At 63.5% G+C, this 56,383-nt stretch carries 53 protein-coding genes, 2 tRNA genes and 1 pseudogene (1 of these 56 running past the window's edge); 23 read left to right on the top strand and 33 right to left on the bottom strand.

Annotated elements, in window-relative coordinates:
• The 4 genes and pseudogenes from QZ656_RS18005 to QZ656_RS17990 form a co-directional block, all read right to left on the bottom strand.
• Nucleotides 1–161, bottom strand: the beginning of a protein-coding gene (locus QZ656_RS18005) for a GNAT family N-acetyltransferase (RefSeq protein ID WP_291994678.1). 361 nt of this gene lie to the left of the window's left edge; 161 of the gene's 522 nt are visible here — the first part of the coding sequence; the start codon lies at nucleotides 159–161; the stop codon falls past the left edge of the window.
• A complete protein-coding gene (locus QZ656_RS18000; RefSeq protein ID WP_291994677.1) occupies nucleotides 158–439 on the bottom strand; it encodes a DUF1778 domain-containing protein in 282 nt (93 codons plus the stop codon). The genes QZ656_RS18005 and QZ656_RS18000 overlap by 4 nt, the downstream gene beginning before the upstream one ends.
• Nucleotides 440–626: 187 nt before the next feature.
• A pseudogene (locus QZ656_RS17995) lies at nucleotides 627–821 on the bottom strand (MBL fold metallo-hydrolase); the annotation flags it as partial.
• The gene (locus QZ656_RS17990) at nucleotides 818–1,036 is read right to left on the bottom strand and encodes a hypothetical protein (protein WP_291994676.1); all 219 of its coding nucleotides are present in this window, start codon (nucleotides 1,034–1,036) and stop codon (nucleotides 818–820) included. The gene QZ656_RS17990 and the pseudogene QZ656_RS17995, both read right to left, overlap by 4 nt.
• A gap of 76 nt (nucleotides 1,037–1,112) precedes the next feature.
• Here QZ656_RS17990 and QZ656_RS17985 point away from each other — a divergent pair, with 76 nt between their 5' ends.
• Nucleotides 1,113–3,407: an IS4 family transposase gene (locus QZ656_RS17985; RefSeq protein ID WP_291994675.1), complete on the top strand. Its 2,295-nt coding sequence runs from the start codon at nucleotides 1,113–1,115 to the stop codon at nucleotides 3,405–3,407.
• Here QZ656_RS17985 and QZ656_RS17980 read toward each other — a convergent pair.
• Nucleotides 3,334–3,939, bottom strand: coding sequence for a type 1 glutamine amidotransferase (locus QZ656_RS17980; RefSeq protein ID WP_291994674.1), 606 nt, complete (start codon nucleotides 3,937–3,939; stop codon nucleotides 3,334–3,336). The two genes, QZ656_RS17985 and QZ656_RS17980, sit on opposite strands and share 74 nt — an antisense overlap.
• A gap of 134 nt (nucleotides 3,940–4,073) precedes the next feature.
• On the opposite strand from QZ656_RS17980, the gene QZ656_RS17975 reads away from it, so the two are divergent.
• The gene (locus QZ656_RS17975; protein ID WP_291994673.1) at nucleotides 4,074–4,229 is read left to right on the top strand and encodes a hypothetical protein; all 156 of its coding nucleotides are present in this window, start codon (nucleotides 4,074–4,076) and stop codon (nucleotides 4,227–4,229) included.
• A 13-nt stretch (nucleotides 4,230–4,242) separates the two neighbouring features.
• On the opposite strand, the gene QZ656_RS17970 is transcribed toward QZ656_RS17975, so the two are convergent.
• The 4 genes from QZ656_RS17970 to QZ656_RS17955 form a co-directional block, all read right to left on the bottom strand.
• Nucleotides 4,243–4,377, bottom strand: a complete 135-nt coding sequence (locus tag QZ656_RS17970; RefSeq protein ID WP_291994672.1) for a hypothetical protein — start codon at nucleotides 4,375–4,377, stop codon at nucleotides 4,243–4,245.
• A gap of 183 nt (nucleotides 4,378–4,560) precedes the next feature.
• Nucleotides 4,561–4,980, bottom strand: coding sequence for a hypothetical protein (locus QZ656_RS17965; RefSeq protein ID WP_291994671.1), 420 nt, complete (start codon nucleotides 4,978–4,980; stop codon nucleotides 4,561–4,563).
• On the bottom strand, nucleotides 4,977–5,912 hold the full coding sequence (locus tag QZ656_RS17960) for an alpha/beta fold hydrolase (protein ID WP_291994670.1): 936 nt from the start codon (nucleotides 5,910–5,912) through the stop codon (nucleotides 4,977–4,979). Before QZ656_RS17960 ends, QZ656_RS17965 begins: the two co-directional genes overlap by 4 nt.
• 158 nt (nucleotides 5,913–6,070) lie before the next feature.
• Nucleotides 6,071–7,720, bottom strand: a complete 1,650-nt coding sequence (locus QZ656_RS17955; protein ID WP_291994669.1) for an IS66 family transposase — start codon at nucleotides 7,718–7,720, stop codon at nucleotides 6,071–6,073.
• 363 nt (nucleotides 7,721–8,083) lie between these two features.
• On the opposite strand from QZ656_RS17955, the gene QZ656_RS17950 reads away from it, so the two are divergent.
• Nucleotides 8,084–8,254 (top strand): hypothetical protein, encoded by a 171-nt coding sequence (locus QZ656_RS17950; protein ID WP_291994668.1) that lies wholly within the window; start codon nucleotides 8,084–8,086, stop codon nucleotides 8,252–8,254.
• Nucleotides 8,255–8,453: 199 nt separating this feature from the next.
• Here the strand turns inward: QZ656_RS17950 and QZ656_RS17945 are convergent, their stop codons facing one another.
• The 5 genes from QZ656_RS17945 to ssb form a co-directional block, all read right to left on the bottom strand.
• The gene (locus QZ656_RS17945; RefSeq protein WP_291994708.1) at nucleotides 8,454–8,615 is read right to left on the bottom strand and encodes a hypothetical protein; all 162 of its coding nucleotides are present in this window, start codon (nucleotides 8,613–8,615) and stop codon (nucleotides 8,454–8,456) included.
• Nucleotides 8,616–9,573: 958 nt separating this feature from the next.
• Nucleotides 9,574–10,635 (bottom strand): recombinase RecT, encoded by a 1,062-nt coding sequence (locus QZ656_RS17940; RefSeq protein WP_291994667.1) that lies wholly within the window; start codon nucleotides 10,633–10,635, stop codon nucleotides 9,574–9,576.
• Between the two features lie 94 nt (nucleotides 10,636–10,729).
• Complete coding sequence (locus QZ656_RS17935) at nucleotides 10,730–11,563, bottom strand: PD-(D/E)XK nuclease-like domain-containing protein (RefSeq protein ID WP_291994086.1); 834 nt, start codon at nucleotides 11,561–11,563, stop codon at nucleotides 10,730–10,732.
• Between the two features lie 547 nt (nucleotides 11,564–12,110).
• Complete coding sequence (locus QZ656_RS17930) at nucleotides 12,111–12,359, bottom strand: hypothetical protein (protein ID WP_291994666.1); 249 nt, start codon at nucleotides 12,357–12,359, stop codon at nucleotides 12,111–12,113.
• 83 nt (nucleotides 12,360–12,442) lie between these two features.
• Nucleotides 12,443–12,892 (bottom strand): single-stranded DNA-binding protein, encoded by a 450-nt coding sequence (gene ssb / locus QZ656_RS17925; protein WP_291994665.1) that lies wholly within the window; start codon nucleotides 12,890–12,892, stop codon nucleotides 12,443–12,445.
• Between the two features lie 260 nt (nucleotides 12,893–13,152).
• Between ssb and QZ656_RS17920 the strand changes: the two genes are divergently transcribed.
• The 4 genes from QZ656_RS17920 (at nucleotide 13,153) to QZ656_RS17905 (ending at nucleotide 18,121) form a co-directional block, all read left to right on the top strand.
• Entirely contained in the window at nucleotides 13,153–13,809 is a 657-nt protein-coding gene (locus tag QZ656_RS17920; protein ID WP_291994664.1) for a hypothetical protein, read from the top strand.
• A gap of 371 nt (nucleotides 13,810–14,180) precedes the next feature.
• Nucleotides 14,181–15,917, top strand: a complete 1,737-nt coding sequence (locus QZ656_RS17915) for an IS66 family transposase (protein WP_291994663.1) — start codon at nucleotides 14,181–14,183, stop codon at nucleotides 15,915–15,917.
• Nucleotides 15,914–16,771, top strand: a complete 858-nt coding sequence (locus QZ656_RS17910; RefSeq protein WP_291991652.1) for a DUF4338 domain-containing protein — start codon at nucleotides 15,914–15,916, stop codon at nucleotides 16,769–16,771. Before QZ656_RS17915 ends, QZ656_RS17910 begins: the two co-directional genes overlap by 4 nt.
• A gap of 126 nt (nucleotides 16,772–16,897) precedes the next feature.
• Nucleotides 16,898–18,121 carry an IS4 family transposase gene (locus QZ656_RS17905; protein ID WP_366522193.1) on the top strand — a complete coding sequence of 408 codons (1,224 nt, stop codon included), beginning with the start codon at nucleotides 16,898–16,900 and terminating at the stop codon, nucleotides 18,119–18,121.
• Between the two features lie 56 nt (nucleotides 18,122–18,177).
• On the opposite strand, the gene QZ656_RS17900 is transcribed toward QZ656_RS17905, so the two are convergent.
• A complete protein-coding gene (locus QZ656_RS17900; RefSeq protein WP_291994662.1) occupies nucleotides 18,178–19,389 on the bottom strand; it encodes an integrase arm-type DNA-binding domain-containing protein in 1,212 nt (403 codons plus the stop codon).
• 162 nt (nucleotides 19,390–19,551) lie between these two features.
• Nucleotides 19,552–19,636 (bottom strand) — tRNA-Leu (locus QZ656_RS17895).
• 261 nt (nucleotides 19,637–19,897) lie between these two features.
• On the opposite strand from QZ656_RS17895, the gene hpnC reads away from it, so the two are divergent.
• The 4 genes from hpnC (at nucleotide 19,898) to QZ656_RS17875 (ending at nucleotide 22,371) form a co-directional block, all read left to right on the top strand.
• The gene (gene hpnC, locus QZ656_RS17890; RefSeq protein ID WP_291994661.1) at nucleotides 19,898–20,707 is read left to right on the top strand and encodes a squalene synthase HpnC; all 810 of its coding nucleotides are present in this window, start codon (nucleotides 19,898–19,900) and stop codon (nucleotides 20,705–20,707) included.
• Between the two features lie 177 nt (nucleotides 20,708–20,884).
• Entirely contained in the window at nucleotides 20,885–21,226 is a 342-nt protein-coding gene (locus QZ656_RS17885; protein WP_291994660.1) for an AzlD domain-containing protein, read from the top strand.
• A 59-nt stretch (nucleotides 21,227–21,285) separates the two neighbouring features.
• Nucleotides 21,286–21,495 carry a DUF465 domain-containing protein gene (locus QZ656_RS17880; protein WP_291994659.1) on the top strand — a complete coding sequence of 70 codons (210 nt, stop codon included), beginning with the start codon at nucleotides 21,286–21,288 and terminating at the stop codon, nucleotides 21,493–21,495.
• Between the two features lie 48 nt (nucleotides 21,496–21,543).
• Nucleotides 21,544–22,371, top strand: coding sequence for an alpha/beta hydrolase (locus QZ656_RS17875; RefSeq protein WP_291994658.1), 828 nt, complete (start codon nucleotides 21,544–21,546; stop codon nucleotides 22,369–22,371).
• Here the strand turns inward: QZ656_RS17875 and QZ656_RS17870 are convergent.
• The 4 genes from QZ656_RS17870 to QZ656_RS17855 form a co-directional block, all read right to left on the bottom strand.
• Nucleotides 22,349–23,260, bottom strand: a complete 912-nt coding sequence (locus tag QZ656_RS17870) for a DMT family transporter (protein ID WP_291994705.1) — start codon at nucleotides 23,258–23,260, stop codon at nucleotides 22,349–22,351. The genes QZ656_RS17875 and QZ656_RS17870 overlap by 23 nt on opposite strands.
• A 90-nt stretch (nucleotides 23,261–23,350) precedes the next feature.
• Nucleotides 23,351–24,160 carry an endonuclease/exonuclease/phosphatase family protein gene (locus QZ656_RS17865; RefSeq protein WP_291994657.1) on the bottom strand — a complete coding sequence of 270 codons (810 nt, stop codon included), beginning with the start codon at nucleotides 24,158–24,160 and terminating at the stop codon, nucleotides 23,351–23,353.
• Nucleotides 24,161–24,194: 34 nt separating this feature from the next.
• On the bottom strand, nucleotides 24,195–25,652 hold the full coding sequence (locus QZ656_RS17860; RefSeq protein WP_291994656.1) for a hypothetical protein: 1,458 nt from the start codon (nucleotides 25,650–25,652) through the stop codon (nucleotides 24,195–24,197).
• On the bottom strand, nucleotides 25,652–26,230 hold the full coding sequence (locus QZ656_RS17855; RefSeq protein WP_291994655.1) for an SRPBCC family protein: 579 nt from the start codon (nucleotides 26,228–26,230) through the stop codon (nucleotides 25,652–25,654). The genes QZ656_RS17860 and QZ656_RS17855 overlap by 1 nt, the downstream gene beginning before the upstream one ends.
• A gap of 455 nt (nucleotides 26,231–26,685) precedes the next feature.
• Between QZ656_RS17855 and QZ656_RS17850 the strand changes: the two genes are divergently transcribed.
• From QZ656_RS17850 to aroG, 3 genes are all read left to right on the top strand, one after another.
• Nucleotides 26,686–27,072 carry a hemerythrin domain-containing protein gene (locus tag QZ656_RS17850; RefSeq protein WP_291994654.1) on the top strand — a complete coding sequence of 129 codons (387 nt, stop codon included), beginning with the start codon at nucleotides 26,686–26,688 and terminating at the stop codon, nucleotides 27,070–27,072.
• Between the two features lie 75 nt (nucleotides 27,073–27,147).
• Nucleotides 27,148–28,308: an HD domain-containing phosphohydrolase gene (locus tag QZ656_RS17845; RefSeq protein ID WP_291994653.1), complete on the top strand. Its 1,161-nt coding sequence runs from the start codon at nucleotides 27,148–27,150 to the stop codon at nucleotides 28,306–28,308.
• Between the two features lie 101 nt (nucleotides 28,309–28,409).
• A complete protein-coding gene (aroG, locus tag QZ656_RS17840; protein WP_291994652.1) occupies nucleotides 28,410–29,489 on the top strand; it encodes a 3-deoxy-7-phosphoheptulonate synthase AroG in 1,080 nt (359 codons plus the stop codon).
• Between the two features lie 141 nt (nucleotides 29,490–29,630).
• On the opposite strand, the gene rpmG is transcribed toward aroG, so the two are convergent.
• From rpmG to radC, 3 genes are all read right to left on the bottom strand, one after another.
• On the bottom strand, nucleotides 29,631–29,786 hold the full coding sequence (rpmG, locus tag QZ656_RS17835; protein ID WP_291994651.1) for a 50S ribosomal protein L33: 156 nt from the start codon (nucleotides 29,784–29,786) through the stop codon (nucleotides 29,631–29,633).
• A 14-nt stretch (nucleotides 29,787–29,800) separates the two neighbouring features.
• A complete protein-coding gene (gene rpmB, locus QZ656_RS17830; RefSeq protein ID WP_291994650.1) occupies nucleotides 29,801–30,034 on the bottom strand; it encodes a 50S ribosomal protein L28 in 234 nt (77 codons plus the stop codon).
• A gap of 110 nt (nucleotides 30,035–30,144) precedes the next feature.
• Complete coding sequence (radC, locus tag QZ656_RS17825; protein ID WP_291994649.1) at nucleotides 30,145–30,822, bottom strand: DNA repair protein RadC; 678 nt, start codon at nucleotides 30,820–30,822, stop codon at nucleotides 30,145–30,147.
• Nucleotides 30,823–31,013: 191 nt separating this feature from the next.
• Here radC and QZ656_RS17820 point away from each other — a divergent pair, with 191 nt between their 5' ends.
• On the top strand, nucleotides 31,014–31,319 hold the full coding sequence (locus QZ656_RS17820) for a hypothetical protein (protein WP_291994648.1): 306 nt from the start codon (nucleotides 31,014–31,016) through the stop codon (nucleotides 31,317–31,319).
• Nucleotides 31,320–31,427: 108 nt separating this feature from the next.
• Complete coding sequence (locus tag QZ656_RS17815) at nucleotides 31,428–31,679, top strand: hypothetical protein (protein WP_291994647.1); 252 nt, start codon at nucleotides 31,428–31,430, stop codon at nucleotides 31,677–31,679.
• Between the two features lie 504 nt (nucleotides 31,680–32,183).
• On the opposite strand, the gene QZ656_RS17810 is transcribed toward QZ656_RS17815, so the two are convergent.
• From QZ656_RS17810 to QZ656_RS17795, 4 genes are all read right to left on the bottom strand, one after another.
• A complete protein-coding gene (locus QZ656_RS17810; protein WP_291994646.1) occupies nucleotides 32,184–32,516 on the bottom strand; it encodes a type II toxin-antitoxin system RelE/ParE family toxin in 333 nt (110 codons plus the stop codon).
• Nucleotides 32,513–32,764 carry a type II toxin-antitoxin system ParD family antitoxin gene (locus QZ656_RS17805; RefSeq protein ID WP_291985933.1) on the bottom strand — a complete coding sequence of 84 codons (252 nt, stop codon included), beginning with the start codon at nucleotides 32,762–32,764 and terminating at the stop codon, nucleotides 32,513–32,515. Before QZ656_RS17805 ends, QZ656_RS17810 begins: the two co-directional genes overlap by 4 nt.
• A 1,430-nt stretch (nucleotides 32,765–34,194) precedes the next feature.
• Nucleotides 34,195–34,752 carry a hypothetical protein gene (locus QZ656_RS17800; RefSeq protein WP_291994645.1) on the bottom strand — a complete coding sequence of 186 codons (558 nt, stop codon included), beginning with the start codon at nucleotides 34,750–34,752 and terminating at the stop codon, nucleotides 34,195–34,197.
• Between the two features lie 40 nt (nucleotides 34,753–34,792).
• Nucleotides 34,793–35,485 carry a putative transposase gene (locus tag QZ656_RS17795; RefSeq protein ID WP_366522192.1) on the bottom strand — a complete coding sequence of 231 codons (693 nt, stop codon included), beginning with the start codon at nucleotides 35,483–35,485 and terminating at the stop codon, nucleotides 34,793–34,795.
• A 60-nt stretch (nucleotides 35,486–35,545) separates the two neighbouring features.
• On the opposite strand from QZ656_RS17795, the gene QZ656_RS17790 reads away from it, so the two are divergent.
• Together QZ656_RS17790 and QZ656_RS17785 are read left to right on the top strand one after the other, a co-directional pair.
• A complete protein-coding gene (locus QZ656_RS17790) occupies nucleotides 35,546–37,246 on the top strand; it encodes an IS66 family transposase (protein ID WP_291991655.1) in 1,701 nt (566 codons plus the stop codon).
• Complete coding sequence (locus QZ656_RS17785) at nucleotides 37,243–38,100, top strand: DUF4338 domain-containing protein (RefSeq protein WP_291991636.1); 858 nt, start codon at nucleotides 37,243–37,245, stop codon at nucleotides 38,098–38,100. Before QZ656_RS17790 ends, QZ656_RS17785 begins: the two co-directional genes overlap by 4 nt.
• Here the strand turns inward: QZ656_RS17785 and QZ656_RS17780 are convergent.
• Both QZ656_RS17780 and QZ656_RS17775 read right to left on the bottom strand, forming a co-directional pair.
• Nucleotides 38,042–39,670, bottom strand: coding sequence for a helix-turn-helix domain-containing protein (locus tag QZ656_RS17780; RefSeq protein WP_291994643.1), 1,629 nt, complete (start codon nucleotides 39,668–39,670; stop codon nucleotides 38,042–38,044). The two genes, QZ656_RS17785 and QZ656_RS17780, sit on opposite strands and share 59 nt — an antisense overlap.
• 151 nt (nucleotides 39,671–39,821) lie before the next feature.
• A complete protein-coding gene (locus tag QZ656_RS17775; protein WP_291994642.1) occupies nucleotides 39,822–42,653 on the bottom strand; it encodes a hypothetical protein in 2,832 nt (943 codons plus the stop codon).
• Nucleotides 42,654–43,698: 1,045 nt separating this feature from the next.
• On the opposite strand from QZ656_RS17775, the gene QZ656_RS17770 reads away from it, so the two are divergent.
• The 4 genes from QZ656_RS17770 (at nucleotide 43,699) to QZ656_RS17755 (ending at nucleotide 48,890) form a co-directional block, all read left to right on the top strand.
• Entirely contained in the window at nucleotides 43,699–44,766 is a 1,068-nt protein-coding gene (locus QZ656_RS17770) for an IS630 family transposase (RefSeq protein ID WP_291991544.1), read from the top strand.
• Between the two features lie 434 nt (nucleotides 44,767–45,200).
• Complete coding sequence (locus tag QZ656_RS17765) at nucleotides 45,201–46,640, top strand: HDOD domain-containing protein (RefSeq protein ID WP_291994641.1); 1,440 nt, start codon at nucleotides 45,201–45,203, stop codon at nucleotides 46,638–46,640.
• A 151-nt stretch (nucleotides 46,641–46,791) separates the two neighbouring features.
• Nucleotides 46,792–46,868 (top strand) — tRNA-Asp (locus QZ656_RS17760).
• Between the two features lie 276 nt (nucleotides 46,869–47,144).
• Complete coding sequence (locus QZ656_RS17755; protein ID WP_291994640.1) at nucleotides 47,145–48,890, top strand: LysM peptidoglycan-binding domain-containing protein; 1,746 nt, start codon at nucleotides 47,145–47,147, stop codon at nucleotides 48,888–48,890.
• A gap of 64 nt (nucleotides 48,891–48,954) precedes the next feature.
• Here the strand turns inward: QZ656_RS17755 and QZ656_RS17750 are convergent, their stop codons facing one another.
• The 4 genes from QZ656_RS17750 to QZ656_RS17735 form a co-directional block, all read right to left on the bottom strand.
• On the bottom strand, nucleotides 48,955–50,997 hold the full coding sequence (locus QZ656_RS17750) for an ABC transporter ATP-binding protein (RefSeq protein ID WP_291994639.1): 2,043 nt from the start codon (nucleotides 50,995–50,997) through the stop codon (nucleotides 48,955–48,957).
• A complete protein-coding gene (locus tag QZ656_RS17745; RefSeq protein WP_291994638.1) occupies nucleotides 50,994–52,466 on the bottom strand; it encodes an ABC transporter permease in 1,473 nt (490 codons plus the stop codon). The genes QZ656_RS17750 and QZ656_RS17745 overlap by 4 nt, the downstream gene beginning before the upstream one ends.
• On the bottom strand, nucleotides 52,466–53,443 hold the full coding sequence (locus QZ656_RS17740) for an ABC transporter permease (protein ID WP_291994637.1): 978 nt from the start codon (nucleotides 53,441–53,443) through the stop codon (nucleotides 52,466–52,468). Before QZ656_RS17740 ends, QZ656_RS17745 begins: the two co-directional genes overlap by 1 nt.
• 89 nt (nucleotides 53,444–53,532) lie before the next feature.
• Nucleotides 53,533–55,695, bottom strand: a complete 2,163-nt coding sequence (locus tag QZ656_RS17735; protein ID WP_291994636.1) for an ABC transporter substrate-binding protein — start codon at nucleotides 55,693–55,695, stop codon at nucleotides 53,533–53,535.
• Between the two features lie 159 nt (nucleotides 55,696–55,854).
• Between QZ656_RS17735 and QZ656_RS17730 the strand changes: the two genes are divergently transcribed.
• Nucleotides 55,855–56,364: a zinc ribbon domain-containing protein gene (locus QZ656_RS17730; RefSeq protein WP_291994635.1), complete on the top strand. Its 510-nt coding sequence runs from the start codon at nucleotides 55,855–55,857 to the stop codon at nucleotides 56,362–56,364.
• Nucleotides 56,365–56,383: the final 19 nt, after the last annotated feature.

Below are 56,383 nucleotides of genomic sequence, written 5' to 3'. Positions count from 1 at the left end.
TGCCCCTCAGCCAACGCGACAAAACAGGCGGCAACGCGTCGGCGAACATCCTGAGTGACGTGTTCCCGCAAGTAGCGGTCTAGCGGCTCGGAAGTACTGTTGAACTTCGTTCGGTCATGTGTCGCATCGAGCGGCGCGAGCCGGAACGGCGCGCTATTCACTCAGCGCGCAGCAGCTTGCTACGACGAGCGAAAGCACGTTCCAGGGCCGGCGACGGCTGAGGTGGCGACAGCAGCGCCTGAGCAAAGCACTCCTGATCGGCCATGGACAGGCGGATAACTTCGGCTTGCTCGATGGCGCGTTGTGCTGCGTCTTGAACGGCGGTGATCACGAAGTCGGTCATGGTCCGCCCCTGAAGTTCAGCAGCGCGCTTGAGCATCGAATGCAGATCGGTGCTGATCCTGGCTTCGAGGCGGGCGGTAGAAATGGCTGCGGGCATAGTGTTGTCCTCCTGACGATGAAAGTACGGCAGCCTGCCGTACTCGTCAATTTTACCTTATCGTACGATTTTTCCCGTTTCGTGAGCAGATCCATTGTTGAGCCCGTTAAAGCCGTCAGTTCAGCGAAGAACGTCGCGGTGTTCATGGCCGCCAGCTTCTCGGCGACAGCGGTCGCCACGGACTGGTGTTAGCATGAGTCGGCACCACGAAATTGATGGATTCCGAGTCGAATGCGAACGGCGTGCGGTTGCGCGCCGGTGCCTCGCGCCTGCCCTGCACCATGCCGCAGTCCACCAGGAAGCGCGTGTCTGCGGTCTCAGCCAAGTAGCACGAACCGGTTACTTCGCAGGGCTGCGCCGCGCCGAGAAGGGTGATGTTCATCTTGTTTCTCCACCCGCTGGAGCGATCCGTTCCGGGCTGTTTGTCGCCAGCCTGTCGAGCAGGTCATGCATGACACGATTGATGGCATCGAACCGGCTTGCGTCCGCAAGGATTTCCTGCGGCATCTGGATGTAGCGGCCTTGGACGAGTTCGTTGGCGCCGTGAGCGATTAGCTGTTGTGCGCTGTCCAGGGTCGTTTCCAGGTGAAACTGCAAGCCGACCACCCGCCCGTCGTAGACCTGGTCTTAGCACACACTTGACTCCGTCGCCGCGACGGCCTACTGTAGGGCCATGCGAGTCTGCGGCCAAGAATTCTCCCTTGACATCCTGGAGCGCCTGCGGGAACTGGTGGCCTCGGTGCCGGAGATCTCGCGCCGCGCGCTGTCGCGTCGGGTGTGCGAGTGGCTCGACTGGCGCACGCCTGCGGGTGCCTGGCAGGAAGGCGGCTGTCGGAAGGCCTTGGCGCAATTGGCGCAGCGCCAAGTCGTCGAACTTCCCCGCGCGGCGGCCCCGTTTGCGCCACGGCGGCAGCCGGATCTGGAAGTGGCCGAGGTCAGCGTCTGCGCCTCGCTCGAAGCGCTTGGCGCAATCGAACTGGTCGCCGTCGGCGCTTCCCGCAGCCCAAACGCGCAACGCTGGCGGGTGCTGATGGAGCGGCATCACTACCTGGGTGACAAACCGCTGTGTGGCGCGCAATTGCGCTACCTGATCCGCAGTGAACACTACGGCTGGCTGGGCGGTCTCGCCTTCACCTCGGCCAGTTGGGCCTTGCACAAGCGGGATACGTATATCGGCTGGGAGGAAGCGGCCCGCCGCCACAACCTGCACCGGATCGTGGCCAATGCCCGCTTTCTGATCGTGCCAGGGGTCGAGGTGCCGAATCTGGCCTCGCATGTGCTGGGGATGGCCAGCCGCCGTCTGCCGGCGGACTGGGAGGCGCGTTATGGCACGCGTCCGCTGTTGCTCGAAACTTTCGTCGATCCGACGCGCTTTACTGGCGGTTGCTATCGCGCGGCCAACTGGATCGACGTCGGCGCGACGTCGGGCCGGCGCGATGGGGTAGAAAAACGCATCTTCCTCTATCCGCTCGCTGCGCGCTGGAAGGCGCAACTGTGTGCCGCACCGGCGCTGCGTCTGGCTCCCCCGCCGCGGCCAGAGGCGCCCGCCAACTGGGCCGCAGAGGAATTCGCCAGTGTCCGCTGGTACGATGGACGGCTCAAAGAGCGCCTGTGTGCCATTGCCCAGGATTTCTATCATCACTCGCAGGCGAGTATCCCCGAAGCCTGTGGCGCCCGGGCCCGCACGGTCGCGGCGTATCGTTTCTTCAAGAACGCCAAGGTGAACATGCAGGTCATCCTGACGCCTCACATCGAGAGCACCATCGAGCGCATCCGGCAACACCGCGTCGTCCTGGCGCCGCAGGATACGACGACGCTCAACTATTCCCACCATCCCGCGACCGACGGGCTGGGGCCGGTCAACACCCAGCGCGATCAATCCACCGGCCTGCTGCTGCACGACACGCTGGCCTTCAGTGTCGAGGGGACGCCGCTGGGTATTCTCGATGCGCAATGCTGGGCGCGCGATGCCGACGACAAGGGCAAGAGCCAGAAGCGCAAGGACTTGCCGATCGAGAAGAAGGAGAGCATGAAGTGGCTCAAGAGCTTCGCCAGGCTCGCCGAGATCCAGGCACTGTGTCCGCAGACGCAACTGGTGAGCATGGGTGATCGCGAGGCCGACGTCTTCGATCTGTTCGCCCTGGCCGCGCGCGATGCGGCAGGGCCCAAGCTGTTGGTGCGCGCCGAGCGCACCCGCGCGCGGCGGGTGGAGGACGAAGCGCTGTGGGATTTCATGAGCCGCCAGGCGCTTGCCGGCGAACTCACGCTGCAGTTGCCCCGGCGCGGAAAGCGCAGCGCGCGTCAGGCGCAGCTCACGCTGCGCTTCTCCGAGGTGACGCTGCAAGCGCCCAAGAACAGTGCGCTGCCGTCCGTCGGCGCCTGGGCTGTCCATCTGCTTGAAGGCGCCGCCGCCGACGACGGCGAGCCGATCGAGTGGATGTTGCTGACGACCGTCCCGGTGACGACCTTCGCGGAGGCGGTCGAGCGCACCGAATGGTATGCCGCGCGCTGGCGGATCGAGGTCTTCCATCGCACCCTCAAGAGTGGCTGCCGCATCAAGGACCGCCAACTGGGCAGTGCGACACGCTTGCAGGCTTGCCTGGGGGTGGATATGGTCGTCGCGTGGCGCATCTACCACTTGGCCATGCTTGGCCGGGAGATGCCCGACCACCCCTGTACCGCCTTCTTCGAGGAGGTGGAATGGAAGGCCTTGTACTGCTATCACCACCAGACCACCCTGACCCCGGCTGAGCCGCCCAGCATGGCCGAGGCGACTCGCATGCTCGGCGCCATCGGCGGACACCTCGGCCGCCGCCGCGACGGCCCGCCGGGTCCGCAAGTGCTCTGGCGTGCCTTGCAGCTGCTCGATACGGCGACACAGATGTATGTCCTCTTCACCCGCTCTGCTCCTCCCACGACTTGGCGCTCCTACCCCGACGGCTATCTGCCGCCCTCACAGTCGCCATAGGCAGTGACGGACTCAAGTGTGGGTAAAGACCAGCGTCGTAGACGAAGGCCTGGTTCGCGCAGCCGGCGCTCCGAGCGGCACGCACCGCGCCGGTCGGAATGTCGTAGGTGTCGCCATGCCAGTGGAACACATCGATTTGCCGTGGGAAGGCTTCAAACAGGCCGTCGCCAGAGACGGCCTCCGTCTTTTCGACCGGAAACCAGCCGATCTCCTTGTCGGCGTTGGCGTAGACCCTTGCGCCAAGCACATCGGCAACCAACTGCGCCCCGAGGCAGATGCCGAGCACGCGCCGGCCGGCGGCGATGGCCCGTTCGATGAAGCGCTTCTCGTTCACCAGCCAGGGGTAGTCAGCCTCTTCGTAAATGTTCATGGGGCCGCCCAACACCACCAGCAGATCCACCGTGTGGATGCCTGGCAGGGGATCGCCACGGTAGAGGCGCGTTGCGCCGAGTGCGTGCCCACCGCGCCGAATCCACTCCTCGATGCTTCCGAGTCCTTCGAACGGCACGTGCTGCAGATAATGGATGTTCATCGCGTTCCTCCTTGTCCCGCGCTGACGTTCCGGCGCGCCTGTTTCTCACCTAGGTCAGGTTTGAGCCGGTCATATACGAGGGGGTATGAAACCGGCTGCCCTTCCGAAACCTGTGCCACGGAGGAGATGACGAGTTGTCCATTCCCGCCATCGCTCTGGTAGCTCTGGACGAATTTCTTTTCGAGTGTCGTCATCTCGACCACCACCACGGCGTCTTCCCAGCCCGCGACGGCCACCCGCTGCTGCAGTCCGCCGCTGGCGGAAACGCTGGCGCCGCAAAAAATCGTTGAAGAGGCGCTGACGTCAATCGCTCTCGTCGGCGATCAGCAGCCTCGGATCCTGATGAATGACCTCGAGACCCTGCTCGGCGAGCGACACCGCCCTTCGTCCGTCCTGCAGCAGTCTTGCTCGGTGCGCCAGGAAGCGGTTCTGTGCCAAACAAATATTGTTCGCCAGCTTCGTGGTAACGATTGCGCCACATCGCTTCCGGACTCATTGAACGAATATCCCCGGTCATCAATCGTTGTGCTGAAACCCACAGCGCAGCATCCCAGAATGGTTTCTGCAGCCATCCGTGGCAGCAGCGAGCACGCCGCGTCTTCGCGCTTGCCGCGCTGGAAATTACCTCTCGGGCACTTCGATATGGTGCGCGGCGAGCCACTCACGATCAAGTTCCCAGCGCGCGTCCTTGATCCCGGGCTGCGCGAGGACGATCGCGCGCGCTTCAGCTTGTACTTCGCCGAGCAGCGTTTGCGCGGCGATGAACGCCGGATCGTTGGCGTTCTTGGTATCGATTTCCGGATAGAGAACGGCTAGTGCCTTGAACGCCGGTACCTGGACGTTGCGCGGCGTACTGATGAACGCCGTTTCGCCAGTTACTTTCAGGACCCGGAACTGGTAGGGGTAGCTCTGCAGCTTCGCGCTGCCCTGCGCCGCAATGACTGCCGTCAGCTGGCGAGAACGCGAATCGGGCGCGCGGATTACCCAGTCGAGACCAACGAGCAACAGCAGGATGATGATTATCCAGTAGCGCTTCTTCACCTTGCATCTCCTGTTGTTGGTGGCGAGAATCCTTCGCCGTGTCGGTCGGCAAATGGTCTTGTGGCAGCGTCCAGAAAGTCGATCACCGTTTCAAAGTGGCGCTCCATTTCCCCGTACTGATCATGGCTACCAGGGATCAGCAGCAAGCGTACCCGCTCATCACGGCGCCTGGCGAAAATTTCCTGCGCTTCGCTGACCGGTACCGTTTCGTCGTCGGTGCCGTGTACGAGCAGCACCGGGCAGCTTGCCGCGCGGATGGTGTGGCAGGGTGCGATGTCCGCGAAACGATGGCCGATGACGTGCTGGACGTAGTACAGAATGTAGGCCCCCAGCGGCCAATAGGGAATCCGCCGCGCTTTCAGCCAGCGCCGCATGATCGCTGCCGGATCGGCGAAAGCGGCCAGCGTCACGGCGGCGACCAGGTCCTGTCGTTGGCTGGCGAGCAGCAAAGCCGCTGCCGCCCCTACGGAATGCCCGATGACACCGACTCGGCATGCATCGACGTCCACCTGGGCGCGCAACCAATCGACCGCGTGCGCCAGATCTTCGGCAAAGCGTGGCAGGGAAGCGAAGGTGTCGCCATCGCTACGGCCGTGGCTGCGTGCGTCGAAGAAGAGCAGGGCGTAGCCTGCTGCGTGCAGGGGCTTGGCCAGCGGCAACATCATTTCGGCGTTGCCACCCCAGCCATGCAGAATTGCCAGTGCCGGTGCGCATTCGCCGGCCGGGATGAACCAGCCAAACAGAGTCTTTCCGCGCACGCTGGAGAACGCCACCTGGCGCCACGGCAGTCCGTCGGGAACCCCGCTTTCGGCAACGCGCGGCGCGGCCAGGCTGCGGCGAATTAGGTGATTGATGGTGAGCAGGGCGACGACCGCGACCGACAGCATGGCGAGCGCCGTAGAGATGCCTCCCCAGGTGCTTGCATCACGCATACTGGACGGCGCTCCCCGATTGCCAGACCGCAGTGCCGCCGACGGCCGGGCTAGCCGACTTCAATCGCTTCGTCAGGGTTGGCAACTTGCGCCTGCCGCATAACGTAGGACGGGGACAGGTGGAGTTCTCGCCCAAAGTTTGTAATCGTTCACTCCCCCTATGCCGCAGCCGGGATAGCAGGGAGCGCGGGAAGCTGTAAGCCTTTGCGAGCGGCAGCGATGACGGTGCCGAGGTACTGCCACGCGGAGGCGCCGCGGCGGCGGCAGGTCTCGATGACGCTGGCCAGGAGGGCGAAGGCGCGGGATCCCGCTTCGGAACGGGTGCCGTGACTGATGCGGCGTGAAATGACCCAGTGTCGCAACGCCCGTTCGGCGGCGTTGTTGGACAGCGGCAACAGGGGCTCCGCGAGCGGACGCAGGATGACTTTCCAGTCGTAAAGGAATTCGCGCACGACACTGCGCAGGGCCGGATGTTGATCCGTCCGATGCACCTCGCACAGGTGTCGCAGCCGTTCGACCTCGGCGGCGTAGCGCTCGGGTAGCGCTTGCGGCGGCGGATCGAGCCGCGCCGCGTAGATGGCCGCCATCAGCGCTGTCAGAAGACCTTCCATCTCCTGCCCAACCCGGGACACCCGGCCATCACTCGATTCGGCCAGCCCCCGCAGCTTGCGCATCAGGTGCGGCCAGCAGCGCAGGCGGTTTTCCCAGTTGCGGTAGACCGCGTAACCATCGCTGACGAGAATGCCGGTATAGCCGTCTTGCAGGGCGTTCTCAAGCATCTCCCGGGTGCGTGGGCCGATGAGGTAGAGCACCGAAGAGGGACTGACCAGCGCCCACAACCACAACAGCGCGCCGGATTCCGGCCACGACGTTTCATCGATGTGCAACTGCGCCACCTGCACGATATCGTCCACCAGGGCGTCCTCCAGCGGGAAGCTGGCACGACCCGCTTCGCGGATCGTCTCATCGATCACGCCGGTGCTCAGCGTGAGGTCGAAGACTTCCCGCAGGAGCTCGCGAATGCTCGCTCGCGACAGGCGCATTCGCAGCGCGAGCAGAACGATCACGCCGGCCAGGCGAGGACCCACCAAGCGCCATTCACCGAGCTCAACCTTTTCCCACTGGGCGTCGGGCGGCGCCCGCCAAGGCCGGGCACGGCTGACGTGCCCGCAGGCGCAGCGCACTTCAAGCAGCGTGTGACGCGTGACGCTGAACGTTAGCCCAATGCTGCCCTCGACCGGTGGCGCGATGTCGATCTCGTCCCAGGCGGTGTAAGCCTGCGACTCGGCATCCTCCGCCAGGGCGCCACCACAAGCCGCGCAGTGCTCGGGTCGGTGCGCGCGACTGTCAGTAACCGCCAGCTTCTGCGTGCGACCATGGCCCGGACTGCCAACTTGCTTGCCCGGCCGCTTCCCCGAGTCCTCTCCGGGCAATGGGCACTCCTCGGTCGCCGGGGGGGCAGTTTCTTTCGCCGGCGCCGGGCCGTCTGCCGTGACGGCAGCGCCATCGGCAGCACCATCGCCAGCACCATCGGCAGCGCCATCGGCAGCGCCATCGGCAGCACCATCGCCAGCGCCCGCGGCAGCCTCGGCTGGCACGCCTTTCTTCACGTCTGGGTCGCGTGCCTTCTCCCACGGTGGCTTTGTACTCGGCGGCCGCGAGCTGTTGCCCGGATTTTTATTCAGCTGATCCTGCAATGCCTTGACGTCGTGCAGCAGTCGCTTCGATACTTCCAGCAACAGCTCGGCCGGCAGCTTCTTCAGCCACTCGTCGTCCATCTGGAAAAGATCATGCTTGCTCAGGCGCATCTCTTCGCGGCTATCGTGTCGTCGTCATGATCACGAATTATGCCGCAAAAGCATGGCGTTGGCGGCGTTTGTTAAGGGGGTGTGAACGGTTACCAAAGTTCTGGAATCAAACATATCGTATATCAGATGTTGCTAATAGTGCGCCAACGCCGCGCAATCTGACAAAGTAGAATTTGAGCTTCCCCCGAAATTTAGTCTGCCAAGGGTGAGATGTAGAAGTCAATCACTTTTGCAATGAAAGATGAATGTACCGGCACCCGCATACACGCCGGAGTTCAATGATGGTCTGCAATGCAGGGTGGCGGAGAGGCAACGATGCGCGTTCGCTGGGAGACGAGTAATAGGTACTACGAGGTCCGCTTGGTGCGTGACCTGCTTCAGGATTGGGTGCTGATCGTCGCCAGGGGCGGCAAGACCAATCGTCTTGGTGCGCTCCGGACTCTCTTCGTATCGAGCGAAGCGGAAGGCATGAAGATAATCGAGACCATGGAGAAGGTCAGAATTCGCCGCGGGTACGTTCGGGTGCCTGTTTAGCCGTCCGGACCCTTCGCGTGAGCGCAAGCCTTGCCACTGTGTTTTTCACACCGGCGGTCGTGCGATGCCGGTTGCCCACACAAATCGAGGAGATCACCCCGACCTTCCGGCGGATTTATCACATCCGCGACGGGCGCACTTACCAGGGGTAGAACAAGCAGTTGTGTCACCAGCCTCCACCTTGGAGCAAGCGGGAGCTTCATTTGCTCATCCACTTGCGCAGCAGGCGCTTTTTCAGGGAGGCGCGTTCCTGCGGATTGCGTCCCTTGTGGTTGGCGATGCGATCCGCCGTTGTGACCGGACGCTTGATGGGCCAGAGTAGGGGCGGCCAGCCATCATTCGCCGCCGTCCAGGCCTCCATGGCACAAGCTGTCTGGGGACAGCGCCGTCAATTGCGATAGCGTTGCCTGTACCTCTTCCAGATTGGCCATCATGTGGGAAATCTGGTCATCCAGATCGCTGGCCAGCTCGAATAGATAGGCAACCTGGCTGCGCGATACCGCGTTGATGACGGCCGAAAAGTCGAAGCAGCCGGTCGGCGAAATTTCTTCCCGTACGTCCGGTCAAGGCGCTATACCGGCCGTCCGCCCGATGTGCCGCCAACGGCCGCTTCGGCCGACGAGGAGTCATTGAAGCCGACCGCACACCCGTCTCCTTTACGCGGCACAGCGGACGTTTGCGTCACAATTGACGTCGCAGCACTTCGAACAGCTCTTGCCGGCCCGCGGCAACCATCGGCTGCAGAGTCCTGGCTACTTGTGTCCACCGCGCGCCCGCAGCTCGGTCTGTCGTCAGATTGTGTCAGGCAAGACCTCTCGCCTGAACCATGTCCGTTCCCAAGTGCAAACCTGGGGCGCACAACCTCGCAGCAACACGGAGAATTTCACCGGCCCGCCAGCGCCAAGATCCGCTTTCCGCAAAGGGCTGCATCACCCCTCTGGGGAAAGCCCGGCGTTGCCGCCGGAGGTTTATCGGGGATCGCGTCACCGGTAGCGTTCCAGCACCCGATCCCGAATCACTTCGGGATCGAGGCCAGAGAGCGCGCAGCACGCGTAGTACGAGAAGGCGTTCGAGCAATCCCACGGGGACAGCAGCCAGTCGAGGATCTCCACCCGTGTGGCGGCGCAGACCCTCGAATCGAACAGAGCGCGCAGCGACTTGTGCAGCAGGCGCCTGTGGAGCCTGACGAGGTCATCGTCAGCCCACGGGTAACCTTCGTCAGGTGCCTCTGCTCGCTGTGCACGGACCGACGCCTTTCGTCGTGGGCTCGGGCCATCGGCCCTGGATAGAGACACCGCGATCGCTTTCTCGCGGGGCGCTCATTTCGCTACGCCGACAATCGCACTGGCCGGTGAAGCCGTGTCGGTCAACACTGCCTTACGGCTGCGATAGGCGCGAAGCAACTGCTCAAGATCGCCGTCGTCGGCGGCGTCTTCAGCCTTGGCGTAGCGTTCGTCGAGGTCATCAACGGATGCGGCCTGGCTGATGCTGGTGAGGAGCACATGGAGCGGCGGGTTGCCGCCTTCACGACCGGACTTCTGGTCGCCCGCCCCCGCCTCGTTACTCTTCGATTCACTTGATTCGTCGTCGATGATCGGAGCCCAGGAGCCGTCGATCGCCTCGGCCATCCCGATGTTCTGGGTCTTACCGCGTTCGTTGAGTTCGTCCATGGCCAGTGCCATGGCCAGCTCCGGCGATTTCGGTAGCAGATTGCACAGGCGGCGAATGGCCGTCTTGAGGCCCATCGGGACGAAATGCGTGTCCCAGGGACTCTCTTTTCGGTTCTTCTTCGCCATCTGGTACCCGCGGGAGTGGTCACGTACCCACTCGACCTGCTCCTTCGACAAGGCGTGGAAGGTGCGTGAGCCATCCGTGAACACCGCGACTGCGTAGAAACCGGCGATCGCTCCGCGCTCGTCGTCGGACGCCGGAAAGCCGTTCTTCTTCAACGGCTCGTGCATCAAGGAACGGTTGAGGCCCAGGACGATGTCGAACTTGTCGTTGATCCGCACTTCGTGCGCATAGATGTCCTGCACGCTGCCGCTGTTGCGCGCGAGTTTCACGAGCCCCTGATAGCCGGGAATCAACTGGCACTGGCTACCGAAGGCGACGAGATGCGCTTCGCCCATCAGGCCGATTTGCAGACCGAGCTGACAAGACTGGATGACCGCCGCGACGACACTGCGTGGCTCCACTTCAGACAGCTTCGGATTCATGCGAAACGCAGTCAGTGCGATCCGCGCCATGCGCTCCGCACTGAGATGCTTGGGCAGAGCGCGGGCGATTTCGCCCTTGAGCTGTTCGAGCATCGCTGGAAAAGACACCACGCTGGTCGTATTCCCCTGGCGGGCGCTCTGGATGTTACGCAAGGTTTGAGACATGGTTTCCTCCAAATACAAATGGCGGAGACACCATGCCTCCCGGAGCGGGGACTGGTCTCCCCGCCGGGGTTGATAAACTAAAAATAGCCGCCGATCAGGCGGCGTCGAACTCGAAGGCGTCGGCGTTGGCAGCCCAACGCGGTAGCGAGATCAATTCGATCTCACCCCCGGGCTGGTAAGCCGGCCAGCTGCCAGAATCCTGGCACCACTTCAGAAGCTGCAGTGCTGCCCGGTACTTCTTGCGACCGACCTCGATGATTTCGGGGTCAGCCCGGTAAAGCGCCACGGCATGGGGTGCCTCCTTCTCGACGGCGACAAAGAGAAAGGGCAGCTCCGTGCCGGTCACGGCTTTCATTCCATCGACGTAGAACGCCGCTTGAATGTCGTAGCCGAGGTTGGCGATGGCGCGAGAAAAGCCCCGACTGCTGGCATCGACACAGCTCTTGAGATCGACCACGGCCGTCCCGTTGAACCAGTCCGGACGACAGCGACAGGGGATCCCGGTGAGCGGGTCTGTCCAGAACGCCGACAGCTCGGCTTCTCCTTGCTTGAACAGGCGGGCCGCCCCCTCGTGCGCGTGAACGGCGGCGCGCACTCGGGTCAATGTCGCCAGGTCGTCGGAAGTGATCAGGGTTTTGCCCTGATTCTCTTGCTCGAAGCGGGCGGCGGCTTCCTTGCCTTCCTTGGTGCGGCGATCAAACTTCTCGACCACTGCGAACTCTTCGGAAAAACGATCCGGTTCGAGGACGTGGGTGTGAACCGCGGTACCAAACGCCATCGCCGGCGTGGGTGGCGACGGATGATCGAGGGCTTCGCGCAGATGCGCGGGGCTCTTGAGCAGTTTGATGATTCCCGAATGGCCGATCGATTGATCCGCGTGGTATTGCTTGGCCGGCATGCGCAGCAGGCCAGGATGTTTGACGTCCATGGTGCCTCCAGAAGAAAAAAAGCCGGAGTCACCTGCCCCTTCCGGAGATGGCCTCCCCGGCTGGGTGGATGAAAATGCTGTTTGTTTCGTGCGGCCAGCTACCGCGACTTGCTCGGGCGAAGAATCGCTCGATCAAAGGCTGCTTTCCGGAGGGCGCTTTGGAAACGCACTCGGGAAAGCCCCGGCAAGCCGGGGCGTGGTTCAGTTCGCTGCTTGTTCTTGCTTCGAGAGGATCAGAGCCCGTCGGAGCAGCCGGCGGGTTTCCGGGTCGGTGCGCCCTGCCTGGAGTCTCTGGTGGAGATCGCAAGCACGCGCCATCGACAGCGCCGAAAAAAGCCGAACGAGAAGCGGGTTGGATTGCACGACTTGATCGTGTGCGGGGTCGAAAGCCATCTTCAGAGCCCCAGCGCGCGAATGATCGGACGGCTGATGATCCAGCCGGTGATGCAGCAAGAAAGAAGAACGAGTGCCATGAGATGCCTCCATTAAGAAATAAAGGGCATCCCTCCCCTGATGCGGAGGCGATGCCCCGCAGGGGGATGAGCGTTCAGGCGATCACTTCAAACGAAGCCTCACCGCTCTTGGCGGGATCGATGTCGATCCCGGTCCGGCGCTGGTAAGCCGGTCGGTCGTATTGCTGCCAAAGGGTGCTCGTGACCTTCACCGGTTCGGACGCTGCCGTCGCTTCGGGTCTACGGTTCAACAAGCTCTTGAGGCCCTGTGCTGAGCAACGGAGAAACGACAGAAGCAAGTGAAGCCCTGCCAGCATGGCGAGGACGAGAATGACACGTTCCATGAGCGAACCTCCTGAGGTAGAGGACGGTCGGCTCCCGGCCCGGGAGAATGACCGCCCGGTGGGGAAAAAACGTGACGACCGACTTAGAACGGCTCCATGGCCGGCACTTCGTCGACGGCTGCACTGCTTGCCTGATCAGACGAAACCGTGTCGGAACGACGCGGGACGGAACCCGATGCTTTGGCGTCCTTCGCCGATGGACGAGCGCCGAGCATCTGCATTTCGCTGCCGATGATCTCGACAACGTAGCGATCCTGACCTGCGCTGTCCTGCCACTTGCGGGTCTGGATGCGACCTTCGACGTAGATCGGAGAGCCCTTCCTGAGGTACTCGCCGACGACTTCAGCTGTACGGTTGAAGAAGACCACTCGGTGCCATTCGGTGGTCTCCTTGCGTTCACCAGACGACTTGTCCTTGCTGATCTCCGTGGTCGCGATCCGGATGGTGGCGATCGCTTCTCGGTTCTGGGTGTAGCGAACCTCGGGGTCGGCGCCGAGATGGCCGATGAGGGTGACTCTGTTCAACGAGGGCATATGGCCTCCTGACAAGAAAGGCAGGGACGCCGCCGTATCCTGACGGGGCTACCCCGCCGGGGGTTGGAGAGAATGCTGTTTATGAAGAAGGCCAGCTACCTTCACTTCGATCGTCATAGACGGAACGAGAGATGGCTGAATTCTCTGCCGCCACGGTCCTCGCAGGAGTTTGAAATGCGGCGCTTCTGGGCGCTTTTCGAAGGTCGCGCTCGCAGTGCAAGCGATACGCTGGGCTTGATCGACACTCCGGGAGACGGCAGATGGCACAGCGACAGAGGAACGATTCGACGCACATTCCATCGGTCCGGCAGGACAACAGCCGGCCCTTCCTGACGCAGAAGGCCTTGCTCAATTCACTGCACGCGCAGCAGATCTTCGACCGTGGCTACGAGATGTGCGCCAACGCGCTGTTCTCGTTGAGCGTGGTCCTGCGATTCATCGGCAGCGAAGAGCAGGCGCAGGAAGTCGATGCCTTGGTCGACACTCAGATCGACCAGACACTGGCGGAGATTCGCAAGGAGTCGCTGCGGCTGAAGGAAGTTGCCGAGGGGAACGGCATCGAAACTGCGATCGGCTACACCAGTGCCAAGACCATCGATGTGCAGATCACCTCGCCGCGCTCGATCAGGTACCTGGCGATCATCCGCGAGTTCGACGGGATGATGGCCCACCTGGATGCGCTGTGGCTGTCATGCGTCATCACCGACAGCCAGTACGCGCGCGGGGTCTATGAATGGAAGCGGCGAATTCTTCGTCTGGCCGGACAGATCCGGCAGCTCGCTACGCGTGCGGTGCTGGCGGCACGGCGGAAGGAAACGGCGAGCGAGACGGTGGCTGACGCGAGCGAGGGTCCGGTGGTGGACGCTGACGAGCTGGCGATAGAAGTCGCGACTGAAAAGCTCGCCGAAAGAGACTGAAGGAACGGACGCGGTTTTGGGAAAGAGGGCTAATACGGCTGAACGTGGCCTCTTTGCTGGTGATCAGCGCAATGATCGCCGCCGCCGTCGACATCACCGCGGATTGGCTGGACCAGGCCGAGAAACGTGTAATCCGCTTCGCGATCAAATCGCTCCGACCGGAGCCTCTGTCCTCCGCCCGTCCCGGTAAGCACGGCAATCCTCTCAACTTAGCATAAATGCATAGTTCCGACCGCGGCTTGAATGCTGCCCATTTTCAGTAAGTATTCGGTGAACCCGTAGCCCCGGTTTTTTTGGTGGGCGAGCTTCCGTCAGCGATTGGCGGGCAGCCCGGAGATCTGAACTGGACACAGCAGCGGAAATCCGGCACCATGCGGCGCATGGGCACGGCTACGGACATTATCTGCGGAGGATCGGCGGCAAGTCACCGCCAAGTGGCGCCGTTCGCCGAGGTGTTGGTGACGTTGACCAAGGAGCAGGAAATCAAGCTCCGTTGGGAGGCCAACTTCTGGCGCAGCCAACATCGGCAAGCGCTGGTCCGTTTGACGGAATCGGAGGCCGCTCATCGGGTGGAAATGGCGCGTGCGGCGGAGCAAGCGGCGGCGCGTGCGGCGGAGCAAGCGGCGGCGCGTGAGGCGGCCTTGCGTAGCGAGCTCGAGCAGGCCCAGGGCCGGATCCGCGATCTGCAAAAACGCCTGTTTGGTCGCAAGTCAGAACGCTCTTCGGGAGCCGAGAAGAACCCGGCAGCAGACCAGAAGTCGTCGCGGGGTCGAGGTCATCAACCGGGAGCAACGGGTCACGGGCGGAATCCGGAAAGCCACTTGCCGACGCAGATCGAGGTCATCGACATCGACTGCCCGCATTGCCCGGACTGTGGTCTGAGCTACGTCGACTTTCCCGGCACAGAAGACAGTGAAGTTCTCGAGATCGAGGTCAAAGCCTACCGCCGGAAGATCTGCCGGCGGCGCTACCGGCGGACCTGTCAGTGCCCGGGCGCCCGCGGCATTCTGACCGCGCCACCGCCGGCACGATTGATCCCGCGTGGAAAGTACGGCGTGTCGATTTGGGTGCACTTGCTGCTGTCGAAGTTCTTGTACGGCCAGCCGACGCATCGGCTTCTACGAGACTGGTCCGACCACCAACTGAGGCTTTCGGCAGGAACGGTGGCCGGCGGACTTCGTGCCTTGGCACCGCTGTTCGAGCCGCTTGAAGAAGCACTGCTTGGCCGACTGCGTCGCGAGAAACAGTGGCACGCGGACGAGACTCGCTGGCGGGTTTTTGCCGAGACCGAAGGGAAGGTCGGACATCGCTGGTATTTCTGGGTGTTCCACGGCCCATCGGTCATCCACTTCGTGCTCGACCCGAGCCGCTCGGCGGCGGTGCCGATCCGGGAACTCTCCGGTAGCGCCGGAGGCGTCATCATCTGTGATCGCTACGCGGGCTACAAGAAACTCGCGCGAGTCCTTGACCACTTCGTTCTGGCCTTCTGCTGGGCACATCAGCGGCGTGACTTCCTGGAACTGGCCAACGCCCATCCGGAACTCGCGGACTGGGCACTGGCCTGGGTTGAGCAGATCGCTCAGCTCTACCACTTGAATGGACGGCGCCTGGAAGTCCGTAGCGACCCCGTACAGTGGGCCGAACGCGACCGCCTCTTGCGGCAGGCGATCGTGCAGATGGCCAGTCAGCGCGAACGCGAACTGGCAAACCCGGCGCTCAAAATGCCGGCGAGCAAGGTGCTGCGAAGCATGCACAAGCATTGGTCCGGCTTGACCGTGTTTGTCGACCGCCCCGAGGTGGCGATGGACAATAATGCCGCCGAACGCGCCCAGCGTACGCCGGTGGTCGCACGCAAGAACTTCTATGGGTCGGGTAGTCACTGGTCCGGCGCTCTCGCCGCGACGATGTTCAGCCTGCTGCTGACGCTGCGCTTGTGGAAAATCAACCCGCGCATCTGGCTGACGGCTTATCTGGAAGCCTGCGCCGCCAACGGCAACCAGCCGCCAGCGGACTTGAGCGCCTTTCTGCCCTGGGCGATGGCGACCGATCGTCTGGCCCAGATGCGTGCCATCCCGGTCAATCAGACACCTTCCATCGATAGCTCGTGAAGCCTTATTGCGGGCGCCACTTTACCGCCGACGAACTGCAGACGATCCGCGGCCTGATCGAGGCCCCTCCCGGCGCCAGCCGCGCACAACTCTCGCGTCAGGTGTGCGAGCTCTTCGACTGGCGCAAGCCCAATGGTGAGCTGAAGGATATGACCTGCCGGGTGGCCATGCTGCGCATGCAAGCCGACGGCCTGCTCACCCTGCCGGCTGCACGACGGACCGCTCCTCGCCAACCCGAGTATCGGCCCACGCACGCCACCGATCCACAACCCTTGCTCACTCAGCCGGTGCATGAACTGCCGCCTCTCTCGGTGCGACAGGTCGTCGGTTCCGCGAACTCGCGTCTGTGGAACGAGTACATCGCTCGTTACCACTATCTCGGCCACACGCCCATGGCCGGCAGTCAGAGCCGATACTTCGTCTTCGCCGGCGAGACACTCGTCGCCTTGCTCAGCTTCGCCGCCAGCGCCTGGAAACTCGCCGCGCGCGAGCAATTCATCGGTTGGCACGATGAGCAGCGACAAAGGAACCTGCAACTGGTGGTGAACAATGCCCGCTTTCTGATCCTGCCCTGGATCCAGTGCAAGGGCCTGGCCTCCAAGATCCTCTCGCTCATGCAGCGGCAACTGCCCAAGGACTGGCTGGCGCGCTACGGTTACCGCCCCGTGCTGCTCGAAACCTTCGTCGAGACCCCCCGCCATCGCGGCACCTGCTACCAGGCCGCCAACTGGATCAAGGTCGGCCAAACCGCCGGCCGAGGCAAGAAGTGCCCCACCAGCAAGCCCATCCTCCCGATCAAGGATATCTGGCTCTATCCCCTTCACAGAGCCTTCCGATCAATCCTCTGCCGCTAACCGGCCTCGCCAACGGCGCTGGCTCACTACGGGTTGGCCGAATACTTACCATTTTCATTGCATAATTGCGCTGTAACGTATTGTTTATAAAGGGTAATTGTATGACGCCCTTCATATGCTAAAGTAATTAACGGGCTTGCCAACTATCTGTTTTCACAGGAATTATTGGAAAACGCCCGTCTCAAGCCGAAGTATTTCACCCGCAACCGCACGCTCAGCTTCCCAACCGTCCTGACTTTCTTGCTGTCGGGCGTACAGGGTGCGGTCCAAGGTGAACTGGACCAGTTCTTTGCCAACCTGAGAAATCGTGCGGACTCGGTGCGCTTGGTGAGCGCCCAGGCTTTCTGCAAGGCGCGCTACAAGATCGGTGCTTTGGTGTTCGGTGACGTCAATCAGAAGTTGATGGCCCTGGTCGAAGAGCATCTGCCGGTGCCGCGATGGCAGGGTCTGCGGATAGTGGCTAGCGATACCGCGGCGGTCCGGCTGACGACGATGAAAGACGGGGTACGGTCGATCGTTACCGGTGCGGCGTTTGGCCTGTACTTGCCAGGAATTGAGATGTTCCTTCACTTCGCGTTGCAGCATGGCGCGTGTGACGAGCGCCAGATGCTCTTCGAGGTGATCGAGCGGCTGCAGGTCGACGACCTGCTGGTCCTTGACCGCGGCTTTCCTTGCCGCTGGCTGGCGGCAGCACTGACCGCACGCGGGATTCCTTTCTGTATTCGCTGTGACATGTCCCGTGGATTCAAGGTGGTACGTGAGTTCATGCGCTCGGGGCAGAGCGAGCAGTTGGTGATCCTGCGTGCGCCGAGCGCGCGCGATGCGCAGGACTACGAGTGCCCGGCGACGCCGACAACGGTTCGCCTGGTGCGGGTGATCACGCCGAACGGGCGGCAACATGTGGTGATGACTTCGCTGCTCGACGCCGTCGCGTTCCCGACGGCCGTCTTCGGTGCTTTGTACCACGGCCGTTGGCGGATCGAAGAAGCATTTCGCCGGCTCAAGCATCGCTTGGGACTCGAACATACCTCCGGCTTGTCCTGGCAAGCGGCCAATCAGGACTTCGGTGCCAAGGCCGTCTTCGACAACCTCAATGCCCTGGCTGCCTACGTCGCCACCGACGCGCATCTGGACCCCGATTCGCCATGGAAGATCAACCGTACCTTGGCGATCGACAAGATCAAGCGCCAGATCGGCCGATGGTTGCTCGCCGCCGGTGCGACGACGCGGCGATTGAAGCCCCTCATTCACGAGATCGCCGCCAACCTCCAGAAGTTTGTCGCCGGCCGCTCCAAACCTCGACCGCCGCAGCGAAAACCGCATCGGTATCACGCCTACAAGCCGGTATGACGAAATGCTAAGTTGAGAGGATTGGTAAGCACGGGGAGGCCGGAGCCCTCAGCCGATCACACTGCCGTCGCTATGGCCACGACCGCCGGCCCCGTCTTCAATCTGTCCAGATAGTCGGCCCATTGCTCCATCATTACCCGTCTCTCTTTCAAGAACCTTGTACGGTTGTAGGCGGTGCCCAAAGCGTCAGGTACCGAATGGGCAAGCTGATGTTCAATGACTTCGGGTTTGATGAGTAATTCCTCGTGGAGGATCGTCCGCGCCATCGCCCGAAAACCATGCCCCGTGATCTCGGTTCTGGTGTCGTACCCCATCCTCCGCAAGGCGGCATTAATCGCAGCGTCGCTCATTGCCTTCTGCGGATCCCGTCCCGGAAAAACGTATCGTCCGCGCCCGGTCAGAGCGCGCAGTTCACGCAGAATCGCCACGGATTGAGGCACAAGTGGAACAAGGTGCTCAGTCTTGGTTTTCGTTACCAGATAACGCCATTCACCCTTGTCCAAGTCGAACCCCGACCATTCTGCCCGGCGCAACTCGCCAGGGCGAACGAACAACATGGGGGCGAGCAGCAAAGCGCTCTTGACCACGAATGTCCCCCGGAAAGCGTCGATCGCCCGCATGAGCGCAGCAACCTCCGTTGGCGTCGTGATGGCCGCGAAGTGTTCAGCCTTTGGGGCTGGTATTGCGCCCCTCAGATCTGGGCAAGGGTCGCGTTCAGCACGGCCGGTGGCGATCGCGTATCGGAATGCCCGACTGATTTCGCTGCGCACTCGATGCGCTGTGTAGCGCGCACCGCGTTCGTCGATTCGGCGTAACACGCTGAGCACGTCGGGAGCTGTAATCTCGGAAGTTGCCTTCGCCCCCAACCAAGGGAAGACGTCGTTCTCCATCCGTGCCAACGTTTTGACGTGCTGTGCGGGTTCCACTGTGCCTTTGCGTTGATCAAGCCATTCGCGGCACAGGACCTCGAAGGTGTTTACTGACCGTTCCACCCGCGCAGCTTTTTGCGCCCTCCGAGTCACGCCGGGGTCAACGTCGTTGGCCAAGAGCTTCCGTGCTGCGTCCCGACGTTCCCTGGCATCCTTCAAGCTCACATCGGGGTATACCCCCAAGGACAGCCGCTTCTCTTTTCCATCAAACCGATATTTCAACCGCCACAGCTTCCCACCGCTGGGTGCGATTTCCACGTACAGCCCGCCACCGTCAAACATTCGAACAGGTTTGTCGCTTGGCTTGGCGTTGCGAAGGGTGACGTCCGTTAGGGGCATGGGGGCATCCTTGATCTGCCAAAAGCAATATGCCCCCGATTGTGCCCCCAAAAGATTCCGGATTGCAATAGACAGACCGGGTCTTTCGTGGACAAAGAAAAGCAAAACTCCTTGTATTTAATAGAGTATTTGCCATATCTTGGATTGCTTTGGACTGTTCTTTGGTGCCCAGGAAGGGAATCGAACCCCCACACCTTGCGGCGGCAGGACCTAAACCTGCTGCGTCTACCAATTTCGCCACCTGGGCACTAGCGCGCACAGCGCTGAACACACTGAACACGTCGTCGAGGGCTCGGTCGGCACGCCGACTGCCCTGCGCCAGAGCGGCATTCTACTCGCGACAGCCCTATACTGTCAGCTGCCAAATGCTCATGACTCATCGACGCCCGCCGGCCGACGAAAACCATGCGCCTTGCTCGCCCAGGCGGCCAGCGATCGATCGCCCAACTCCTCCTCTCACTCTTACCCGTCGCTCGCCTGCGCGATCAAGCTCCTCGGCAACTCCACGATGCCTGTCGACCATTACGAAAATTTCCCTGTTGCATCGTTCCTGCTGCCGCGACGCTTGCGCCGACCGATCGAGAGCATCTATCGTTTTGCCCGCGGTGCCGACGACATCGCCGACGAAGGCCAGATCAGCGATGCGCTGCGCCTGCAGGGCCTGGACGTTTACCGCGCCGAGCTGGCGCGCATCGAGGCCGGCGAAGTTCCGGCGACGCCCGCCTTCCAGGAGTTGGCACACGTCATCGAAGAGTGGCGCTTGCCGCTGCAGCTCTTCCGCGACCTGCTCGACGCGTTTTCGCAGGACGTCGTCAAGAAGCGCTACGCCGACTACCCGGAGCTGCTCGACTACTGTCGGCGCTCGGCCAATCCGGTTGGCCGCCTGCTGGTGCACCTCGTCGACCGTGCCAGCGAAGACAATCTGCGCCGCTCGGACTGCATCTGCACGGCCCTGCAACTGGTCAATTTCTGGCAGGACATCGCCATCGACTGGCAGAAGGAGCGGGTCTATCTGCCACAAGGCGACCTGCAGCGCTTTGCCGTTGCCGAGCAGCAGATTGCCGCCGGCCGCAGCAACGCCGAGTGGACCGAACTGCTCGCCTTCCAGACCGAGCGGACGCGCGCCCTGATGATCGAAGGCGCGCCGCTGGTCCATCAGCTGCCGGGCCGGATGGGCTGGGAAATTCGCTTGACGGTCCAGGGTGGCCTGCGCATCCTGGAGAGGATTCGCCACGTTCGCGGCGACGTCTTCACGCAGCGGCCGCAGCTCGGCGCGGGCGACTGGCTGCGCATCGGCCAACGCGCACTGTTCATGTGAGCCCGCCGGATACGTCCATTCGGCCAAGCCATGTCAACGTCACTGCCTTAACGCTCATGACCTGTCGAGACACCCCCGCATCATGAAAACCACGACTATTTCCCGCAACAGCGAGCGTTCTCCCGTATCCGGCGAACGGCGATTGCTGCGTCGCCGACGCGACTTGCAGGCCAGGGCGTGAGTAGCGAGCCCGCCGGCGAGCTGTTCGTCTGGTCGATGATCGTCGGCATCGGCGTCGCCACCTTCCTGATCCGCTTCGCGCCGATCGCCCTGCTGTCGCGCTTCGAACTGCCGGCATGGCTCAAGCGGGCCTTGCGCTACGTACCGCCGGCGGTGATGGCGGCGATCATTGGCCCGCCGTTGTTTTTTGCCAGTGGCGCGCCTACCATGAACGCGGACCTGCCACGCATCGCTGCTGCCACGCTGGCGGCGGTGGTCGCCTGGCGAACACGCAGCACCTTGTGGACCGTCGTTTCCGGCATGCTCGCGCTGTGGGGCCTGCAAGCCGTGCTCACCTGACGGTGATGACCACACCGCAAGCAACCGATCAACTCACCCACTTACCGATAAGGCCGACCATGCTTACCGAAGAAGAGATCACCGATACCCGCGCCACCCTCGCCGAACTGCAGGTCGAGCATCAAGACCTCGACCTGGTCATCGATCACCTGCTGCTCAGCCCGCCGCCCGACGACCTCCTGGTCCGCCGTCTCAAGAAGCGCAAGCTGCTGCTCAAGGACCGGATCACTCAGCTTGAAGGCATTCTGGAGCCCGATGTCCAGGCCTGAGCACGCAGCCGCCGAGCGCTCAAGAACGCGCCTGACGAAAATCACGCGATGGAACTGAAGGTCGCCGGCCAGCGCTGCCGCGTCGCCACTGGCGGCCGCGCGTTCGACCCGGCGGCGTCGGCCTTGCCGCCGCTGCTGCTGATTCACGGCGCCGCCAACGACCGCGACTGCTGGCACAGCGTCGCCGCTGGCCTGGCCGCCGCCGGCTGCGCGGTGCTGGCGCCCGACCTGCCCGGACACGGGCTGTCGGCGGGGCCGCCCTTGCGCAGCATCGAAGCGCTCGCCGACTGGCTGCCGGCACTGCTCGACGCCGCCGCTGTCGAGCAGGCGGTGCTGGTCGGCCACTCGATGGGTTCGCTGGTCGCCCTCGAATGCGCCGCGCGGCAGCCGCAACGCGTCAGCCGCCTGGCGCTGCTCGGCGCCTCGGCGCCGATGCCGGTCGCCGAGGCCTTGCTCGGCCGCGCGGCGACGCATCCGGACAGCGTCTGTCGCCTGATGACCGAGTATTCGCACACGCAGCAGTTCCTGCTCACCGGTAGCAGCGGACACGGCGTCTGGGGACCCGGCGTGACGCTGGCGATCATGCGCCGCAGCCCGCCTGGCGTGCTGGCGATCGACCTCGCCAACTGCAACGACTACCGGCATGGCCTCGAAGCCGCGGCGCAAGTCGCGTGCCCGACGCTGCTGCTGGTCGGACGGCGCGACCGCATGACGCCGCGCCGCAACCTGCCGCCCTTGCAAGCGGCGCTGCGCCAGGTCGTTGGCGCCGAGATCGCCAACTGCGGACACGCGATAATGAACGAACAGCCGCGTGCGGTCGTCGAGCAGTTGCTGCGTTTCCTCGCCCGGCCGGCTACGCCGGCGGCGGCAGCGTAGCCGGCTGGCGCTTGCCGTCGCCGGCACGCGCCAGGACGATCACCGCGCCGAGGATGATCGCGCCGCCGACGCTCTGCCACGGACCGATCGCCTCACCGAGAAAGATCGCTGCCAGGACGACGGTCACCACCGGTTCGAGCGTCGACAGCGTCGCCGCGTCGGCCGCACCAAGCCGCGCCATGCCGGCAAAGAAGCTGATGATCGCCACCGCCGTCGATAGCATCGCGATACTGCCAACCGCCGCCCAGGCCGCCGGCGACGCCGGCAGCGCGGCGCCTCGCCAGAGCACGATCAGGGCGAAGACCGCCGCCGCAGCGAGCATGATCACCGTCGCCGACGCAATCGCGCCGCTGACCGGCGTCACCCGTTCGCCGACGAGGATGTACACCGAGTAGATCAGCGCCGCCGCTACCCCCAGCAGGATGCCGAGCGCACTGCCGGCAAGACTGCCGCCGACCGCCAGACCGGTGCCGAACAAGGCCGCAGCGACCGCCGACATGCGCAGCGCCGACAATCGCCGCCGCGCCAGTAGCGCCGACAGGACGGTGACGATCGCCGGATAGAGATAGAGCAGCAGCGCCGTCAGCCCGGCGCTCGCGTACTGCAGCGCCGCGAAATAGCAGTACGACTCGCCGACGTAGCCGATCGCGCCCATCGCCAGCAGCTGCCAGAGGTTACGCCCGCGCGGCCAGGCAATGCCGCGCCACTGCATCAGCAGCGCCATCGCGCCGCCGGCCAGCGCAAAACGCAGGAACAGCATGCTCGGCAGGTCGACGCCATCGGCATAAGCCAGCTTGGCGAAAATCGGCATCGCCCCAAACCCCGCCGCCGAGGTAACGATGAAAGCGACGCCGGTCAGGCGAACGCGGGCCGCAGGATCAGCTAGCACGTTCAAGGTCAGGGACTCGGAGGCTCAACCCTGTTCTTGCGGGCTACGATGCGTGACAGTCGTCGTCTCATCCCCGAGCAATCGCACGTTTCACAATTCCAGCTCGGCAATCAGCGGCGCATGGTCCGAGCATCGCGCCCAGGCGCGGCCGTTCGGGACGTGCATGTCGAGAATCTGAAAACCGCGCACGTAGATGCGGTCCAGCGTCAGCCACGGCGCGAAGCTCGGGAAGGTGCGCGAGACGCTGGCGCGCGGGTCATTGGCCGTGCGCCACGAGAGCAGCCACTGCAGCATGCCTTGCGGTTGCGGCGCGGCCCGCGCGGCGACGGCGACTTCCTCGACGCCGAGGCGGTCGCGCAGCAGGCCATCGACGCGCTGCTGCCAGTCGTTGAAGTCGCCGGCAATGATCAGCGGCGCGTCGGCGGGGACTTCGCGCTGCACCAGGTCGGCGAGGAAAGTTGCCTGGCGGACGCGGCTGCGCTTGATCAGGCCGAAGTGCAGGCAGAGCAGGTGCACGTCCTGGCCTTCGCCGGGGCCGACGCGCAGCACGGCGTGCAGCAGGCCGCGCTTTTCGAGCGCGTGGTCGGAGATGTCGTGGTTGACGAAGTTGACGATGCGGTGGCGCGAGAGGATCGCGTTGCCGTGATGGCCGTGCGGGTAGACGGCATTCATGCCGTAGGCGCGATGCGCGTAGGCGCCAAAGGAGAGGAACTCGAGCTGCGTGCCGAGTGGCTGGTCGGGGTGCTGCGCCAGCCGCTCGTTGCACTCCTGCACTTCCTGCAGGAAGACGATGTCGGCGTCGATCGCCTGCAAGGCCTGGCGGACGTCGTGGATGCGCGGCCGCCCGCGGATGCCGGTGACGCCTTTATGGATGTTGTAGGTGGCAACCCGGAGCTTCATGGCTGGGCCTGGTAGTTGCCGCGTCGCTCTGGCGTCACGGCAGGCGTTCGAAAGAGCGATCGATCAGTGTCGGATCGTCGAAATGACGCCGCCCGACGAAGGCCGTCGCGTGGCGTCCCCATTGTCGCATCTGGCCAGCGCTGGCGATACCCATCGGCCAGAAGTAGAAACGCTCGGCACGCTCGCTACCGGCGATCAGTCCGTCCGGGCCGAAAGCGCTGCGCGTGCCGCCAGCGGGCAGCGGCAACGCCCGCAACTGGTCGTCGTCGAGCAGGGCCAGGCGCACGCCGTCGTCGCCACCCGCCGGCGCGATGTCGACGCGCTGCAGATAGTGCGTGCCGCTGGCGAGGTGCAGGACGACGCGTTCGTCGGCGGCCGGCGCGCGCACGCTCTGCGGGACGAACGCGCCTTCGTCCATGGTTTCGGGTTGCGGCCGCGCGCGCGCACGCTCGGTCGGGATGAACAGGTGATAGCAGCCGCAGGGGTGGATGCTGTCGTAGACCAGCGGCGCACCGTCGTCGGCCAGCGTCACGCGCCACAGCAGCCCGTCGAGGCGGCCGGCGACGACGTCGAGCGCGTGCGCCGGCGGCCGCGCCGAAAACCAAGCGCTATAGACCAGTTGCAGCAACCAGCGCCCGCCCATCCGGGTATACGCGGCGCGCGCGTAGAGCACCGGCTGCTCGACCGCGATGCCGATGCGCAGCGCGCCGTTGTCGCTCTGCCAGGCGAGCGCGCCGGGGCGATCGTTGTCGTCGGCGGTGGCGATCAGCAGCCGCGGTGCATGGCGGACGAGCAGCGCCGCCAGCCGCTCCGGGGGGATTGGCGGCAGCCCGAGTTGGGGCGCCAGCGGCAGCCTCGGCAGCGCGCCCAGTGGCGCCGCCGGGGAATAGGCAACTTGCGGCAGGCTCGCTCGACCGCTAGCGCCAGCGGCCGCGGCAAAATCGGCCAGCGTGTCGCGCTGCCAGCGACGAATCCCGGCGGCGAAGGCATAGCGCGTCAGCGTGTAGAGGCCGAGCGCGCGCTGCGTCGTCGAGTAATCGTCGGCAACCTGCGCGGCGGCGAGCAGCGCCGCGAGCTGCTGCCGGTCGGCACGCGCCAGCAGCCGCCGGCAGGCGGCCAGAGCGGCGGCGGCTTCGGCGTCGTGCTGACCGGCGTTGCGCAACTCGATGCGGCGCGCGCTATCGTCCAGCGCCGCCAAAGCCGCCGTCCACTCGTTGGCGCGCGGCGCGTCATTGGCGACGTCGGCGCTGGTCGCCAGCAGCGCCAGCGAGCGGTCGACGCGCAAATGCGGGAAACCGGCAAGACGCGGCGCCTGCGCATCGCGCGTTCCGGCCGCGTCGATCAGCGCGTCGCTGGCCTGAAAGAGGCGCGCGCAATCGCCCAGCGCGTCGTCGAGCTGCAGGCGCTGCGCCACCGGCGGCGGCTGATAGGGGTCGACGCTGGCGCAGCCGACGATGACGGCGCAGCCCAGGGTAATGGCCAGCGCACGCATCAGCCGGCGGGCTCGGCGGCGGCGAGTGCCGCCTGACGGCGGGCGATCTCGCGCAACATCGCGTCGAATTGTTCGCGCATCGTACGGCGCACCGCGGCGACGCCGAATAGCCGGTCGATCAGTGGCGGCAGCGGCCGCTCCAGCGCGAAGCTCGCGTCGTAATCGAGGCGCACGCCGGCGCCCTGCGGCAAGCGGATCGGCGTCAGGCGGTAGGCGCCGGTGAAGCGGCGCAAGGTCGATTCGTCGCGCGCCGCCGCGTCGGCGGCGAGCTTGGCGACGATCGTCGTGTACGGCGTGTGCTCGACCAGCAGGCGGAGTTTTACGGGCAGGTCGACGAACCACACCGTGAACACGCCAATCTGCTCGATCGTCAGCCGCTCGCCGCGGCGTTCGAGAACGCGGGCGCGGGTCACGCCGGGGACGAATTCGCGCAGCCGCTCGTAATCGGTCAGCGTGCTCCAGACCAGCCGCTGGTCGGCGGCCAGTCGGGCGCTGGCGTGCACCACGTAGGTCTCGTCGTCGAGCAGCACGTCGAGCGCCACGTCGGCCGTTGGGGCAATCGAGGACTGTGCCAGCACCTTGCCACTGAAAGCCAGCGCCAGTGCGGCGCCGACGATCTGCAGGCAACGCCGACGCCCACTGCAGCGCAGGGGCCGGCAGTTGCGCGTATGGCCTGACGCCGGCCCGCCAGACCGAGCGCCTGTCGGCTGGCGCCGCTGGCACCGTGCTTTAATGTCTAAATCGATCATCGTGACTGGCGCAGCTTTAGCAAGGGGAGTGGTCGAAAGTATGCGAGCATAGCGCCTGGCCGGACTTTGTGCAGCCGCCGTGATTGGCTACAATCGGCAACTCTCGGACGATCGGCGAGCGCCGCAAGTGGGATTGGCCAGCCCGGCGACCATCCACGGGCTCGGGTGCTCAAGGAGCGATGGTCGCAGCGCAGACGACGACGCACGCCGCAGGCGTCGCCAGCCGACGACCGGTCGGCGACCGGAGCCGGCCTGAAACCGCATCATCAGGAAAGATCGTTGCCATGAAGCGTCATCAGACCCTGCAGGACCTGTCACGAGAGCACCACACGGCGCTCGCCCTGGCCCTCGCTGCGCGCCGCGCAGCGAGTTCGGGAGACCCGCAGCAAGTGGCTGCGACAGCGAGCCACTGCGTCGAGGTTTTTGCCGCCAGCCTCGAACCACACTTTGTCGTCGAAGAAACAAGCCTCCTGCCGGCGATGGCGCAGGCTGGCGAGCAAGAGCTGGTGGCGCGCACGCTGGCCGAGCACGCCGCGCTGCGGGCGCTGTTGACCGACCTGCCCGCTGGCGATGCCGTAACGCTGCTGCGCTTTGCCGACCTGCTGTCGGCGCACGTCCGCTTCGAAGAGCGTGAATTGTTCGAAGTGGCCCAGGCTGGCTTTGCTCGCTAGCGACGGCTTCCTGCATGGCTGTCAGCCGACGGCCTTCGCGCTGCTCCCCAAACTGTGCTGCAACCTTGGGCCGCCATGGCAAATATCCTGATCATCGACGACACACCGGAAGACCTGCTGCTCCTGCGCCGGGTACTGGGCACTCAGCATCATATCCGCGCGGTAAATTCCGGGCAGCGCGCCCTGGACGTGGCATCACGGCCGCCGCAACCCGACCTGATCCTGCTCGACGTCATAATCCCCGGCATGGACGGCTACGCGGTGCTCGCGGCTCTGCGGGAAAACCCGGCGACCACCGCGATCCCGGTGCTGATCGTCTCGTCGGTCGACAGCGACGACGATGAGGAGCGTGGCCTGGCACTCGGTGCGGCCGACTACATCAGCAAGCCGCTACGGGCGGCGGTCGTTGTCGCCCGCGTCCGTGCACACCTCGAACTGCAGGCGGCGCGCGAGCTGCTCCAGGACCACAGCCTGGAAACCGCGCGAGAGCTGCTACAGGACCGCAACCGCGGCCTGGAAGCCGACCGTGAGCTGCTGCAGGACCGCAACCACGACCTCGAGTTGCAGGTCGCCCGGCGGCTCGCCGACAACATGAAGATTCAGGACGTCAGCATCCGGGCGCTGGCGCGGCTGGCGGAAATTCGTGACCCGGAGACCGGCAACCACCTGCGCCGGACGCAAGGCTACGTCCGCACGCTGGCCGAGGAACTATCGTCGCATCCGAGTTTCGCCGCCTTCCTGACGCCACACAACATCGATATCCTGGTCAAGTCGGCGCCCTTGCACGACCTCGGCAAAGTCGGCATCCCGGACCACATCCTGCGCAAACCGGGCAAGCTGACGGCCGACGAATGGCTGATCATGAAGACCCACAGCTATCTCGGCTATCGGGCGATCGAACAGGCCGAACACGACGCCGAACAGCCGATCGAATTCCTCAGCATGGCCAAGGAGGTGGCGCACTATCACCATGAAAAATGGGATGGTTCGGGCTATCCGGAGGGGCTCGCCGGCGAGGCGATACCGATTTCCGCGCGCCTGATGGCGCTGGCCGACGTCTTCGACGCGCTGCTCGCGCAGCGCGTTTACAAGGGCGCGTTGCCGCTCGAGCAAGCGCTGCAGATCATCACCGACGGCCGCGGCAGCCACTTCGACGCGCGCGTGGTCGACGCTTTTTTCGCCTGCCAGGGCGAATTCCTGGCGATCGCCGCGCGCCACGCCGAGAGCGAGGCCTGAGCGTCGATGCAAGAGACATGCGGCGGGCGTGCGCCGGCAGGCCGCGTTTCCATTAGAATCAGGCCTGCGGTCAATCAGGCCGAAAGCCAGGAGACCGCCCGATGACCTTGCAGAGCAAGCCCAATACCGACGACATTCGCATCCGCGAGATCAAGGAACTGGTGCCGCCGGCGCACGTCTTCCGCGAGTTTCCGGTCGGCGTCCGCGCGGCGACGACAACCTATGAGGCACGGCAGAACATCCACCGCATCCTGCACGGCGCCGACAACCGCTTGCTGGTGGTGATTGGTCCGTGCTCGATCCACGACGTCGATTCAGCGGTCGAATACGCGACCCGCCTGCAGAAACAGGTCAAGCGCTTCGAAGACGATCTGCTGATCGTGATGCGCGTCTATTTCGAGAAGCCGCGGACGACGGTCGGCTGGAAGGGCCTGATCAACGATCCGCGTCTCGACAACAGTTTCCGGATCAACGAAGGACTGCGCCTGGCGCGCGGCCTGCTCCTGCAGCTCAACGACATGGGCCTGCCCTGTGCGACCGAGTTCCTCGACACGATCACGCCGCAGTACACCGCCGATCTGATTGCCTGGGGAGCGATCGGCGCGCGCACCACCGAGTCGCAGGTGCATCGTGAGCTGGCGTCCGGGCTGTCGTGCCCGGTCGGCTTCAAGAACGGCACCGACGGCAATATCCGGATCGCCATCGACGCCATCCGCGCCGCGCAATCGCCGCATCACTTTCTGTCGGTCACCAAGGCCGGCCACTCGGCGATCGTGTCGACCGCCGGCAACGAGGACTGCCATGTCATCCTGCGCGGCGGCAAAGAGCCAAACTACGGCGCCGCGCAGGTCGACGCCGCGTGCCAGGAAATCGCTGCCGCCGGACTCGCCGCGCGCTTGATGATCGACGCCTCGCACGCCAACAGCAGCAAGCGCTTCAAGCAACAGATCGAAGTCACCAGGGACACCGCCAGCCAGCTCGCCGCCGGCGACGAGCGGATCATCGGCGTGATGATCGAGTCACACCTGGTCGAAGGCCGTCAGGATCTGGCGCCGGGGCAGGCGCTCGAGTACGGCAAGAGCGTTACCGACGCGTGTCTGGGCTGGGAGGACTCGCTAACAGTCCTCGAACTACTCGCCAAAGGCGTGCGCGCACGCCGTCTGGTCGAAGCCGCGGCCTGAGCCGACGGCAGCCGCCAGCGCTCCGGGCAATCACCAGGCAAGAACGACAGAAAGCGGGGCCACCGCTTTCGCGGCGACCCCGCCGGCTTTGCTGCCGCCGCTGCCGCTCAACACTCGCAAGCAGGCGCTCGCGAGAGTCGCTCAGCGCAGCTTCATTTCCTTGTAGAGCACGTGCTTGCGGACTTTGGGATCGTATTTCTTGATCTCCATCTTGCCAGGCATCGTGCGCTTGTTCTTGGTCGTCGTGTAGAAGTGGCCGGTACCGGCTGTAGACTCGAGCTTGATCTTGTCACGCATGGCTGCTCTCCTTGTCAGATCTCGCCGCGCGCGCGCAAATCGGCGAGCACGACGTCGATGCCATTCTTGTCAATGGTGCGCAGACCGGCATTCGACACGCGCAAGCGCAGCCAGCGGTTCTCGTTCTCGATCCAGAATCGGCGATATTGCAGATTCGGAAGGAAGCGGCGCTTCGTTCTATTGTTGGCATGGGAAACATTGTTCCCCACCATCGGGCCCTTGCCCGTGACCTGGCAAACACGCGCCATGATTGTCGCTCCAATTGTCTGTGGGAAGAAAACCCGCAATTCTAGTCCAGGCAGCGGGTCAAACTCAAGCGTTTTGGCAGATCAATCGTTGCTAATTCGGCCGATCGGCGCTACAGCAGCCCCCGCTCGGCAAAGGAAAGTGGCGGCGTTTGCGCAGCAACGATGAAATGATCGAGCACCCGCACCTCGACCAGCGCCAGCACCTGCTTGAGCTCGGCGGTCAACAGCTCGTCGGCGCGCGACGGCTCGGCGACCCCCGAGGGGTGATTGTGCGCCAGCACGACCGCCGCCGCGTTGTGCCGCAGCGCCTGCTTGACGACCTCGCGCGGGTAGACGCTGGTTTGCGTCAAGGTGCCGCGAAACAGCTCGTCGGCGGCGATCAGGCGATTCTGCGCGTCCAGCCACAGGGCCATGAAGACTTCGTGCTGCAGGCCGGCGAGATGCAACCGCAGGTAGTCGCGAACGCCGCCCGGCGAGCCGAAGGTGACGCCCTGCTTGAGCTCCTCGCCGAGCGCCCGTCGCGCCATCTCCAGGACCGCCTGCAACTGTGCGTACTTGGCGGGCCCCATGCCGGGTATCGCCGAGAAATCGAGCCGACTGGCGGCAAACAGGCGCGTCAGGCTACCGAAGTGGGTGATCAGTTCGCGCGCCAGGTCGACCGCGCTCCGGCCCTTGCTGCCGACGCGCAAAAAAATTGCCAGCAATTCGGCATCCGACAGCGAAGCCGCGCCTTGCGCCAGCAGCCGCTCGCGCGGCCGCTCGTCCTCGGGCCAGTCGGTAATCGCCATCTCGACACCTCGCGTGACAGGTTCCGTCAGGTATTCTAGCGGTGCCGTGCTGCCAGCGATACTCCGGGCGCGGCGCGACATCCCCGGCCATCGCGAGCGCGATCCCGATCGGCGGCGACGGGCGCCCATGGTCATTCCAGGCGTCGCCGCCACCTTTACCCCCGAGCAACAAAAAAAGGGCCAGAGCGGCCTTGCTCAGTCTCGCCAAATCCTCACTCTTCCTGATTAAGCTGGGCGCCGACGAAGGTCCGCCGCTGACCATCGCGCGTCGTCCGCTCGGACGCGCGCCATCGACGATCATGGCGCGAGATCAAAGCGTCGATCCTGAAATATCGCCGCCGGATCGTCGCGATGAAAGCCTGAGTGAAAAAGTATCACGCGCCGGCAAAAATCATCCACGCGTCCATCGTCGCGATCGACGGTTCGATAGTGGCGATGGAACGATCGATGATGCGCATCGATCCCCATCGATGTCGAGCATTGATCGTTCCATGTGAGCGATACAACGATGACTGCGGAAGTACGAGCGCTGGATCAAAAAATATCGGCACTGGATCGTCAAGGGTGAAGAATGGATCAAAAAGATAGAAGCGTGATCGACGCGCATGCAGCGGCCGATCGAGCCGCTCCAGGCTTCGCTGGCGGCGATCGGCACGTCTATCGAAAACAGGCAGCGATCGCCGTCGCACGGCGAATTTTTCATCGTCGCGATGAACCGATCGCCGCCGACGATGGACGGCTCGATCGACGGCGTCCAGGCCCCGACCCACGCCGTTCAAATGCCTGACGCCCAGGTCGCCGAAAGCAAGCGCCGCGGGCTTCCCTTGAAAAAACCGTGCCGTTGGAGGTTTCCATGATCGACCAAACGGTGCCCAGCGCGGTCAGGTCGTTCCCCATGCCTTTGGCAAACGTCAGGACCTGACCGGGGCCGACTAATGGGTGGCCGCGTTGCTGTGCCTTGACCCCGTCGCTGAGCCGTCGCCTACAGCAGCGATCCAGCCGCATCTCACCCGCTCGTGACGCCGCCACGCGGAGCGCTTGAAGTGATCGCGCGACCCCGCCCCGGCCAGGCAAAGTTCCACTTCAGTCCTCGTGCCAGCTCGGCGAACAAGCCGCAACTTCCATGACTACCGACACAGCTGGCGGCGAGATGCCATGCAGAAATCAGAAGGCGACTAGCGACCCCAAGCCGTCGGTCAGCTTTCTCCAAACCGGCCAGTCAGCCAGGTCCAGATTCTGCGAACTGGACTGCTCCGAAGCGGCCCTTGGCGACCTCAACCTACCGGCCATTAACTGCCACTGGAGCGGAGCTCCGATAAGCGGACCGTGACAACCGCCCCGTGGAGTGCCCGGCGATCACGTCAGGAGAAGACGTCTGGATCCTGCATCCAGGCGGGAATGTCGCTCTGGCCATGCAGTATGCGCCAGACGTCGATGTGGTTCGGTTGCTCGACGTAGAACACGAGGTAGGGGTAGGACGACAGCGCCCAGGCGCGTAGGCCGGGAAGGTCCAACTCATGCCCATAGCGAGGCGAACCCGTGCCAGGATAGCGCGCGATCTGGGTATAGCTCCGTTCCAGTGCGTCAATGAAGCCCAGCGCCACCGCCCAGGAAGCCTCTTCGAGGTAGTAAGCTATCGCGTCGTCGACGTCCTGGTTTGCCCGTTCACGGGGAACGACGGGCTTGACCTTCACCCGCGAGAAACCGACTTGGCGGCTTTGTGTACCCGGCCACGCAGACTTTCGAAGTAGGCGGCATCAGCCGGCGACGTCGGCGCAGTAGCTACGCCGGCCAACAACAAACCACGCAAGTGCTGACGATCCTGATCCTTGCGGATCAATGCGCGCACGTACTCACTACTGGTGCCGTAGCCACGTTCGCTCACCTGCTCGTCCACGAAGGACTTCAGGCTGTCGGGCAAGGAAATATTCATTGTGCTCATGGACGCAGACTAGGCTTCTTGGCAAAATTTGGCAAGTCGCTTATTCGCCTCCGTCTCATCAGTTGCGCTGGACGACCGCTTCCTTGTAGCGCTGATGACTGCAACGGGTCGCTATGCAAAGATTTCCATAGCGACCCCTATGCGCAGTTCTCAACTATGCACAGTTGGTCCCACATTCGATGCCCTGGCAGCCTTTCAGACGGGTGTGCTGGACATAGTTTTGGCGTTCGCTGGAATTGCATGAAAGCGTCATGGGCAGATTCGTTTCAACTTAAGATTGTGGCGTCTGGGATCGTAGTCCTCTCTTTTTTATCCCAAAGCCTGACGACGCAGAGTACCGGGACCTGAACTGCGCTTGAGCTTTCAAGTCGATAACGAACAGCTTGAGCAGAGCGTTGGCCTGGTCCGAGTGCGTGGCTGTGCGCGCGGCTGCGGAAACTATGTCCATATTTTTCTTGAGCACCTTGTCCTGGCGCCTTGCCCTGCCTCAATCTCGCTCGGGTCCCCTATCCGTCCTGCACATAGTTGTGAACTGCGCATAGGGGTCGTGATGCGACCGACCTCTCGTCGACTTCGTCGCCGGAAAGCGGTCAGTGAAGCTTCGCTTCCCGGAAGCGGCCATTCATCATCGAGTGCTGACGACCCAAAGCTGCCTGAGGAATTTATCATACTCAATGGCGGCTTGCTGATCATAAAGCTGCCGGCCGGCAGGCGCTGAACGTGCGGCGGGCATCCGGCGGTTGGCAGCCTGTTGGAGTTGGCCTAGGGAAAACGATCAGCTTTCAGGTTGTCGAATACGGCGGCCAGCTTTCGTCGGGTTCGCTAGCTTTTTCGGTGATTCCCCCGTCGTTCTTCCCTACTGAAGGCTCGATTTGGCCATGCGCTTCAAGTTCACGCCAAGCAGATCACCGTCCACTCCGTCGTAGCTTTTTTCAAACCGTGTAGCGCGAACCGGAAAAATCGATGAACAAGTTGATGATACCAAAGACCGGCTCAACCGCCTGCTTGCGCGAGGCGTATAGCACTCGTCCCGCTTGCGCCTCCAAGCGATGCGACAGACAGGACCTACACGGGTGTTGCACTCTCCGGCAGCTGTGCCGCTCCAGCGAGTCCGGATGGTGCTCGTTACGAGTCAGTGCAATCAACCGTTCGATGCTGGCTGCCTTGCGCACCTGGATGTTTTTCTTGCTGCCGAGGCCCGATTCGGCGATCAGACTCTCAGTAGGGCCCAGGACCTTGGCCTGAGCTCGGAGCCCGGAGCCCGGCGCCCGGCGCCCGGCGCAGCGCCAGCATCGGCTCGACCTGCGGATTGAGCGAACACGAACTATTGATCAAGAGTGAGCGTCTCGCCCGGGTGGCGCCAACCTGAGAACGCGCCCTTGTTGCTGTATCGCAGTCTCGTGAATGCCGATGCACGTTTGGGTACTACCCTACTTGCCTGACCGCTCCCGCTTTCGCGCCATCGCTTTGAGCACCGGCGCGTCAGTGATCCCGTCGGGAATGACTGGGACTTCGTCTACGTCCAATGCCACCATGTCGAAATCGTGTTCGCCGATTTGCCAAGCAGGACGGATATGGATATGCCCCTTGAGCAAATGGTGCTTGGACTCCAGATGGGGTACTTCGTCAGGCTTGTCAGGCAGCTTGACCGGCATTAGGTAATAGGCGCCGTATTTGTCGAACTCCTTCAGGAAAGCATCGAGATTCTTGGTGCTCTCAGGTGTCATCCGGTTAACGCGCGACACCAAAACAAAAGTCTTGCTTATTTCCGGCGTCCTCTCGATTCGGTCGATATTGGGTCCAATGATTAAGGCATAGTGGGTCGGATTCGCCTTCGAGATTCCAGTTATGATCGCGATACGCAGCTCATCGTCCTTGTCTGCATGCCCAAACCGGTTGTTCCATTCAGAAAAAATCTCTGTAGCTGCCTCCATGTTTCGGAATAGCAGACCCATGAAGGGTGGTGCCGATCCTGGCCAGCCGTACAAGGTCAGATTTCCTGATCTCGGAGGAAACCGGGTTGGCACTTCAGACAAGAGTGAAGGTCATTCTTGCCCCGGTTTCCGGATGCGGAAAATCTTGCAGGGTGAGTTCCTCGAGGAGCGCGGCGATAGCGCGATCATGAGCTGGGCTGGCTATCCGGTGAATTTTGATGGTCAGGGTGTTGGCTAGCGCGTTCGGTTCGATGTCAGCGGAAGAAACGAACAATTCGCGAATGAGCGCACGTGCGTCGTCCTCCTTCTTCAAGTGGCGGCGCAATAGCGCCACCATGGCGGTCTCGGCCCGGTAGGCGACTATTTTCACGGTATCGCAGAGCATCTTGTTCAGCGGCGGCAGTTGGGTCGGTCGCTCGGCCTCGGGCAGACTGTCGATCGTCACCTTTCGGGGGCTTGCCTTGCGCGCCGCGCAAAGTCGCTTGAGCTCCTCCTGAACGGCCTGCAGTGCTTCGACAGACTCGGCGTTTTTCTGGATTTCGCCGCCGTCGTTCAAGGCCGTCCTGGCGATTGCGGCCTGCAGTTTTCTTTCGCTCTGGCGGGTTTGCCTGACGGCCTTGTCGAGTTCCCGCCAGCGGGGGTTAACGACCTGGTGAGTGCCGGGAAGAGATTCGTCTCCGTACTCGATAAGCCCATCAATATCATAATGTTCCATCATGTACGCGAAGTAGTTTTGTAAGTATTCGGTGAACCCGTAGCCCCCGCTTTTTTGGTCGGCGTGGTTCAGTCAGCGATTGGCGGGTAGACCGGAAATCTGGACTGGACACAGCAGCGGAAATCCGGCACCATGCGGCGCATGGACACGGGTGCGGACATCATTGGCGGAGGATCGGCGGCAAGTCACCGCCAAGTGGCGCCGTTCGCCGAGGTGTTGGTGACGCTAACCAAGGAGCAGGAAATCAAGCTCCGTTGGGAGGCCAGCTTCTGGCGGAGCCAACATCGACAAGCGCTGGTTCGGTTGGCGCAATCGGAGGCAGCTCATCGGGTGGAAATGGCGCAAGCGGCGGCGCGCGAGGCGGCCTTGCGCAGCGAACTGGAGCAGGCCAAGGGCAAGATCCGCGATCTGCAAAAACGCCTGTTTGGTCGCAAGTCAGAACGCTCTTCGGGAGCCGAGAAGAACCCGGCGGCGGACCAAAAATCGTCGCGAGCTCGAGGTCAGCAACCGGGAGCAGCGGGTCACGGGCGGAACCCGGAAAGTCACTTGCCGACGCAGATCGAGGTCATCGACATCGACTGCCCGCATTGCCCGGACTGTGGTCTGGGCTACGTCGACTTTCCCGGCACGGAAGACAGTGAAGTCCTCGAGATCGAGGTCAAGGCCTACCGCCGGAAGATCTGCCGGCGGCGCTACCGGCGGACCTGTCAGTGTTCGGGCGCGCGGGGTATTCTGACCGCGCCACCGCCGGCACGATTGATCCCGCGTGGAAAGTACGGCGTGTCGATCTGGGTGCACCTGCTGCTGTCGAAGTTCTTGTACGGCCAGCCGACGCATCGGCTTCTGCGAGACTTGTCCGACCACGGACTGACGCTCTCGGCAGGAACGGTGGCCGGCGGACTGCGTGCCTTGGCACCGCTGTTCGAGCCGCTTGAAGAAGCACTGCTTGGCCAACTACGCAGCGAGAAACAGTGGCACGCAGACGAGACCCGCTGGCGGGTCTTTGCCGAGACCGAAGGGAAGGTCGGACATCGCTGGTATTTCTGGGTGTTCCACGGCCCATCGGTCATCCACTTCGTGCTCGACCCGAGCCGCTCGGCGGCGGTGCCGATCCGGGAGCTCTCCGGTAGCGCCGGAGGAGTCATCATCTGTGATCGCTATTCGGCCTACAAGAAGCTCGCGCGAGTCCTTGACCACTTCATTCTGGCTTTCTGCTGGGCACATCAGCGGCGTGATTTCCTGGAACTGGCCAACGCCCATCCGGAGCTCGCGGACTGGGCACTGGCCTGGGTCGAGCAGATCGCTCAGCTCTACCACTTGAATGGACGGCGCCTGGAAGTCCGTAGCGACCCAGTACAGTGGGCCGAACGCGACCGCGCCTTGCGGCAGGCGATCACGCAAATGGCCAGTCAACGGGAAAGCGAACTGGCGAACCCGGCGCTCAAAATGCCGGCGAGCAAGGTGCTGCGAAGCATGCGCAAACATTGGTCCGGCCTGACCGTCTTTGTCGACCGCCCCGAGGTGGCGATGGACAATAATGCCGCCGAGCGCGCACAGCGCACGCCGGTGGTCGCACGCAAGAACTTCTATGGGTCGGGCAGTCTCTGGTCCGGCGCACTCGCCGCGACGATGTTCAGCTTGCTGCTGACGCTGCGCTTGTGGGGAATCAACCCGCGCACCTGGCTGACGGCGTATCTGGAGGCCTGCGCCGCCAACGGCAACCTGCCGCCGACGGACTTGAGTGCCTTTCTGCCCTGGGCGATGGCGACCGATCGACTGGCTCAGATGCGTGGCATCCCGGTCGATCAGAGCCGTCCCATCGATAGCTCGTGAAGCCTTATTGCGGGCGTCACTTTACCGACGACGAACTGCAGGCCCTCTGCCGCCTGATCGAAGCCCATCCTGGCAGCAGCCGCGCGCAACTGTCGCGCCAGGTGTGTGAGCTCTTCGACTGGCGTAAGCCCAATGGCGAGCTGAAGGATATGACCTGCCGGGTGGCCATGCTGCGTATGCAGGCCGACGGCCTGCTCACCCTGCCGGCGGCACGACGGGCCGCTCCTCGCCAACCCGAGTATCTGCCTACTCACGCCACCGATCCACAACCGTTGCTCACTCAGCCGGTGCATGAACTGCCGCCGCTGCGTCTGCATCAGGTCGTCGGTTCGGCGAACTCGCGTCTGTGGAACGAGTACATCGCCCGCTACCACTATCTCGGCCACACGCCCATGGCGGGCAGTCAGAGCCGCTACTTCGTCTTCGCCGGCGAGACCCTGGTCGCCTTGCTCAGCTTCGGCGCCAGCGCCTGGAAACTCGCCGCGCGCGAGCAATTCATCGGTTGGCACGATGAGCAGCGACAAAGGAACCTGCAACTGGTGGTGAACAATGCCCGCTTTCTGATCCTGCCCTGGATCCAGTGCAAGGGCCTGGCCTCCAAGATCCTCTCGCTTATGCAGCGGCAACTGCCCAAGGACTGGCTGGCGCGCTACGGCTACCGCCCCGTACTGCTCGAAACCTTCGTCGAGACGCCCCGCCATCGCGGCACCTGCTACCAGGCCGCCAACTGGATCAAGGTCGGTCAAACCGCCGGGCGAGGCAAGAAATGCCCCACCAGCAAGTCCATCCTCCCGATCAAGGACATCTGGCTCTACCCCCTTCACAGAGCCTTCCGATCAGTCCTCTGCCGCTAACCCGCCTCGGCAATGGCGCTGGCGCGCTACGGGTTGGCCGAATACTTACGTAGTTTTCCTGGCACCAACGGGCGAACATCCGCCCAGCGATGGTGGTGTTTCCGAGTTGCCGGGCGGTCGTGATCACGGCTGTTTGATGTCCCGTCTGGGTCAGCCGACGAACTTCGCTCACGGCCAGGCTGCCATCGCCTGTGCCGAGTCGGGTTTCGCGCATGGCGAGTTTCATCCCGGTGCTGCCGCCTGCCGGCAGATGGACTTCCTGTTCCTGAAACACCTCTTCGGACCAGAGGTCCTTGACGTTCTTGCGGTAGGTCAGTGCGCCGATGCGCTGTTTCCAGAGTCTGCCGAGGAGACTCTGGGTGGCCCCTTCCCGATCGAAGACCATGACAAACCGGTGCAGGGTCGGGTCGGCGTCCAGTTCGGCCGGCGTCGGCTGTCCCGGGACAATCTCCAGCAGTTGGGGGACGATGTCCTTGAGCAGGGTCTCGGCGAGTCCGTCATTGAGCGGCTGCGAAACCACAAAGAACGGGCGACCCAGGGCATCGTTAACCCAGTAGTCGGTGGTGCCCCGCAGGCACAGGCGTTCGCGCGAGACGTAGCGCTTCGACAGCCTGGCCTGCTCGCCGTGATACACCCGAACATGACCATCGACATACAGGTAACCCGCTTCTTCTGGCTCGCTTTCCATCCAGAGCTTCGCGAGATCCCGCATCCAGGCTGCCGGGTCACCCGTCTTGGCCAGCAGATGGACCTTTTCCCGCAGGGTGCGGACTTCCGGTACCCGGTCCAGGCCGATGACTTTGCCGAGTTCTCCGGGCGAGGTTTGTCGCAGATGTTCCGGCCGCTTGATTCGCCCCAGGGCCATGAAGCCGAGGACGAGAAGGATGTGCAAGGCGCTGTAGAATCCCCGGGGCAGCTTGAGATGGCGATCCAGGCCGGTCAGTAGCCCGTTCGCGCACAAGGCCGGCAAGCCGGCCAACAGCCCCCCCATCGCCACATCGTGGCTCGCTTCGAAGCGCGTCGTCGCACCGGTCGCCAATCCCAGCGCCGTTTGGATCCGCTCGTCGGCGCGCGTGCAGGCGGTGCCCATCCCCGCGGCGGCTTCCGCATCCGCCCGGCTGCGCTCACTCTTGGTGCTCGCCGCTTCCAACTCCCCTGCCTCTTGCGGCAAGGCGGCCAACTGCGGCACGCCCTGGCGCCGGATCGCCTTGCGCAGCGTCGACTCCTGGACGCCCACCTGCCGTGCCACTTCGGCAGGACGCTTTCCCTCGCTCAACAGCCGCGCGCATTCGGCACTCTTGTCCGGCGTCATGATCCGCGGCCGGCTCGCCGCCGCCGGTCGAAAGAAAGACGATGGCCCGGCTTTGCGGCTTTGTCCCACCCAGTTCATCAGCGTGCGGTGCGGGATGCACAGCGGTGGCCTTTCCAGTTCGACCGCCTTGACGTGCCCGTTCTCCATCAGGCTGGTCAGAGCGAACCTGCGGCCAGCGTCGTCTCCTACGGGGTGCGAGAAGTAATTGTCTCCCCCAACAAAGTAGATCGCTTGGCCATCCTTCTCCAGAATCGCCAACCCTTCTCCCACTTTCTGCGCACCATCCGGAAACCCTGGAAGCCACGATTGCCTCAACGTCTGCTCCTCCTTGCACTCCTAGCGAAGCTTGGTTTATGCCATAAGAAAATCATGGCCGTCAAAATAAAGTGCCACGTGCAATTCCGGAATTCTACCTACATTCCCGGCCGGGATCAGGAAATCTGAAGGTACCGCCCCAACCGGCCTGATCCCAGATCGGCACATTGATGGGGGACAGCACCTGTCGCTCGGAGTGCTTTCGCTGAGATGTATCAAACAGCTCCTTCGGCGGTGGCCCTTCACCTCGCTTGGCAGGCCCTTGGGGCGAAGAACCCGCCGCTGCCGGCGTTGGGGGCCGCCAGTACTGATCCCGCAGGCAGTCGTAATACTTGTCGTCGGCATCGATCCAGTCAGTCAGGCGTACCTTGGCGTCGCCTCCAAACAGGTTTCTGCCGATCGCGAGGACATTGCCAAGCATGGTGGCACGCGCGAGGCCGCGCTCGTCCCCTGCGACTCGAGTCATCCACTCCATGGGGGAGCGGATGATGAAGCAGCGGGCGGCAACTTCCGCCGATGTCTGGCCGAGAAAATCGGTAAATTGCATCAGGGCCTCAGCATCATCAAAGGTGACGTTTTCGCCAGTCAGTATCTCGGCGTGCACACCTGGGGCACCTTCAATCCAGCTAAAGGTCGGCCCGGTGGCTTGTTCCTTGACCTTACGCAGACGAATTACCGTCCGTTCAGCATGGGGTAAGAGGTCCTCCTCATCGCTGGTCGATAGGAATGCTTCCATGGCCCCCAATAGCGACTCCGCGACGCCAACCGATGCGGGTTCATTCGGGCAATCAATGACGAACTCGGCGCCCAATATGATCGAACGAAGCGATGTTCTGAAGCCCTCGTTCAATACCGGCTGGGCTGCCATGTCCTGGCGTGCTGGTTGGTCTTGCCATTTCTCGAAGAAATCGCGGAGTTCGGCTGACGTCTTGGGCTCCTCTGGAAAATCCTCTTCATTCACGCGCTTTTCGTGTCCCAATGCGTACAGGACAGCCGTCCGAGGAATGTCGAGCCCAAGCCTCTGCAGCGCGTCTGGCAGTTGTTCCAGCACTGACAAACGATTGAAAGGAACATTCAAGAAATACATGCCGGACACGGCGTGCATTAACATCGTCTCCTCGTGGTTTCTATCGCCGGCTTCGTCGTCCTCTTCGAGTTTCACCAAGCTGGTGCAATACCGGGTCCAGACGAGCGACTGAAGAATCTGTGGAATTCGGCCCAGTTGCAGTTCGATCCAAGTCAGGCGCCGCAGCAAACGGTAAGAGATCAGCGGCAATTCGCCCTCCGTACTCAGCATGCGGAAGGCTCGCTCGATCGCGACTAGGAGTTTGTTGCGCGCCGCCCAGAGCAAGCCAGCCTCTTGGTATGCATAGCTCCCCGCTGCAAGGGTCAGGATCAACTCGCGCTGATACTCCTCCTTGACGAACAGTTCTTCCGCGCGACCAATCCAACGGATGGCTTCGTAGGGTTTGCCATTTTTTAGCTTTTGAAGACCACGGGCTCTAAACGACTCCCCGGCTACGCCATCGCTGATTCGCTGGCGCTCAACATTAACGACCACTTCATAAAGGCTGTCAAACCCGGGGCTATCAAACATCTTGCTCATTTCATGAACCATTGATGACAATGATTCGAATGGAAACTGCCCGAGTTGCGTCGACTCCTGTGTAATCGCCTTGAGGTCGTTCCAAATCCCACCGACGGCGCTTAAATCGCGGGCTCGAATGAGGTCGGTTAGACGCGCAACAATCCTGAGCATGCGCGCGTACAGCGCGTTGTTCGGACGTGCGGTATTCGCTTCAAGAGACTCCAAGTGTTTGACCAGCGCAACCCGCCTGTCATCGACCCTTGTTTTGTCCTTGGGCAGGACTCCCCGCTCGTCGATGCTCACCAGCAGGTGGTTCAGGTTCACCAGGCGTTCCTGATCGTGAGCCTCTTGCGACTGCAAGGCAAAGTGCTCGACTTCTTCGTAGAACAGGAGGAATTCAGCGTAGTCTTCGAACCACCAATGAGCCGTCCACGCACGATGATAGGCAACGCGCAACTGCTGCTGTGGGATAGCGAGTTCCTGCGCCAGCCGGTCAGCCATAACAAATCGGCTCTCGACCTCGTGACGGGGCTTGTCGAGCGAACGCGCGAGCCTCGCGGCGCGAAGACAATCTTCGATTAGTTGGTACTGCGCACCCGCGTAGCGCGAGGAGTCAGATATCTGCGCATCCAGCTCTGCTAGGTCCGCCAGGCGTTCCGTATCGTTCGGTCCGAGTCGAGCCTTCCGCTCAGCGGAAGCGTCGTCGATTTGGAGGGCTGAGATGGCGATCTGCAGGTGCCCATGGCCGTAGACGCGCTCGACAAGCCAGCTTCTGTCGACAATGTGGACGGGGATACCGGCCTTCTTGGCCAGCGCATCCTCGGCACTGGCCCGCAATTTATCGCTGACAAATTGGTTCGAAAAGAAATAGATTCGCTTGTAGTCGCGCTGGGTTGAAAGAATATTGTCGACGTCAGCTTCGAGTTTTGGTTTCCAGGCCTTTTTTGCGCTGAAGGCGAATGCCCAGCGTTCAGAACCGCCCGAAGGCTCACCGAGCCACCAGCGGTTGGAAATCTCCTTTGCGACAGGGTACGTTTCCGAATCGACCTTGCTATCGCCCCCGCCCGTAGGCCCCGTTTGCACTCGCAAGTTGGGGCAAATCTCTTTCTCGGCGATCAGCCGGCAGAAATGCTCGAACTGATACTCCTCCTTTCGAGCGGTCAAGGTTTCTAGGTGATATTCAAAGACAGGTCGCGCAAGGATAGGACGCTCCTCAACGACACTGTCCGAGAATAGGTCGGGATGCCTTGAGCGCATCAGCTCTCGTGGGCTCGGGAAATTGTTGGTCACCGCCTGGCCAGCTCGAACGCCCTCTGTGGTTCTGTTTGAAGCGCCCATCTTGTTACTCACTCCTTGCGTGATTTTGATGCACTAGGGCGACGCGAGGCGCCAACCGCTGATAGCCTCATGGTCAGCTCTTGATGAATTCAAGCAGGCAGTCGCGCCACGGCGTCGAAGAGTTATTCATTGCTGTTATTACTCTGCTGACATGATGCCAGAAATCGGTTGCACGGTATTTACCGACGCGGCCGATGGGTGTCGGCTCGATCTCTATCTGTTGCGAGATTCTCAAAACGCGTCATCGACCTCGAACTCTCCGGCGCCAGTGACCATGCAAGAGGGGACGATTGGAGTTAGTAGCTTCACTGCCGATTCCTGAATCGACGGCAGGTAGACGGCGAACTGTTGACCTCCAACTGTGGATGCCCGCACGGTAGGAATGGCCGAGAACTGGACCGAAAGCGAACAGAGCCGGGCGGCGGGTTCCGGATCAGTTAGCCGACGTTCGCGCCTGACGATTCTTCGCCGCCTCTACGTCTCTTCCTGGCCGTGCCGAGACAGTGCAGGCATCAAGTTGCTTGCCGAATTCCGGACATTCATCCGCGTCACGGAACGCCTTGGCTATCCAAATTGGATGACCACCTCGACCGGCAGGTTGTGGCCGACAGCCGCCGCCAGACCAAGTTCGTAGGCCAACGCCGCCAACCGCCAACGCCGCCATTGACGCGGCCTCGCTGCTGATCGCAATCGGCAATAGCCTGAGCGCCTTCGGCGCGCTTGATCGACTGGCCTCCTGGGCGCGTATTTATCCCGGCAACAAGGGAAGCGCAAGACTGGACGGATACGAAAAGCCCACCCCTGGGTCCGACGCCTGCCATGCCAGGTCGCGTACGCCGCCAGTCGTAGCGGGTGTACCTTCAAGTCCAGGTCCGCGGCGCTTCGCTGGCGACGAGGAGACAAGCACGCCATCGTCGCCATCGCCCACGACAGTCTCGAAATACTCTTCCGGGTGAGCAGCCGACCGACCCACTAGTGTCTAATTGCATTATTAACCGGTAGTAACTATCATGCTTCTCCATTGCTTCGTGGTGGAGGAGATGTGGTGGGACGTGTGGCGGTGGCGCTGTCTTGCACAGCGGAGGTGAAGGAGGAATTGGAGCGTATGTCACGGAGTCGCAGTGGCGAGGTTCGCTTGGCCGAGCGAGCGAGAATCGTGCTGGGTTGTTTGGAGGGTCTGCGAAACGACGAGGTTGCCCGCGCAGTTGGCGTACGTGCGAACACGGTGGGGCTGTGGCGTCGGCGCTTTGCCGAGCATGGTTTGTCGGGCTTGCGTGATGCTGCGCGGCCGGGCAAGCCGGCGAAGTACGGGCAGGATCTGCGTGACCGCATTCTGGCGCAACTCGAACGGACACCGCCGGAAGGTATGGCAAGTTGGGATGGTGGTTCGCTGGCGAAGGCGCTGGAAGTATCGGACGATGCCGTGTGGCGCGTGTTGCGTCGGGAGGGCATCCAGCTGCAGCGGCATCGCTCCTGGTGCGTGAGCACGGACCCAGAGTTCGCCGCCAAAGCAGCGGATGTCATCGGGTTGTACCTTAACCCACCTGAAAACGCGCTGGTCCTGAGCGTCGACGAGAAACCCTCGATCCAGGCTCTGGAGCGTCGGCGCGGCTATGTCCAAACCAGTAGCGGAAAGGTGGTTCAGGGACTGAAAAGCACCTACAAACGCCATGGCACGGTCAACCTGTTCGCCGCCCTCGAAGTGGCCACCGGCGTCATTCGAGGCAAGACTACCCTAACCAAGAAGCGCGCTGATTTCCAGGCCTTCATGGAGGAGACCATCGCTGATGAACCCGTCGACCGTGAGATCCACGTCATCTTGGACAACCTCAACACGCACAAGAAAAACGACGAGTGGCTCGCCGCTCACCCCAACGTCACCTTTCACTTCACGCCCACCAGCGCCAGTTGGCTAAACCAAGTGGAGATTTGGTTCGGCATCTTCCAGCGCAAGACCCTGAGAAACGCCAGCTTCTCGAGCCTGGATCAACTCGTTGCCGCCATTCACAGCTTCACCGCGGCTTACAACCAGAACGCCGCCCCATTCGCCTGGCGAAAGCGAGAGGTCAAGGGCGCGCAGCTGCGGAATACTATCGTTAATTTATGCAATTAAACACTAGCGCGACTCGCTCGCCGGCTTCGAAGGCCTTTCTGTCGCAGGCAACGCTCGGCGCTGCTCGAAAATGCTCATGAAGGGCGGCCTCATTCCGCCATCGCCCGAGCCTCTCGTCCTTCGAGTTTCACCCAATGGCAGCCAGCGCCAGGGCCTGTCCTGCCTTCGTGAGGGTATTCTTTTACGGAAAGCTTGCCATCGCGATGGCGACCAGGGCGCGCAAGGCCGGGTCTTCCGCCAGAGAACGACAGCGGGAGCCAATTGGTGCGGGCGATTGACGGCAAGCGCCGGAAGCCCGGATACTCTCACGCGCGGGGTCAACTTCCTGATCCCTGACCCCCGATCCATCAACCCATCAACCATCGATCAGCGCTCGCCCGTCGACCCGGCGGCGACGGCTGATGATTCCCGGTGACCAGCAAGCGAGGCGGTGCATGGTAGCGGCAGAACTTACCCTGGGCGACGCGTCGCTGATCACGGTCACCTTCCTGTTTACCGATATCGAAGGGTCGACGAATCTGTGGGAAACCGAGTCGGCAGCGATGCGCGTCGCGCTGCAGCGGCACAACGTGCTGCTCTCGTCGGCGATCGAGCGCCACCATGGCTACGTCTTCAAGACCGTCGGCGACGCTTTCTGCGTCACTTTTGACGACGCCGCCGACGCGCTCCGGGCGGCCTGCCAGATCCAGGCCAGCCTCGCCGCCGAGCGCTGGCCGGCACGCGCCAGACTGCGCGTGCGCGCGGCGCTGCACACCGGCCCGGCCTACCTGAGCGCCGGTGACTACTTCGGTACGACGGTCAATCGCTGCGCGCGCCTGCTGGCAGTGACGCTTGGCGGCCAGACGCTGCTGACCTCGCCGACCGAGGTGCTGGTGCGCGAATCCTTGCCCGCCGGCACCAGCCTGCGCGACACCGGCATGCTTCGCCTGCGCGACCTGCCGCAGCCGATGCACGTCTTCCAGCTGATGCATCCCGGGCTGCCGCCCGACCTCTGCGGGATCGGCGACACGTCCAGCGGCAGCAAGCTGACGGCCGAGCCAATGGCTCGCTTCAAGCCGCTCGATCTCTACGAAGTGCCGACACTGCCGACCATTGTCGTGCACGCGCTGAAGGTACTGCAGAACCCGAACAGCGACGCCAGGGCGATCGAGCGGGTAATCGTCAACGACCTGGCGATCTCGGCCAAGATTCTGCGCGTCGCCAACTCGGCTTTCTTCGGCTACTCGCGACGCGTCGGCACCATCGCCGAAGCCGTTCGCGTGCTCGGCTTCACCAACGTGCAGGGGATGATCATCTCGGTCGGCGCCTTCGACGCCTTCCGTACCGAGCGCCTGAACCTGCTGGATTTCTGGAAACACTCGATCACCACGGCGACGGCGGCGCGCTTTCTTTCCCGGCAGCTGCATTGCTCGGCCGACGAAGCGTTCATGGCCGGCATCCTGCACGATATCGGCAAGCTGATCTTCGCCGTCCAGGCCGAACCCGGCTACCACCAGGTTCTTGAGCTGCTGCGTGGCAGCGCGGCGATGAGCAGCCTTGAAGCCGAACGAACGCTGTTCGAGTTCACCCATCCCGAAGTCGGCGAGATGGTCGCCGAGCGCTGGGACCTGCCGGCGAAGTACGTCGCCGCGATCGCCCACCATCACGACCCCGACGCCGCCGGCGACGAACGCGATTTCTGCGCACTGATCGGACTCGCCGATCAGGCCGCCTACGCGTCGCTGAGCGGCGCCGAAGGATCGGCGGAACGTGACGCCGAGCGGCTCGCCCTGCTCGGCAGCCTGGCCTTGAGCGCCAGGCATTGGGACGAGTGCCTGCAACATCTGCACGACGAGCAGGCAAACATCGCGGCGCTGCTGGGCGCTATTCGCTGAGCGCTTGGCAAGCCACGGCGAGGCGCGTTTTTCCACTTGCTTGCTCGGCGAAATCCGCTATAATGCGCAGCTTCCTTGGTGGCCACAGCCTACCTGCCACCAGCGACGAAGCACCCAAAAGCGCACGTTACACTACGCGCACTTGGATCAAGGAGTGGTAGTTCAGTTGGTTAGAATACCGGCCTGTCACGCCGGGGGTCGCGGGTTCGAGTCCCGTCCACTCCGCCAGCACACAAAGAAAAAGCCCAGCTGCCTGGGCTTTTTTCTTTTTCGGATCGCGTCGCGGCCCTCGCCGAGTGCGCAGAGTCTGCCCAGGACGCCCCCTTCGCTGCCCCGGCGGCCAGGCACCGAGCACCGCCAGAGCGGCCTTGTGCGCCGCAGATGAAGAGTACGGCGAGCCGGAGCCTGTTCTATAATCATGGGCTTGAAGCAGAAAACAAGACCACGCCACCCGACCTGGTCGGGACCAGCTGGCAGCGCTCGAGAACGAGACAGGACCTGCGAATGACGCCAAGAATCGTGTACACCATTGTTTTCTCTCTTGCCTGCGCTACGGCCTGGTCGGAAGAAGCAGTCAAACAAGACCCGCAAGCAGGCCTTCCTGCGCCCAGCAAGCCAGTCGCCGCGGCCGTCCCGGTGGGCAGCGACGGGCCCTTGCCGGTGATCGAAGTCAAGGCGCCAGCGCCGATGCCCGAAACGATCGACCTGACCTACGAGTCTGCCGAGATCTTCCAGCACCTGCGGCGCGGCTTCTCGATGCCGAACATCAACAACGAGCTGGTTCTTCATCATCAGCAGTGGTATCTGAACCACCCGGACTACCTGCGCCGGATGGTCGAGCGGAGCAGCCGCTACCTGCATTTCATCATTATCGAACTCGAGAAGCGCGGCATGCCGATGGAAATCGCGCTGCTGCCGATGGTGGAAAGCGCCTACAACCCGACCGCCTACTCGCGCAGTCATGCTTCCGGTCTGTGGCAGTTCGTGCCGGCAACCGGCAAGCAGTACAAGCTGGAACAGAACTGGTGGGTGGACGAACGGCGCGACATCATCGCCTCGACCGGCGCCGCCCTCGACTACCTGCAATACATCTACGAGTTGCACGGCGACTGGCACCTGGCGCTCGCCTCGTACAACTGGGGCGAAGGTGCCGTCGGTCGGGCGATCAAGAAAAACGAAGCGCAAGGTCTGCCGACCGACTACCTGAGCCTGAAGATGCCCGAGGAAACGCGAAATTACGTTCCCAAACTGCAGGCCTTGAAGAATATCTTCAGCAACCCCAACATCCTCGCCGACCTCAACAAGCTCGGCGTCCCGATGCGCCCCTACTTCGCGACGGTCACCTACCCCGGCAATATCGACGTCAAACTGGCCGCGCAACTTGCCGAAATGCCGGTCCAGGAGTTCGTCGCGCTGAACCCCTCGCACAATCGCCCGGTGATCCGATCCGAAACACCGATGGTGATCCCGGCCGACAAGGTCGAAACCTTCAACCACAACCTCGAAGCGCACGAGGAAGGCGATAAGCCCCTGTCGTCCTGGCAGGCCTACACGCTGCAGCCGGGCGAGAAACTCGAGAATGTCGCACCGCGGTTCGGGATGACGGTGGCCGGCCTCAAGGCGGCCAACGGTATTCAGGGCCGCACCAGGCTCGCTTCGGGAGCGACGCTGCTGGTCGCCGGCGAAGCGAGCGAACCCGAACCCGCCGGCCTGAGGGCGCCAGCGCCTACGCCTGCGCCAGCACCGATCGTCGAACCGGCAGCGCGCGCGCCGGCCGTTGAGGCGGCCGCGCCGACACCGGCGACGCTCACCCGTAGCCACAAACACACGGTCCGCAAGGGCGAGACGCTGGCCGTAGTAGCCGAGCGCTACGGCATGAGCCTGGCGGAATTGAAGCAGCTCAACAAGCTACGCTCAAATCAAGTGAACGCCGGCAGCACGCTGACCGTGGCGAGCAGCGAAGCGGCGGCGCCAGCGGCCAAGCAGCCGCCGCGGGTCAAGACGGAGATCGCCAGCAAGTCGGAACCAACGCCGAGCAAACGCCAGGCCGAACCCGCCCGCCGCACGCATACCGTTCGCCGCGGCGAAACGCTGTTCGGCATCGCCCAGCGCTATGACATGACGGTCAGCGAACTCAAGCAGCTCAACAAACTGCGCTCGGATCAGGTGACCTCCGGCACCAAGCTGCTGGTCAACTCGCAAAGCGGCCGGCAAAGTCTCGTCAGGCAACTCTCCACGCGGCTCGCCTGAGCCGCGCGCCGGCTCTGCCCGGCGAGCAGCAAACCCACGACAAATGCTACGAGCGCTACGAGTGCTACGAGTGGAGATGGCAACGCACCGTGTGCGTGCTCGACAGCGTCGTCGTTTCGGGGTAACGCTCGCGACACGCGGCGCTGGCGTGCCGGCAGCGCGGATGAAAGTGGCAACCCGCTGGCGGATTCGCCGGTGACGGCGTCTCACCCGGCAAACGGATGAACTCGGGCTGTTCGTCGAGACGAGCACTGGGAACCGCTGACAGCAACGCACGCGTGTACGGGTGCTGTGGCGAACGCAGGACGTCATCGACCGACCCACGCTCGACAATGCGGCCCAGATACATCACCGCCACCTCGTGCGCCAGGTGGTCGACCACTGCGAAGTTGTGGGTGATGAACAGGTAGGCCAGTCCGAGCTCGGCCTGCAGCGTGCCGAGCAGATTGAGGATTTGCGCCTGCACCGAGACGTCGAGCGCCGATGTCGGCTCGTCGCAGATCACCAGGTCGGGCTGCACCGCCAGCGCGCGGGCGATGGCGATGCGCTGCCGCTGGCCACCCGAGAACTCGTGCGGATAGCGCCCGGCGGCCGCGTCCTCCAGACCGACCTGCCGCAGCACGGCGGCGATCGCCGCCGCCCGGCCCTGCCGGTGCATATCGATGCGCAGCGCGCTCATCCCCTCGCCGATAATCTCGCCGACCGCCATGCGCGGGTTGAGAGACGCAAAGGGATCCTGAAAAATCATCTGCATGCGGCGGCGCAGCGGTCGCCGGGCCTTGCCCGAGACGCCGCCGAGTTCCTGCCCGAGCAGGCGCACGCTGCCGCCGCTGGCGGCGATCAACTGCAGGATCGCCTTGCCGACCGTCGTCTTGCCGCAGCCCGACTCGCCGACCAGCGCCAGCGTCCGCCCACGCGCCAGTTCGAGCGAGACGCCATCGACCGCCCGCACGTGCCCGACGGTGCGCTGCAGGATGCCGCGACGGATCGGGAAGTGGACGCGCAGATCCTGCACCTCGAGCAGCGGCGCACCCGGCGCCAGCGCGGCCTCACCAGCGGCAGCCGGCGCCGCCAGGCGGCCGCCTGGCGCGTCGGGCAGGCGATCGAGATGACAACGCAGGCGATGGCCAAGGGCGACCTGCCGCCCCTGCGGTTCCTGCTGACGACAGAGTTCCCAGGCGTGCTCGCAGCGGCTGGCGAAACGGCAGCCGCTCGGCATTTCGGCGAGTGGCGGCACCTGCCCGGGGATGGTCTCCAAGCGGCCGCCGCGGCGTGCCAGGTCGGGCAAGGCGGCGAACAGTTTCTGCGTATAGGGGTGGCGCGCGGCCGAAAAGAAGACCTCGCGCGGCGCTTCTTCGACGATTTGACCGGCGTACATCACGGCGACGCGCGTCGCCATCTGCGCGACGACGCCGAGATCGTGCGTAATCAGCAGCATGCCCATCGCGCGTTCGCGCTGCAAGCGCCGCAGCAGTTCGAGAATCTGCGCCTGGATGGTGACGTCGAGCGCCGTCGTCGGCTCGTCGGCGATCAACAGGCGCGGATTGCCGGCCAGCGCGACGGCGATCATCACCCGCTGCTTCATGCCGCCGGAAAGCTGGAACGGATACTCGCCGAGGCGGCGTTCGGCGTCGGCGATGCCGACCGCAGCGAGCAGCTCCAGCGCGCGCACGCGCGCCGCCTGTCCGGCCAGGCCGAGGTGGCGCTCGAGTACCTCGCCGATCTGGTGACCGACGGTGAGCACCGGGTTGAGGCTGGTCGCCGGCTCCTGGAAGATCATCGCCATGCCGCCACCGCGAACGCCGCGCATCTCGGCTTCCGGCAGCGCGAGCAGATCACGGCCGTCAAAAAGCACCTCGCCGCCGGGCATCCGTCCGGCAGCCGGCAGCAGGCGCAGCAAGCCGAGCGCCGTCGCCGACTTGCCGCAACCCGACTCGCCGAGGAGCGCCAGCGTCTCGCCGGCGGCGACCCGAAAATCGACGCCGTCGACCGCCGCCAGCAGCGACCGGCCACTGGCGAAAGAGATGCGCAGATCGCGCACCTCGAGCAGGATGTCTTCACTCAACTGGGCGCTCAACTCGGCGCTCACCCCGGCCGCGCCGCTCATGCCGACCCGGCCATGCGCGGATCGAAAGCGTCGCGAACGGCGTCGGCGAGCAGGTTGGCGGCGAGCACCAGCGTGAACATGAAAACGAAGGCGGCACTCAGCGACCACCACACCGCCGGTTCGCGCGCCAGTTCCATGCGCGCGTTGTTGATCATCGTGCCAAAGCTGATCATCGTCGGATCGACGCCGATGCCGACGTACGAGAGCACCGCCTCGGCGAGCACCAGGCTCGAGAAATCCATGACCAGGGCGATGATCACGATGTGCATCAGATTGGGGACGATGTGGCGGCCGATGATCCGCAGATCGGTGACGCCAAAGGCCTGCGCGGCCTGGATGTACTCGAGTTCGCGCAGCTTCAGCGTCTCGCCGCGCAGCAAGCGGCACAGCCCGGTCCAGCTGGTCACTCCGAGGATGAAGCACAGCGCCAGCAGGCGCAGGTCGGCGCGCTCGGCGGCGGTAGCAAACCACTGCGGGTGGTTGTCGATCAGCACCTGCATCATCAGCACCGCGGCGGCAATCAGCAAGACGCCGGGGATCGAACTGAGCGTCGTGTACAGGTACTGGATCAGGTCGTCGACCCAGCCGCGGAAGTAGCCCGCCAGAATGCCGAGCAGGATCGCCAGCGGCAAGGTCACCAGCGTCGTCACCAGACCGATGACCAGCGCCGTGCGAACGCTCTTGAGAACCTGATAGAAGACGTCCTGACCGACCTTGTCGGTGCCGAAAACGTGGTACTGCCCGGCGAGCATCGCCAGCGGCAGCGCCACCAGCAGCAGGCAGGCGACCGCGGCGAGCACCGCGTTCCAGGCGAAATCGCTCTCGTTGCTCCAGATTCGCCGCCACGCTGCCGGCGCCGAGCACGCCTCGGCGCGCGCCACGCCGGCCGCCGTCGCCGCGGCGACCGCCCACCAGGCCAGAAAGGCCAGGCTGACGGCGCGCAGCAGGCGATCGCCGACGTCGCCATCGCGGCGCGCCTCGTCGGCGCCGAGATGCGCGCCGCCATGGCGCAGGCGCGGGTAATCGCGGCTCTGCTGCAGCTCGCCGGCGGCGTCGCGCGACTCGATCGATTCCTTGGCGTAGGCGCGTGTCGCCAGCGGCTCCGAATAGGTCTTCTCGTTGCGCGTGCGTAGCGGCGTCAGCAGCACGTCGAGCAGCGACAGCACTTCGACGGCGTAGGCCGTCGGCGGCGGCGCGGCCGTGGCCGTCGGCGGCGGCGCGGCCGTGGCCGTCTGCGGCCCGGCGGCGTTTTCCAGACGCGGCCGATAGTGCAGCGAATCGAGCAGACCGACGCCGACGAAGACCAGCAAGACCGTCGCCGACGCCATCCCCGCACGACTGCGGCCAACGCGCTGCCAGGCCGTCCGCCACAGGGGATTGCGCAGCGACAGCGCGCCGAAAACGATGGCCGCGACGAAGAGCAGCCAGATCAGCACGTCGGACCAGAGAATGACGGGAAGGAAGGTCATCAGTTGAAACGGATCCGCGGGTCGACGAAGGTGTAGGAGACGTCAGTGAGGATCAGGCCGACGATGTACAGCAGCGAACCGATGAAGACCATCGCCCGCACGACGGCAAAATCCTGCGCGTTGATGGCGTCGATGGTGTAACTGCCCAGCCCGGGAATTCCGAAGAACGACTCGGTGAGCAGCGAACCCATGAACAGCAGCGGGATGACCACCACCACGCCGGTCAGGATCGGGATCATCGCATTGCGCAGGACGTGGCGAAAGAGCACCACCAGTTCGGAAAGGCCCTTGGCGCGAGCCGTGCGTACGTAGTCGCGCGAGATTTCCTCGAGGAAAATCGTCCGATACCAGCGGGTCGACGAACCAACCCCGGAAATGACGCCGATCAGCACCGGCAGGATCACGAACTTCCACGCGTCGAGGCCGCCGCCATAGCCCGAAATCGGCACCAGCCGCCAGATCTTGCTGATCAGGAACTGGCCGCCGATGATGTAGAACAGGCCGGAAATCGACATCATCGCGACGCACAGCACGACGCCCCAGAAGTCGAGATAGCTGGCCCGGAAGAAGGTCAGCAGCAGCGCGAACGAAACGGTCACCAGCAGCCCGAGGATGAAGGTCGGCAGCGCGATCGCCAGCGACGGCCCCATCCGCGAGGTGATCTCGCGAGCGATGTCGCGACCGTCCTCGGCACGCCCGAAATCGCCGGCGAACATCCGTGCCGACTTGCTGAAGAAGATGGTGTCGGTGAGCACCGCGCTGCCGCTGGCGGCGTCGTTGATGAACAAGGGCTTGTCGTAACCACGCTCGGCTTTCCACTTGTCGATCGCTTCGGGCGTCACACGCTTGACGCCGAGCTGCATGCGCGCCATGTCGTCGGGCGTGTTGACGACGAAGAACAGCGCGAAGGTAATCAGGTTAACGCCGATCAAAATCGGCAGCGCGTAGAGCAGGCGGCGAACGAGGTAGGCAAGCATGGTCGGCGACTATACCGCAAGCCGAGGCGAAGCGCCGCGGCACGATCGGCCGCGCGCGGCGGCAGCCGGCGCAGTAGTCGAGCGCCACATCAGCGGGCCGTGCCGCGCTCGCGACGGCGATAGCCAATCGCTGCTGGCAGGATCACCGCCACCAGCAGAACGACCACCGCCAGCAGTGGCCACAGCACGGGTTCGTTCCACTCGCGCCGCAAGCGCTCGCGGCGGCCGACGTCGATGCGCTGGTACTTCAGGGTATTGTTGCCGACGTCGGTCGATTTGCGGTTGTGCAGCCAGTCGTGGCCGAGCGTGTAGCTCTTTGGATGAAAACCGAAGATCCACGGCGCATCGTGCTGCAGGATCGCGATCGCCTGGCGGATGATCGCCAGCCGCTCGGCGCCGCGCGGGCCGTCGCTCTCCATGTTCTTCATCTTCTCGAACAAGCGGTCGAACTCCGGGTTGACGTAATTCGAGGCGTTTTCGCCGGCCACCGCGACCTTGCCCTCGGAGCCGGCGAGCAGGAACAGGAAGTTCTCCGGGTCGGGATAATCGGCGTTCCAGCCGAGGTAATAGAGTTGCACCGCGCCCTTGCGGATCTTCTCCTGGAAGCGGTTGAAGTCGGTCGAGCGGACGACCAGCTGCACGTCGAGCTTGGCGAACTGCCGCGTCAGCCAGTCGAGCCGCGACTTGTCGCCCATGCCGCCGCTGGTGGTGTCGAGGCTGAGCACCAGCGGTTCGCCGCTGACCGCGTGGCGACCGTTCGGCCAGCCGGCTTCGGCCAGCAGCTTCCTGGCGACCTCGATCGGCTTGCGCCGCGCGCGCCCGTCGACCCAGTCGTAGACCACCGGGTTGCTGCCCGCCTGGCCCTCCAGATAGCCGAAAATCCCGGGCGGCAGCGGGCTGGTCGCGGCGATGCCGCGGCCGTTCATGAAGATCGAGATGAACTCCTCCTGGTCGATGGCGATCGACAAGGCCTGGCGCAGCTTGATCGCCGCCGGCGTCATGCCGCCGACGACCGGGTCGAGCATATTGAAACCCATGTAGAAAACCGACGGCTTGACGCTGGTCAGCAGCCTGATCCCCTTCTGGCGCATCTCGTCGGTGAGCTGCACGTCGCCGCTGCCGCCAAGCCGCACCGCCTGGTCGAAGCTGTCCGACGAGATCCCCGAAGCGTCGTAATAGCCCTGCAGGAACTTGTTCCAGTACGGAATCGCTTCCTTCTCGCGCGCGAAAACCGCTTTGTCGATGAACGGCAAGGGCTTGCCGCAGTCGGCGAGCAGGCCGGCCGCCTCGTCGCCCGGCTCGCCGACGCAGGGGTAGGTCTCGCCGTGGAAGTTCGGGTTGCGCTCGAGCACCATGCGGCTGTTCGGGTCGTTGCGGGTGAGCATGAACGGCCCGGTGCCGACCGGGTACCAGTCGAGCGTCAGGTTCTTCTCGGCCATCCCGGGCATGCTGTAGAAGCGGTCGACCTCGCGCGGCACCGGCGCAAAGAAGGGCATCGCCAGCCAGTAGGGAAACTGCGGGTACTTGCCGCGCAACTCGATGCGGTAGGTGTAGCGATCGACGCGGCTGACGCCGGCCAGTGGAAAACGATCGAGATCGAGCCAGGCACCTGCCGGCAACTCCCGGGCGGCCTCGTGCAGCGTCGTCCCGAGTTCGCGCAAGCCGACGATCCGCTCGCCCATCATGCTGAAGATCGGCGAGTGCAGCCGCGGGTGCGCCAGGCGCTTGATCTGGTAGATATAGTCGTCGGCGACCAGCTCGCGGCTGCCGGTCTCGGCGAAATCGGCGATCTGCTCGATGCCGCGCAATTTCTCGGCATCGAGATCGCCATAGAGCGGCTGCCCGGTCGCGTCGGTGGCGAAAGCCGGATGCGGCTGATAGCGGATACCCGGACGGATGCGAATCTCGTAAACGCTGGTCGCAATATCGGCGGTCGGCGCGTCGGCCGGCAGCTCGCGGCCCTGGGCATCGTAATAGCGTGCCACCGGCACCGCCTCGCTGGTCGCCGGAATCAGCGTATACGGCCGCTTCAGATAGTCGTACTGCAGCGGTGGCTCGTAGATCTGCGCGGTGAAGGTGATCTCGTCCTCGCTGTACGACTGCACCGGATCGAGGTGCTTGGGGCGGTCGGTAAACGCCGAATAGAGGATGTTCTGGCCGCGTTCGGACTTCGGGTAGGGATCGTTCTGCTCGCTGCTGCACGCCGAGACGAGCAGCAACAGCGACAGCAGGGCAAGGCGGATAAGCGACATGGGAGGCAGTTTACCGCGAACGCCGACGCTTTTGGCTGCCCGGCTACCGATACGGTTGATCGTCAGTCAAACCACTGCTGTGCGCGCCTACCGGACGAGCGGCCAAGCGCCCGAGTCGACCGGCCCGGAAGCCAAGACGATCCACCGCTTGCTGGAGGCATGAGCATTGGTCAGTTCAAGCGCAACGCCGACAATCCCCTCGAATGCGGCCTCCTGGTGGCCGACGAATGTTCGATGGAGAGCTTTGATGCCAGCAAGCCGGATTCAATGAGGGGAATCAGAGCGGCGGCGGAATCTGCTTCAACATGCCAGCATTCCAGCCAGAGCCGGGTCAAAATACCGGGGACAAATTCACGCTACGCGCAGCGAACGAAATTACACTACGGTGCATTCAGGAGAATCCAAATCATGCCCATCTACGAATACGCGTGCTCCGCCTGCGGCAAGGAGTTCGAAAAGCTGGTACGTCAGTCGTCGCCAGCACCGGCGTGCCCGGATTGCCACAGCAGCGACCTGCACAAGAAGCTGTCGACTTTGCCGCCGTCACCGGTTCGGCTCCACGAGCGGCCGACCTGCCTGGCCCCTGCGAAAGTTGCGGCCACCCTGATGGTCCGGGCGCCTGTCACTACAACTGAGACGCCAGGCCTGACCTTTGCCCAAAATTCGTGACCAGCAAGATCGGCGCCGA

It is taken from the genome of Candidatus Accumulibacter sp. ACC003 (assembly GCF_907163085.1).
GTDB lineage: Bacteria > Pseudomonadota > Gammaproteobacteria > Burkholderiales > Rhodocyclaceae > Accumulibacter.
The sequence above is the reverse complement of the archived record's forward strand: the minus strand, read 5'-3'. Positions and strand labels throughout refer to the sequence as shown.

What these genes read in the sequence shown, in the direction of transcription:
- rpmG (WP_291994651.1), bottom strand. Translation starts at nt 29,786, where the DNA reads ATGCGTGACAAGATCAAGCTCGAGTCTACAGCCGGTACCGGCCACTTC.
- QZ656_RS17880 (WP_291994659.1), top strand. Translation starts at nt 21,286, where the DNA reads ATGCTTACCGAAGAAGAGATCACCGATACCCGCGCCACCCTCGCCGAA.
- QZ656_RS17955 (WP_291994669.1), bottom strand. Translation starts at nt 7,720, where the DNA reads ATGCGCCTGAGCAAGCATGATCTTTTCCAGATGGACGACGAGTGGCTG.
- QZ656_RS17740 (WP_291994637.1), bottom strand. Translation starts at nt 53,443, where the DNA reads ATGCTTGCCTACCTCGTTCGCCGCCTGCTCTACGCGCTGCCGATTTTG.
- ssb (WP_291994665.1), bottom strand. Translation starts at nt 12,892, where the DNA reads ATGCCCTCGTTGAACAGAGTCACCCTCATCGGCCATCTCGGCGCCGAC.
- QZ656_RS17940 (WP_291994667.1), bottom strand. Translation starts at nt 10,635, where the DNA reads ATGTCTCAAACCTTGCGTAACATCCAGAGCGCCCGCCAGGGGAATACG.
- QZ656_RS17755 (WP_291994640.1), top strand. Translation starts at nt 47,145, where the DNA reads ATGACGCCAAGAATCGTGTACACCATTGTTTTCTCTCTTGCCTGCGCT.
- QZ656_RS17860 (WP_291994656.1), bottom strand. Translation starts at nt 25,652, where the DNA reads ATGCGTGCGCTGGCCATTACCCTGGGCTGCGCCGTCATCGTCGGCTGC.
- rpmB (WP_291994650.1), bottom strand. Translation starts at nt 30,034, where the DNA reads ATGGCGCGTGTTTGCCAGGTCACGGGCAAGGGCCCGATGGTGGGGAAC.
- QZ656_RS17960 (WP_291994670.1), bottom strand. Translation starts at nt 5,912, where the DNA reads ATGCGTGATGCAAGCACCTGGGGAGGCATCTCTACGGCGCTCGCCATG.
- hpnC (WP_291994661.1), top strand. Translation starts at nt 19,898, where the DNA reads ATGCCTGTCGACCATTACGAAAATTTCCCTGTTGCATCGTTCCTGCTG.
- QZ656_RS17920 (WP_291994664.1), top strand. Translation starts at nt 13,153, where the DNA reads ATGGCACAGCGACAGAGGAACGATTCGACGCACATTCCATCGGTCCGG.
- QZ656_RS17915 (WP_291994663.1), top strand. Translation starts at nt 14,181, where the DNA reads ATGCGGCGCATGGGCACGGCTACGGACATTATCTGCGGAGGATCGGCG.
- QZ656_RS17875 (WP_291994658.1), top strand. Translation starts at nt 21,544, where the DNA reads ATGGAACTGAAGGTCGCCGGCCAGCGCTGCCGCGTCGCCACTGGCGGC.
- QZ656_RS17945 (WP_291994708.1), bottom strand. Translation starts at nt 8,615, where the DNA reads ATGGAGGCCTGGACGGCGGCGAATGATGGCTGGCCGCCCCTACTCTGG.
- QZ656_RS17930 (WP_291994666.1), bottom strand. Translation starts at nt 12,359, where the DNA reads ATGGAACGTGTCATTCTCGTCCTCGCCATGCTGGCAGGGCTTCACTTG.
- QZ656_RS17745 (WP_291994638.1), bottom strand. Translation starts at nt 52,466, where the DNA reads ATGACCTTCCTTCCCGTCATTCTCTGGTCCGACGTGCTGATCTGGCTG.
- QZ656_RS17865 (WP_291994657.1), bottom strand. Translation starts at nt 24,160, where the DNA reads ATGAAGCTCCGGGTTGCCACCTACAACATCCATAAAGGCGTCACCGGC.
- radC (WP_291994649.1), bottom strand. Translation starts at nt 30,822, where the DNA reads ATGGCGATTACCGACTGGCCCGAGGACGAGCGGCCGCGCGAGCGGCTG.
- QZ656_RS17815 (WP_291994647.1), top strand. Translation starts at nt 31,428, where the DNA reads ATGCAGCGGCCGATCGAGCCGCTCCAGGCTTCGCTGGCGGCGATCGGC.
- QZ656_RS17750 (WP_291994639.1), bottom strand. Translation starts at nt 50,997, where the DNA reads ATGAGCGGCGCGGCCGGGGTGAGCGCCGAGTTGAGCGCCCAGTTGAGT.
- aroG (WP_291994652.1), top strand. Translation starts at nt 28,410, where the DNA reads ATGACCTTGCAGAGCAAGCCCAATACCGACGACATTCGCATCCGCGAG.
- QZ656_RS17935 (WP_291994086.1), bottom strand. Translation starts at nt 11,563, where the DNA reads ATGGACGTCAAACATCCTGGCCTGCTGCGCATGCCGGCCAAGCAATAC.
- QZ656_RS17775 (WP_291994642.1), bottom strand. Translation starts at nt 42,653, where the DNA reads ATGGGCGCTTCAAACAGAACCACAGAGGGCGTTCGAGCTGGCCAGGCG.
- QZ656_RS17790 (WP_291991655.1), top strand. Translation starts at nt 35,546, where the DNA reads ATGCGGCGCATGGACACGGGTGCGGACATCATTGGCGGAGGATCGGCG.
- QZ656_RS17845 (WP_291994653.1), top strand. Translation starts at nt 27,148, where the DNA reads ATGGCAAATATCCTGATCATCGACGACACACCGGAAGACCTGCTGCTC.
- QZ656_RS17730 (WP_291994635.1), top strand. Translation starts at nt 55,855, where the DNA reads ATGAGCATTGGTCAGTTCAAGCGCAACGCCGACAATCCCCTCGAATGC.
- QZ656_RS17765 (WP_291994641.1), top strand. Translation starts at nt 45,201, where the DNA reads ATGGTAGCGGCAGAACTTACCCTGGGCGACGCGTCGCTGATCACGGTC.
- QZ656_RS17980 (WP_291994674.1), bottom strand. Translation starts at nt 3,939, where the DNA reads ATGAACATCCATTATCTGCAGCACGTGCCGTTCGAAGGACTCGGAAGC.
- QZ656_RS17805 (WP_291985933.1), bottom strand. Translation starts at nt 32,764, where the DNA reads ATGAGCACAATGAATATTTCCTTGCCCGACAGCCTGAAGTCCTTCGTG.
- QZ656_RS17850 (WP_291994654.1), top strand. Translation starts at nt 26,686, where the DNA reads ATGAAGCGTCATCAGACCCTGCAGGACCTGTCACGAGAGCACCACACG.
- QZ656_RS17985 (WP_291994675.1), top strand. Translation starts at nt 1,113, where the DNA reads ATGCGAGTCTGCGGCCAAGAATTCTCCCTTGACATCCTGGAGCGCCTG.
- QZ656_RS18000 (WP_291994677.1), bottom strand. Translation starts at nt 439, where the DNA reads ATGCCCGCAGCCATTTCTACCGCCCGCCTCGAAGCCAGGATCAGCACC.
- QZ656_RS17900 (WP_291994662.1), bottom strand. Translation starts at nt 19,389, where the DNA reads ATGCCCCTAACGGACGTCACCCTTCGCAACGCCAAGCCAAGCGACAAA.
- QZ656_RS17735 (WP_291994636.1), bottom strand. Translation starts at nt 55,695, where the DNA reads ATGTCGCTTATCCGCCTTGCCCTGCTGTCGCTGTTGCTGCTCGTCTCG.